This window comes from Leptothoe sp. LEGE 181152 (assembly GCF_032906605.1).
Lineage (GTDB): Bacteria > Cyanobacteriota > Cyanobacteriia > Phormidesmidales > Phormidesmidaceae > Leptothoe > Leptothoe turfae.
Genome location: NZ_JASATU010000068.1, coordinates 115344 through 173014, shown reverse-complemented (window position 1 = coordinate 173014; position 57671 = coordinate 115344). Strand labels below are relative to the sequence as shown.

Below are 57671 nucleotides of genomic sequence, written 5' to 3'. Positions count from 1 at the left end.
GCCGCATCGACATAATTTCGCTGCGCATCGGTATAGGCTCCATGACGGCAGTGAAAATGCTCGCCAAATTCCTCCGAGTAAAACGTGGCTGAGCCATCCCCAGTTAATTCTATCGTCAGACCACTAGATGAATTTTTATAGTCGTCATCAGCCATTAATGAGCTACCAATCCTAACGAAACTATAATTAACATCGTCTTTGCTACGGATCCAAACGTTGTCTTTACCGCCAGAGTCGCCTATCGATCTGACCACTACTTATATTGTTAGTCCCCAGTGGCTGGCAAAACATCTCAATAGCGCCTTGCTTGTTATTGATTGCCGATTTTCCTTGCCAGAACCGGAACTGGGTCAACAGCAATACGACTCTGGTCATATCCCCGGTGCCTACTATCTCGACCTAAACAAACATCTCTCTAGCCCCGTTCAAGACCATGGGGGCCGTCACCCGTTGCCCAACTGGCCAACGTTTGTCGACACTCTAAACCTGTTAGGCATGCAGTCTACGCCTCAGACACCCGTTGTGATTTACGATGCCTCCCGGTTTGCGTTTGCCGCCCGCCTTTGGTGGATGTTGCGCTATTTAGGCCACGGCAATGTAGCTTTGTTGGATGGGGGTATAGATGCCTGGATTAAGGCAGGCTTACCCCTTAGTCGTGAAACGCCACCATCTCAGGTAGGTCGCTTTATGCCCCAGCCCCAGGCTAATTGGGTTGTGGATATTGACTATGTGCGTCAACACAAAGACACCCCTGGCACGGTGGTAATCGACGCTCGATCCGCCGATCGCTTCCGTGGTGAACGTGAACCCATTGATCCGATTGCGGGTTCTGTGCCAGGGGCAGTGAACTATTTTTGGAAAGATCTTAGTACTGACGCCGGATTGCTCAAAGCGCCAGACGCATTGGCGCAATATTGGCGAGGGGTGGACAATGCTGATGAAGTTATCGTCTACTGTGGGTCTGGTGTGACGGCCTGTGTTAATTTATTTTCCCAGGTTGTGGCCGGTAAACCCATGGGTAAGCTTTATCCCGGTGGCTGGAGCGATTGGTGCTCTTATCTGTGAATTGGTATGCCTTGTGACACGGGCATCCACAAAGGAGTGCCCCAGAGAAGGGTCCCTATAGAGATAACCCATTGTTTATTGCCAAATGTCTATTCGTATCTACGGTAATCGTGCCATCAAAACGTTGCCGGGGCAGGCGACTCGCCCCACCCCCGCTAAGGTACGCGAGGCGTTGTTTAATATTTGGCAGGGGCGAGTCAGTGGCTGCCGTTGGTTAGATCTATGTGCAGGTAGTGGTGCCATGGGGGCAGAAGCCCTTTGTCGCGGGGCCAGCGTGGTGGTGGGCATAGAGCAGTCGGGGGCTGCCTGTCGGATTGTGCAAACCAACTGGCAGACTGTTGCTAAACCAGAACAATCCTTTCAAGTGATTCGTGGAGAGGTGACTAAAAAGCTACAGACTTTAACTTTAGACCCCTTTGATCTGGTGTACTTAGATCCACCCTACGCTGCTAAACTCTACGACAAAGTGCTTGCTCTTCTGGTTGAGAAATCTCTATTAGCTCCAGGGGCAATAGTTGCTACAGAATATACCCCAGAACATTGGCAGCCCAAATCTCTCATTGGCCTAGAACTCTCTCGCACTAAACGCTACGGTCTCACCCATCTAGCCTTATTTAAAGTGTCTTAAAGGCTTAAACCCTGATTGGGTCCATAGGAAGAACGGCGCTGTGGGCCCACCCACCCCTGGGAACTGCCCCCACAACCTTAAGCGCTATTAGTATTGCTTATGCTTATCAGTTACGTTAGGAAAAAAGACTGCAAAAATTAATGTTTTGAGACACAATAATACTAAAGCAACCTTCGTGTTGCTAAAGTCGTGCTCATGCGCGTTATGACATATTAGTCAGACCAGTTTAGAGGTACCTATGGTTGTAGCTGCTCCAAACACTGCCAAACCAGCTGAAAAGCGTCTCACTATCGCTACTGGTGAGATTGCTGAAAATACTACGACTATCCGGTCCCTGGACTGGGATCGAGATCGGTTTGATATTGAGTTTGGGTTGCAGAACGGTACGACCTATAACTCTTACATAGTACGTGGGGAAAAGACAGCACTGATAGACACCTCCCACGCTAAGTTTCAGCAGCTCTATATGGATGCGCTGACGGGGCTGATTGATCCTAAGGAAATTGACTATATCGTGATTAGTCATACTGAACCGGACCATAGCGGCCTGGTGAAGGATGTGTTGGATCTTGCACCTCAGGCAGTTGTGGTTGGAGCTAAGGTGGCGGTGAAGTTCCTGGAGGATCTGGTTCATCAGCCCTTTGAATCGCAGCTGGTGAAAAGTGGTGACACTCTGGATTTAGGCAATGGCCATGTTTTGGAATTTGTAAGTGCGCCCAATCTCCACTGGCCCGATACCATTTTTACCTACGATCAAAAGACTGGCATTCTCTACACCTGTGATGCTTTTGGTGCCCACTATTGTAGTGACGATACCTTTGATGAAGATCTGGATGCGCTGACGCCTGACTTTCGCTTTTACTATGAGTGTTTGATGGCTCCCAATGCCCGCTCGGTGCTGTCTGCCATGAAGCGCATGGATAAGTTGGGCACAATTAGCACCATCGCCACTGGTCATGGTCCCCTGCTGCGTCACAATCTAGAAGAACTCACAGAGCGCTACCGCCGCTGGAGTAATGAGAAAAGCAAGGCCGAGAATATGGTGGCGGTTTTCTATGTGTCGGACTATGGGTATTGCGATCGCATCTCCCAAGCCCTGGCTAAAGGCATTACTAAAACCGGCGTCGCTGTCGAAATGATGGATATGCGTCTGGCGGATCCCCATGATGTCACTGAACTAGTCGGTCGCGCTAAAGGTATTTTGATGGGCATGCCCCCATCCTCAGGTCAGGGTGCCGAAGAAGTGCAAACGGCGCTGAGTTCCATTTTGGCAGCTGTCAATAATAAGCAAACCTATGGTCTTTTTGAGTCCTACGGTGGGGATGACGAGCCCATCGATACGCTGCAGAGTCAGCTACAGGACCTGGATCTAAAGGTTGCGTTTGACCCCATTCGGGTGAAAGATACGCCATCTGAAGCGCTCTACCAGCTTTGCGACGAGACCGGGACTGACCTGGGTCAAGACCTGGCTCAAGCAAAGAAAATTAAGAAAATTAAGGGGCTTGATGCTGATCTACAAAAGGCGCTGGGTCGCATCAGTAGCGGTCTTTATATCATCACTGCTGCCAAAGGCGCAGTGACTAGCGCGATGTTGGCTTCCTGGATTTCCCAGGCTAGCTTCAAGCCATTGGGCTTTACCATCGCAGTTGCTAAAGACCGAGCCATTGAATCCCTGATGCAGGTGGGTGACACGTTTGTGCTAAATATTTTGGAAGAGGGTAATCATCTGCCACTGATGAAGCACTTCCTGAAGCGTTTCCCCCCCGGTGCTGACCGGTTTGCTGGTATTCGTACCCGTCCTGCCAACAACAAGTCTCCGATTCTGGCCGATGCTCTGGCGTACCTGGAGTGTACGGTAACAACTCGGATGGAACTTAGCGATCACTGGCTGGTGTATTGCACCGTTGCGGATGGCAAGGTCTCGAAGGATGAATCAATGACCGCTGTTCACCACCGCAAGATTGGTAACTACTATTAAATAAAAATCTCCTTAAAAACCTTGACAGAGAGTCAAATGGGTAGATGGCCACCAACTGTCTACCCGTTTCTTACAATTACCGAGCCCGTTTCTTTCCATGGTGAATACTTTTGATGAGTATTACGGAATCTTGGAGAATAGCTAAGAACAATATTATACAAAGCCCGAATTCCGTATTCTCAATCCGAAATGGATGATCTCGCCAAGGTGTTGACTGGGTCTGACACCGATCTATTGCGTGCTGTCACCTATCCATGGCTATTGTTCTTAAAAGAGACTGGCGGTGAGCTGTGTGCGCAAAGCTACAGACGCTATCTATAGCTAATCTTTATCTGGTGTGAACCAATCTTGACAATGCCTAAACAAATTGTTTAAATGAGCATCAAGGGTACACTCGGCTATGTTTTGAGTCCTAACAAACAGTAACGTTCATTAGTAAAATAAGTCGGCTATGCACACCAAGGTGCTCTGTTTCTTTTCAAGGAAGCAATGACTCTACCACATCGGCTGATTTCCAAGGACATTAATTAGAGACTCTCCGGAGCCCGCAATATCTTTGTATTCTGAACATTTGAGTAAACTTAAAACTCCCGTGACGAAAAGGTTGTTCAGAAGGGCAATGATTACCGATAGCTGTACCTTTTAGTACCAAAGGTTATATGTCTTGCAGATTGTTCCCGATGCAGCCGCAGACCAGGTATTAAACACAGCTACCAGTCCAGTTAGAACAAGATTATGGATTACTTGTTCAAGATTTCATGTAGACAATAACTCAAAAAGATCGTCTCGCTTATTCGCAGCAAAATCGTGCTGACATAAACCGTTCTTGTAAGAAAGTTTTTTAGATACTTTACGCGACACTCGATAACGCAGAAGGCTACATGTATTCATGCCTTTTGTACCGCCCATAGCTCTTGCTGTCTAAATCTTTCAGCGAGCACCACTGTTATGAACTATGTGCGCAAAGTTATCGGTTCTTTACGCTCGAATAATTCATCCATTCATCTGTCAAACGGGGACTATTTATGACCATCAAAGAACTTACCAAAAAGACTAACAACCTGGATGTCTCTGGTGCTACGTATCTGGGTGGCAACAGAAATGATTCTGCCAATGCAGTCGATGTTTCAAAAAATGGCATCACCGTTTTTGGTGGCGCACTCTCTCAATATAGCTCCAGTGCAAAGAAAATCAACTTATTGGGCGGTGGTGAAGGCAGCGTTGTTCGCTACAACAACAAGACTAACAAAGTCCTTTCAGTGACTCATCTCCCCAGTGAGGTCGACGATCTAGAGGTCAACAATAAAGGAGAAATAGCCGTTGCTGGTGACTTTGGAGTAGCCGTTCTGAGTGCAGATGGCAGCCGCATTATTTGGAGTGACAACAGCGTCTCAGCCAGTCAGGTCTCCATTTCTGACAGCGGTAGAGTTGTTGCCATACAGGGTAATAGTCAAATTAAACTATATAATAGCCAGGGTAAAGTTCAAGAAGAGTTTTCCACTGGCAAGAACAATCGCCGCTTTAACGATGTGGCCATCACCGATAAAAACGGTGGCACGTTGATCGCCACTGGCTATGAGCAAAAGTCATCGAACTTGCAGGTAGCCTTTACCCAAGCTTGGGACTACAACGGAAAACAGAAATGGAAAAGCTATGACGAAAGCGCCGCCAACATCCGCAAAGCCAATTTGATGGCCGATACGCGTGGTGAAAGCATTGCCATTGGTGATGACGGTGAACTCTACGCCGCTTATTCAATTAACGGAGGCACCGGCTTTTCTATTTTTTCCCGGGACCCACTCAATTTTTCCCAGTCATCGGGGCCTGACACAGTACAAACAGATCGCTACACTCAAGCCACCAATGTCGGTTCAGTCAAAATGACCTATTACGGTCGTTATGATCTAGCTACAGGTGATCTTAAAAAGGGACAATCGTTGCTTACCCGGCTAAGCAGCGGTAGAGGAAACAGTGTTAAACCAACCGACATTACGGCTGATCAACAGGGCAATGTGTACCTTGTGGGTCAGGCTAATGCAAGTTTAGCGAATCGCGATAACCAAACTATTGAGGGTCAAAGAGTACCTGGGTACTCAGGGTCAGAAGGCTTTCTGGCTGTTATGAGTCCTGATTTAAAGACGCGTTATGTTTGGACCCCCTTTGTCGATGGAGACGCCAATGCGATTGGTGTCGGTGGTGGTGTAGCCGCACTAGCCCTGACGGCTGAACCAGGGGCTGACCTGGTGACGGCAAACGCGGTCCAGAGAAATGCTGGCGGTGGAGACGATGCTTACCTGCTGCTAATTGGAGGTGAGAATGGGAATAGTCCAACGCCTGCACCTCCAGCCCCCCCAGTGCCCACTCCCACACCGCCAGCGCCCCCAGCACCCACACCGCCAGTGCCCCCAGCACCCACACCGCCAGCACCCACACCGCCTTCAGGACCGAATCGAATCACAAGTAACAACGCTGTGATTCAGGGTACTCGCCGCATTGACACCATTACTGGCGGGTCAAAAAAACAGCGTATCTCTGGCAAGAATGGTAACGATACTATTCGTGGTAAAGGCGGTAACGACACCATTTACGGCGATCAAGGCGCTGATAAGGTGTTTGGTGAAAGAGGTAACGATAAAGTCTTTGGTGGTTCAGGCAATGATTATGTTCATGGTGGCTCGGGCAATGACCGTGTTAACGGTGGCTCGGGCAATGACAGATTGCTAGGTGGCTGGGGCAATGATAGGCTCGTTGGTGGAGATGGTAATGATTTTCTGCAGGGAGCATGGCGTAGAACGGCTGCCGAAAAAGACGTGATGACTGGAGGTAGAGGGCGTGACACCTTTGTCTTGGGTAATCAATCTGGCACCCTTTACGATGACGGTAAAATACGCTCCATGGGAATATCAAACTACGCTCTGATCACGGACTTGAATACGAGGCAGGGTGATATGATCCAGCTTAGTAATGACCATGACTACCGTTTGGGTTCGTCTCCCAAAGGTGCTGATCGTGGCCGTGGATTGTTCATTGATAATGCGGCTGGTCAAAAAGATGAACTCATTGCCGTGATTCGCGGCTCGGGTAGTCTCAACCTCAACAGCAGTACCTTTAAGTACGTCTAGACTAGTTAGTGGAAGCATGTCTAGGGGGAGAGACACCTCCGCCTATTGAACAGATTGTATTAGTCCTTGGCAGGGAGCTAAACGGGTGGATAACTCTAAGGGCTATCCACCCGTTTTTCTTTAACTTTCTTTCTTTTCGAGAGTACGGGCTGGCAAATCGTCTTGCCTTGATTCTCAATCCGGTTTACAAGCCGTCAGCTCTGACGTTGCAAATAACGACCATGAACCCACCCTTCTATATCCATATTGTCATTGATGGTTTCTAGCACAGTGACTAGTTTCCAATTATTGCTAGTGTCTAGAATGTCAACGGGTGTGTGGGCAGGTAGCGGGCTCTCTGGCAACTTCTCATACTGAGTGCCTGGACCCGTGCGAATATTTAATCGACCTGTTGTTTCATAGAACTCTTCTAAATCCTCACGGCCCATTACCCTGGCACGAAAACTATCCATGGGGAAAGCGGGGCCTGGATCATTCTTGCGTTGGGGGGCAATATCATCATGGCCGATGACATCTTGCAAACCATATTCGTCGACCAACAGGCTGGCAACGTCCATCGCCGCCTCTAGTTGTTCTTCGGTATAAACATGCCAACCACTGGAGGATGACTCATGTTTGTGGGTTGCTTCGAGTACATCAACGTCGTCATACACCTGATTAAACCAACTTTTCCATTCGCCCCCTTGGCGCTTTAGCCTACCGGCGTTCACCAGCTCAATCCCAATCGAGTATTTGTTGAGACCTGTTCTCCCCTCCCAAGAACTGCGACCGGCATGCCAAGCTTTCACATTAAACGGCACCAGCTGGGTAATACTGCCATCTCGACCAATGACCAGGTGGGCAGACGCTTTGGCCTGAGCTTGAGTGAGCCATCGTACAGCCGATTTTGCAGTTCTACCCGCTGTGAAATGCATTACTAAATACTCATGGCGCAACGTGCCACCAGAGTTGGGACTCTCCTCAAAGGGATAGGGAGTACCATCATCATGGTAGAGAAGGTGATTAATAATCTGCATTGTTAGTCTCCTAGTAGGTGTGTTGACTATTGTTGGAAGTTAATTGCCCTAAACTGTGACAGATTGTTCAGAAACACTCGTTTTTTAGAGCTAAGGGAACGTCGTAGACTGGGACCATAGGTGGCCCATCTCGATACATCAAGGGGATTACTGCCCCTTAATCCCCTAATTTTTAGGTCATTGAATTCAATAAGTGCCCCCAGGAAAGCCTGGAGGTCAACCAATAGGGATGAATAGCCCGGCATCATAACTCGCTGAAATAAAATGACATATTTAGCCATGGCTATTACCAGGTCCTGTATTGGGGGATTCAGTTCGGCGTAATCAAGCCCATAGGACGTTGTCTCTAAGATGAGTTGAATGGCCGTATCAACATCCATTTGAGAGAAGTCTTCATCCAGGCCCCTGATGGGATGCTCAGTCATGATCTTGAGCAGTTCATCCATAGCAATATGCAAAACTTGCTCTTCATGACTGAGGGGTTTGACAGGTTTATCAGGTGGTTCAGGCGTTCCACCACATTTGTTTACCATGATGGGTGTTCTCGAAACGAAAGAATATAAATGGGGGCATTGCTGATCCTCAAGATGACTTGAGCTGTCGGATACCGTCAAATAGCAATAGTTCTAACCGGTTCATCCCCTAAATCAGCGATCGCAAAATAGGTGACAACGCTATATCCAATCCAAATCGGGATCTGGATTAGGCGCTTTGGGCAAGTTCTTGCAGACGAACCCAGCTAACCAGAATGCTGGGAATAGGTCTTCAATTTCCTTGTCAGGATCTTTCTCCACAGGCTTGCTCGGTGCGGGACGGGGTTTGGGTGCGGGACGGGGTACCGGTCTGGGCCGAGGTTTTGGCACCGCAGCGCGGGCAGGCTTGACCACCAACACATTAAATGTGACGTTGTTGGGAAGAGGTTTGCGGTTTTGGTTGTAAACTGTCCATTTATTATTGGAGTACCAAACGCCTATGGGATTTGGGTTATAGGTGTTGATCCATCGCTGGGTAACAAAGACAATGCCCTGGGGAACACCATTGCTAAACCCGTTATTAATGTAACTGACATGCTTCATGCTGCCCTGTTTAGTGGCATCAGTTACTTTATGTTGGAAAGCGACACCTTCTAAGCCACCAAATCGAATAGGAGCCCCTGGTTTTAAGACCAAAATATTAAACTTGGTACCAATTGGCATGGGCTTCAGGTCTTCGTTATAAATTTTCCATTTGCCACCGCTAAACCACACACCTACCTGGCTAACATTGTATTTCCCGTAATGCTGGGTAACGAGCACGATAGCATTACTTTGGTTGTTGGTTAGCCCATGATTAAGGGTGGTGATATGGCCACTTGTGTTGTTTTTCGTGGTTGTATGAACAAACACATTTCTGTTTAAGGCTGGATTAACCGCTAGAACATTGACCTGGTTGTTCTTAGGCATGGGTTTCCGGTTCTGGTTATACACAGTCCACTGGCTGCCGTTGAACCAGACACCGGTTTCATGGGTGTTGTATACACCATACTTTTGGGTGGTAAACAACAAGAAATTGCGGTTGCCATTGGTAACACCATTGTTAATGTTGGTGATATGGCTTGAAATATTGGTTGGAACCGCCTTGTGGCTAATCAGATACATCCCAGCAGATTGGGTTAAGACCCGAGCTCTGCCTAAGGCGATTTTTGTACTACCTGTGAAATTGGTAAAGGCAACCGGTTGCACAGTGCTAGATGCCGTCAGCTGAGTTTTAAGAGCATTAATGTTTTTACCCTTGAGTATCTGGACGCCTGACTGATTGTCTATTTGCCGGTGTAGTATTTGTCTATCCTTTTTGACGGCCTGATAGTTTAGAGCTTTGGGGGTGGACAGAATGTTCACAGAACCTGATTTTAACTGAGGTGATGCATTTAGCATGACGTTACCAACAAAAATAGGCAGATTCTTCCCAATGGTTTTTTTGAATGTGTTTCTGTTTTTGGCTGAATCTTCCTTCAGTTCTACGTCTAGATTCCGCAAAAAGATCATTTTGACCGGCAGCACCGATAGGGACCCGGTGGGACTGGGTTCACCATCACTGAGAGGGGCAATGAATTTTGGCAGATCCCAGAATCGTTGATGGAAAAGATCAATACTAAACCAATCTCTGACAACGGAGAGAATACCAATGTCGACACTAATTTTTTCGATTTCTAATTCGTCCTGTTCATCACTGAAAAAGTCTTGGTAGTCTTTGAATACAGTGTTTTTAGCATAGTTGTAATATTCGTCGACTTCCCTGGCATCCATGGCGATACTGGCCCAACCACTCCCCCCCTCCTTAAAGAAGTTACTGGGCACAAAACTGGTGGGATAATAGTAACCGGACGTTCCTTTACCAATTTTTTCCCGTTCGGCTCCCGAGAGCTTTGACTTGTAATGCTCTAAGATATTGGATGGATATCTAGCTTCCAGTTGAAACTTGATATTTTGATGGTTTTCATACACTAGCTTGTTACCGATGTCCTGCCATTTACGCGAGGCAGCTTCTTCTCGTTGTCTAGCAATGGCGATCAAATCGTTGAGGGAGGCAACAGCATCGGTATCATCATCACGTTCCGCAGCTGTTTTTTGAGAAATCAAGCTAGCAAGTTCAGCCGCCGCCGCCAGTGCTTCATCCTGACAGGTGTAATAGTTTTCTCGATTTTCAGGATCCTCAACATAGGCGAGTGCTTCCTGGAGTTTGGCCTCTTCTTCGGCGGTTAGAAAATTACCGCTGGCAGCAAAGGCCTTACCCAGACTGTCTTTATAGACATCCCAAATAAATTTAGTAGTATCAGGCTCATAAAACCGTTTGCTAGGAACGATAAAATTGGTGATTTCTGCAAATTCCTGGGGATGTTGAGGTTGTTCAAAATCGTATAGCGTATAGGCTTCTGCCAGTTTGTTGATGGCAACAAATGTATCTTTTTCGGCTAAACTGTCCTGATGCAGTTTAGCGAGTTTGCCCATTAAGGCTAAGCTAATTCTGTTCATTTTTAGTTTATATGAACGTTTTTAGTTTGTATGAACGTTCTAAGGCGAATTTTGAAAATGGAGCGCATGGCCCACGGACTAGACATACTGTTCTAGTCCGTGGGCAACCCTAAGCCCCCGTAATGAGTTGTTCTTAAAAAGAATTACTCGATATCAATAAAGGGAAAAAGCAATCCTAAATCCACTTCTTGATACTGGGGTTTGGATTGGGAGATTTGGGCATCTGGTGACACTTAAACCCAATCAGCTGCATGCCAGGAATCCGAATGCCCTGTTCCTCTCGGTGAGAGTTCACATTTCTTTCAAAATTATCCTGCTTGTAGCTACCACCCACGGAGAAAGGACCCCAGCCACCGCCAGCGCTGACATCAAAGTGCTTCTTCAAAGAATCGTAGCTGTACTCAGACTCACCAAACTCTAGAAATAAGTCTCTGACAAAAATCGCCGTGGTGGTGAACGCTGGAATCATACCTTCAGGTTGAGCAGCTCCATCAGACACCATCTGATTATTAAAATCAGGCACGGCCTCGTCAAATCTCCAGTAGGTGCTCGTTAGAAAGTTGACGTTAAACCAGGGTCGAATAATGGGAACCTGAGCGATCTTAAAGCGCAGTTTAAACCGCGAAGTATTGATCTTGTGCTCAATTTCAGTTCTGTCGTAGTTAGCTTCAGCCTTAGCCCGCCATAGGCCAAAGCCAGCTTTGACTTTAGTACCGAACCCTTTCTTGGAGTAGTCATAACTACTGGCGTAGTCAGAACTGTCAAACTTGAACTGGGTCCATCCGTCTTCGTATCGGGCAAAACCACCGGGAACAAAGGTAACAGGATGAAACGGCAGCCCCGTTAGCATGCTGTTGAGCTGTCCCTCTTCAAACAACTCCTGGTATTGTTGCTTGAGTAACGCAATGCTTCTACCTTCGACTTGTTTGATAAAGGCACTAATACGATCAAACTGTTCGCGATAACCTAAGGTTGACCATTTGCGCTCAGCCGCTTGCACCCGTCTACGAAGAATGGGGCCATTGATGGCCCAGGCCGAAACCGCTTTGGGGTCATTCCCAGCCTCAGCCTCAATACGCAGGGTATTGTAGGCTAGCTTAGCCGCCTCCCATTCACCCAAGTACTGGTCATACTTAAGAACAAGTGGACTGGGTTCTTCGATGACTCTTTCTTCATCGGTCAGAAAATCGACTTCGATTCTCTTAGAAACCATCAGGCTCCGCAGTTTCTCTAGCTTGGCCTTGGTACGCTCATCGGGTTCAACATCTGCAACCTGACTAAACCTCAGAACCTGTTCGTAAGCTTGAGAGAGGGTATTTTCAACATTCCAAACATTGAAAGAATTGGTGCCAGTGCCCGATGTATCTGGAATGAGATCGCATAACCGTGCCAGATTTTCGGCATGGATATACTTACGGCGGCTTTCATCAGCCAACATTCTGTTGAGCTCTTCTACACTGGTGTCTTCATCGACTTCTTCAGTGTCACCATTGTTGTTGGGTTTATCGGCGTTAAAATCATCCCTGACATTTTTATATACGCCGCCCAGACCCTCGGTTAGAAAATCAAATTCGTCTGGCGGAAAAGGAATGCCAGGGGTAACCCAGGCCAGATAGTTGTCTTCGGAGGGAGGCGCAGCACCATCGCCACTGCACAGTGCATCATAGAGTTTTCCTAGAACGGAATTCATTAACTCACTGGGGAGTACGTTAGCCATAGTTCCTTACCTAGTGTGTAGTATTGTTGTTTGTTATCTCGCTGCGTAGCGAGTAGATAGATGACAACAACTCATTAATCAATTTTTCTTGCTTTGTATACATAAGTTAATATTTAAATGTTTTCTCCTCTGGAAGGATAAAGCCATGGCAGGAGGCAGGTTCACAGGTGTATTATTTTTTGTGGCACTACCTAAAAAAGAGAGTTAGCAGCAGCTTTAGATAGAAATATTGGATAAATTGTCTCTAATACGAAATCCCGACTGATAGCACCCGGTATCGAAGGGCATCCACAAGGGAGTGCCCCTACAGGATGGTCTATTTTTAATCGGGTTTAATACATTCGGATTTGGTATAACAAGATGAATGGATCGGTTTCGAGAAAATTTACAACTATCCTTATCGGGATGTTGTCAAAATAACTATTCAACAGATATTCAACAAAAAAGCAGAAAGCCGCTGTTTTTTGAAAAAACAGCGGCTTTAAAGTAAGAAACTCCACCCTAACGGTTGTTGGCGGTAGTCCTATCTTGAAGGAGTGACCTCTCGCCTGTTAGCTAGTCTGCCTCAGCTTTCGCTGATGATGATTAAAGGAGCGTTGTTCATTAGTCAGTACAGCATATTCAATGGGAGGACGCATATCCCATTGAAGCTGAGTCAATAATAGTAGACTGCCGCCAATGATGGCACCGGTCACCCCGTATTGCCAGGTACCTAGCTGGGTCACGGCAAACGCGGCAACCCCATGCACCACCGTCAGCCCTAAAAACGTACGCGAGCGAATGCCCCAACCCGTCAGGCCATGGCCAATGGCACACAGCCCTAACCACAAGGGGCAGAGGTTTATCAATATTGGCCCTACATAGCCAAACACGCCCCAATTGGTGATTACAGTGCCAACCAACATTAATGTAGCCCAGCTGTATACTAGCCACATGAGTCGTTCTACCCGTGCCCAAAAGCGCACGATGGACAGCATACCCACAACAGCAATTACCGTAAGGCCGGACCAAGCAATTGCCAGTTGCTGCCAGCTAGCGTGGGACACCTGAGCTGAGGCAAACATGAATACTGCCAGGGCCCCCCACAACGCAAACACTTGATCAACGCGAGTGTAAATACTTGAAAATGCATAGCCAAGGACACTGTGACGAAAGTGCCAGGCCCCGCGTAAATCTTGCAAATCTAAATCATGCTGCTTTGAGCGCAGCAGGGGCTCATTTGAAAAGCCAATAGTCATAGCAGTTACTCGTAGAAACCAAAGATGGATCCAAAGCGCGAGAATCAGTCGCGGCTTTAGCAATACGACGACTGGCTACGCATTTATGTACTTTTAATTCTAATTGTATCGTTTTGTCAACTATGTGTGCTAACCCATATATTTGGTATAGAAGGCCGGATGACGGTTTCGGGAGCATAAACCGCGTGGTGTAATGTTTTGAACACGCCCTAGCTGCACGTATGTCTGTCCCCATGCGACCTGACCGTTTTTTATATCTACTGCTGGCAGTGGTGTTGATTGTGTTGCTGTTCAACCTGCATCTGTGGGTCATCACCACAGGGCCCGAGGGCAGTATTGCTGAGATTAGTCGGGATATGCTGGCCCGGCAAAATTTTATGCATCCTCGGTTGCTGGGGGTAAACGATTTTAGCCATCTGCCATTGCCCCTCTGGTTGACCAGCCTGGGAATGCGGCTGTGGGGCATCAATACATTTGGGGCTCGCTTCTTTATCCAGATCAGCATTTTGGTCCAGGTAATTTTTACTTACCGCATTGCGATGCGATTATTTGGGTCGTCCCAGGTCGGTCTGTTTGCTGGACTGATCTATCTGTCATGTCCCCTGGTGTTGGCCTGTAGCCGTTACCTATCCGCCGATATATTGTTGGCCACCTTCGAGCTGGCAGCTATCTACTATATTCTGCTCTACCATCTGGAAAAACTACCAGCTGCCCTCTATGGACTCGCGATCGCATTCGCCGGTGGCCTATTATGCGGCGGGTTACATAGTTTGCTATTGCCCATCACCGTGGGCACCTATGTCTTGATATTTGGGCCTCGCAACTATGGGATTCACTGGCGTCATGGCCTGGCCGCATTGATCATGGCAGTTGGGCTCACCTGCTTTTGGTTTGTGCACGCCAGCCATCACCTCCCCGATGTCTGGGCCTTTATCCGCCAGACATTTTGGCAAGACACCTTTTTCGGGCCACCCAGGCATCCCCGCTGGCAATATGCAATCACCTTTCTGTTGGGCAGTTTACCTTGGTGGTTTTTAGTTTTGCCCAACCTTGCCAGTCCGGTCTGGCAAAACCCCAATGTGTTGCCAGTCTGCATCACCTGGCTAGCCCTGCCATTGGTGTTCTACACGTTGACCGGTAGTGCATCCCTGGCGGCATTGTTGCCCCTGGTATCTGGGTTCTCGATTCTTGTCAGCTATTGGGTGCAGTTTCTAACGAAACAACAAGTATGGCGTTACAGCCGCTGGTTTGCCCAAATTTATGGCTGTCTGGGTATGCTGGCCTTCATGGTACCCCTGGGCTATCAAATTCTTGGACAGCCATTGCAAAGCACCTGGCCCATGGTGATAACGGCGTTGAGCACGTTAGGCTTAGTGCTTTTGCTATATCGATTTATCCGGGCGGGGGTCAGAATTCGGCTGGTGGCTATGGTGCTGGTGCCATCATTTATGTTGTTGTTATATGGCGGTTACTACACCCAGGCCAATGGACCATGGAAAGAGAGTGCTAATGTTGTCTCTCAGATTATTCAGCAACGGCGGTTAGAGAGTTTACCGGTCTTGGTTTATAACGAAGCGCTCCCCTCCCTGGCCTTTGCCCTGAATAAAGACACCATTACCATTAACGATGGCATTGTCAATGAAGCCTATTTTCAAACCACCCAGGGTTGGGAACCCCGCTGGATTCGGCTGGGGAACCCCGAGGATAATCTTTATTTACGTCGGCTGATGACTGCCCCGTCAGTATTGGTGATTCCGGGGGATTTGCCCGCCCGTTGGAACTGGGTAAAAATTAATTATCCTGAAATGGAATGGGCCGGTCGCTGGCAGGTGTTATATCGTTCTCAGTAGGGGCACCCACAAGGGAGTTTCCCTACTGGATGCAGGGTTGTTTCGTATTCACCAGGGAAAATCTGTAAGGCTTATGACTTCGTTCATGCTGAATCGAGAGATGATCGGAGGGAGCCAAAACCGGTTGCTTGGGGTCCCTCCGAGTTCCCCAAACCCCCATGGTTAGGGCCGGGAGGCCGCCCTAAGACCCAGCCTACTAGGTTGTCCTCAATGGCATTAAATTAAGGGTTACGGCGGGGTCGATTAATCAGGTTATCGCATTATTGTTTGGCCCACCTTCAAGTAGAGCATGCCTTTCCTCAAATAAGCTTTCAATGCCTCCAGATTTTCTGTCCAGACAATGAAACAGCCCTGCCTACTGGGTGACTTATTGCGCCCCTTTGTAAGGCTGCCGTGTACACACAAGTATTGGAAACTAGCGTTGGCGGTTGCCTCATTCCTCTAACTCCCCCTTACCTTGAGTGGAGATTCCCTCGGATACCAGTGGTTTTTATGCGTTACAGGGTGGGTAGCAAAAATCATTAAAAATTGATTGCATACCTGGACATTCCTGGTTGGGCTAGTTATGGTAGGCATGAGTTCCTAATTTTCCGAGGGATTCAGCCGAACCTTGAAAACCTGATTCTTCCGTTAGATCCCTCGAATAGTGACTGTGAAAGGCTTTCAGACGTTTTTCCAGGGCTTTATTGGGAGCTATTCTCGATTAAGTCAGTCATTTTTGGAACCCTTAGATTTGGGTATCTAGAAGCCCCTGGTTACAGTGGTTTCAAAAGGGAGGGGGTTGCCAATCTCATTACCCCGCAAGGGGACGGAAACCTTCGGGGGTGGTCATGGGGGGTGTTGTGGCTGGTTGTAGGTTGCCAATCTCATTACCCCGCAAGGGGACGGAAACCATACACTTCTAAGCTAGCCGCAACGATTGGTGTAGGTTGCCAATCTCATTACCCCGCAAGGGGACGGAAACTCACCAGCGGCGAAGCTGGCAGGTACGCCTGATTTGGTGCGTTGCCAATCTCATTACCCCGCAAGGGGACGGAAACATAATCTGTTTTGCCAGGTACGATCGGATTGTATTAAGGTTGCCAATCTCATTACCCCGCAAGGGGACGGAAACCTATTAGCCCAAGGCTCCCAAATGGCTTTATAGAGCCCATTTGAGATCTTTTGTCAGATACGCGAAAATACAGAGCATCGTCTACCGTGGCTATCATGGCATACTCGAGCAGTCTGACCGATGCCGAATGGGAAATCCTCGAACCTCTGTTGCCAGAGGTCTTGCCTCAGAAGAAAAGGACAAAGCCTCTCCGTTGGAGCTATCGAGAGCTGATCGATGGGATGCTCTATCAGCTTAAGAACGGCTGTAATTGGGAAGACCTACCCAAGGATCTGCCGCCCTATTCAACCGTGTTCTGGCATTACAACCAGTGGCGCAAAGCAGGCTCGTTTGAGAAGCTGATGACGTTGCTACATGGACACGTGCGAAAACAAGTAAAAAAAAATCAAAATGGACGACCCTAATGATGGCAGACTCACAAGCGGTGAAGAATACCTGTACTGCTAGCGTGGATTCAAAAGGCTTTTGTTTCTACAAAGCCACGAACGGGATCAAGCGGCATCTAGTTGTTGATACGCTGGGATTTCCATTCTTCACGCTGTGTACGCCAGCCAATGTTTCGGATGATGTCGGCTTGTTGATGCTGCTGATACTCAACCTTGAGTACTTTAAATCCAAACCGGTCAACATCCCGAAGATTACCGTCTTGTTAGACAACGGCTACCACGTAGACAAGCTGACTGAGACACTTAAGTCGGTCTATCCAGGCATCATGCGCAAAATCAGATTTGAGCTTTCTCCAAAGCCATCGAAAGCAGAGAAGGCTGCGCAAGGAAAAACAGGCTTTGTTCCTGTTGCCGTCAGGTGGGTAATTGAGCGCTCCAATGCTTGGATGGAACGATGTAAGAGCCTGACGAAGAACTTTGAGAGAACGTTGGACAACGCTAAGGCGCAGATGGACTTTTGCTTCGTTAGACTAATGCTCAAGCGACTTGCTGCCGATTCTTGAGATCTCAAATGGGTTCTATATTTCTGAGTTGCCAATCTCATTACCCCGCAAGGGGACGGAAACCTGATCTCCTTCGTTCGTGATCACTGCCGAGTCACCACGGAAGGTTGCCAATCTCATTACCCCGCAAGGGGACGGAAACTGGAATAGTTCACAGGTGCGTGGGAATGAACCTACTTGATAGGTTGCCAATCTCATTACCCCGCAAGGGGACGGAAACTTCTAGGCGGATGAACCCAAGCTGAGACCAATGGAGGATTAGAGTTGCCAATTTCCTTACCCTCTAAACATACAAGGGGTATCCTTTGTTTCGTGATGTCCATGTCGCTGGTGAGATCGCACACCCCATACCCAATCATCACCCAAGGCATAGATTATCCCGAGCACTCGGTAGGGGCAATGCCTCGTGCTTGCCCCTCGATCATTGTCCCCATAAACCGACAACTCAATGATCTTTCGGAGCATCCCATAGGTTATCCTGGGCACCCACCAGGGGATGCCCCTACAGTGTGATGGCCTAATATTTGTTAGGCACCATACGTTGCGTTTCCTTAGGCGGGCGTTGATAATGAATCGCCCCCTGTCGCTTAGGTAACATAATTGGCTCGTAAGGTAGCTCCTCGTAGGGAATCAGAGTTAGTAAGTGACTAATACAATTAAGCCGTGCCCGCTTTTTATCATCGGCATCGACCACATACCAGGGGGAACTAGTGGTATCGGTCATCGCAAACATGTCATCTTTCGCTTTAGAATACTCAACCCAGCAGGCACGGGCCTCTAAATCCATGGGGCTCAGCTTCCAACGCTTAGCTGGATCTTTGATCCGGTCCTGGAACCGCTTTTCCTGTTCTTTATCACTGACAGAAAACCAATATTTGACCAGAATGATGCCCGAGCGTTGGAGCATATGCTCAAATTCAGGGCAGGTGCGCATAAATTCAGTATATTCATTGTGGGTGCAAAAGCCCATGACGCGCTCCACACCGGCGCGATTATACCAGCTACGATCAAAGAGAACAATTTCGCCAGCTGCCGGTAACTGGTTCACATAACGCTGAAAATACCACTGGGTTTTCTCTCGATCAGTGGGCTTACCCAACGCTACAATACGACAACCACGAGGGTTTAAGCATTCAGAAATACGTTTAATCACCCCACCCTTACCGGCAGCATCTCGCCCCTCAAAGATCACAACAACCTTCAGGCCTGCATACTTTACCCATTCTTGCATCTTCACCAACTCAAGCTGCAAACGCTCTAGTTCAGACTGGTATACAGATTTTTTCAGGCTTTTCTTCGTCTTCGAGTGCTTTTTCTTCTGGGTAGATTTATTGTAAGTATCATCCTGTTTTTTAACAGTCTTCTTAGTTGCCTTTACTGATTTAGCCATCGGAATTGTAGCGATCTGGCCTAAAGGTTTGTTATCAGCGCTCTTTTCGGTAGCTTTTCGCTTTGAGGTGATCTTTTTTAAAGCTTTCTTTTTAGTCACTTTGGGTTTTTCATTTGAAGAATTAACATCTGCTTTCTTCATTGTGCTATGGGTGTTTGACTTAACCATAGAGTCTCCCAAAATATCTCGATAGTGGTCAGCATACGTGCTTATTTATCGAAGTATGGGCGAGCTTAGGTTAGTCTAAATATTTGCGGATACAAAAAATTAAAATGTAACGCTTGAATCAAACCTACCCAGACTTGGGGAGGTGGGCTTCGATACCGAGCATATCAGTCAGAATTTCGGATAAGAGGTTAAACAGCTGATTTGCATTTTATAAAAGATTATGCATAGGCCTTACGTTATCAACGCCTCAACCATTGCGACAACTCTCTCACCCGTTCTAAATAATCTGTTTCCATAGCTCGCTCAGGCCTTTACACCAGACATTATGCCCTGCATTTTTCCGAGCTTAAAATCCATGACCCTAGCGTCTGCTTTAATGACGTCCGCTCATACGAAAATTAACACAGGCTTAACATTGAGTTAAAATTGTTCGTCAAGTTACGGAATGTTTCGACGAATGTTGATTCGATGGTTTACCAGCAACGTATGGCAATAGTTGTTTGACTTGAATTTTAAGCGGTTACTAGACCGCTGGTCATGTCCTTGCATGGCCGTTAGGCAGCGTGTTTGTGCTTCAACATCTGATCCGACGCCTGCAAAGGGCCTGACGAGGGTTGCTATATGCAAACAAAGAATAAAAAATGCGATCGCACAAATGCTGGCTTATCAGTATTCAATCTGAGTGATCGCTGGCAGACTGCCAGCAAGCTGATTTTCATAAATGTACTTTTAATTGGTCTACCGACCATCATTTGCTACTACAGCCTGCAGCTAGGCGGCATTTCCTTAACGTGGCTGCATTTTTCACTGGTGGCGCTCTATCTGTCCAGCGCAGTCATGCTCATTGCTGAATCCACTGCCGCTGTTTCGCGACGATTTGCTAGCCAGTCAAGGTTTTCACCGTCTCAACCCGATAGCATCAAGCGTCGCTTAAAAAAGAGCCTCGGCGTTCAGGGAGCAGAACTGCCAGAGTGTCAGCCCTTGCCACGCTGTTCGTTTATTGTGGCGGCCTATTTACCCAATGAACAAACCATCATTTTAGAAACCATTGATCACCTGCTAAATCGCATACATCAGCCTGAGGCAGGTCTGGAAGTGATTTTGGCCTATAACACCCCGGTGGTGCTACCCATTGAGCAAACCCTGGTGCGATTGGCCAGAAAGTATCCTAATTTTCGGCCTTATCGAGTTGAAGGCAGCCATTCAAAAGCCGAAAATATTAACGCTGCCCTCAATATCGTGACCGGGGAGATCACCTGTATCCTTGATGCAGACCATCATCCAGCCCCAGACTGTTTTGAGCGGGCCGGTCGATGGATCGCCAATGGGTACGATGTTGTGCAAGGCCGCAACATGATCCGTAATCGCAGTGAAAATCTCCTCACTCGCCTGGTGGCGGTGGAATTTGAGTCGATTTACGGCGTCAGCCATTCTGCCAAGTCGTTAATGGTAGATACGGCTTTATTTGGTGGCTCCAATGGCTATTGGCGCACCTCCGTGCTACAGCAGGTCCGTTTTAACCCAACTATGCTGACCGAAGATATTGATGCGTCGATACGCACCCTTTTGCATGGGTATCGCATCGTCCATGACCGCAGCATTACGGTTACAGAATTGGCCCCCAACCACATCAGCGCCTTTTGGTCACAGCGTAAACGATGGTCCCAGGGATGGCTAGAAGTTAGTTTGCGCTATCAAAAACGGTTTTGGAAGTCACCCCAGTTAACCTTTGGGCAAAAGCTAATCTGGACCCATTTGCTCTACTATCGAGAACTGTTTCCCATTTTATCGGTACAGATTTTGCCAATTGTTTTCAGTAGTTGGCTGCTAACAGGAACCATTAATTTCACAGACAATGCATTTTTGTTGTCGGCAACAGTTATTACGTTTTTGAGTAGTGTTTATAAACTATTGGTTACTGCAAAAATTGGGTATCACCATTATCCCAGGTACTACTTTTTGCAATATGCCTTACTGACACCGGTTTACTCATTATTGAAAAACATGATTGCGGTTGTTGCACTCTACGATCATCTCCATGGAAAAACCGAGTGGGTTGTCACGCCGAGAGAGGCGACACCTGCTGTGACTAATTTGGAAAAAGTCTATGGATTACCTGAGACAGCCAGGCTATAACCTTGTCTTTTGAGAAAATTTCAACACCCTTTTAGAAAACAGATTTTACTTTCCCATCTTCTATGAAACGTCGTTTTAATCGGTCAGCGGCGGTACAGCGCTTAGCGTGGCTAGACGGATTGCGCATCTTTGCCGCCGTCATGATCCTGCTTTACCATGCCCAGCTGTTGTTTACTCAATATCGCTATACGCCACAGCCTACGGGCCTAATCCATAATCTGCAACAGCTGATTGCTGAGACAAACTCTCTGGCAACGCCCTCGGGATGGATGCAGTTGCTAGGAATTCCAACATTATTTGGGTTTCAGTTTGTGGATGTGTTTATTTTGTTGAGTGGGTTTAGCCTAATGCTAGCCGCCCGGCATCGTTCTTTTGATTGGTTAGGTTTTTGGCAAAAGCGTTTATCGCGACTGCTATGGCCTTTTTGGACAGTTGCCCTGCTGTCTTGTCCGGTTTTATGGATGATTGGCGCTGCGACTGAAAGCTATATCCCACCAGTGTGGAATTATTTTGCAGCGTTTACTTTTCCGCTATTAATCGATCATCGCGCTAGTCTCTTGTTGCCCATCAGCGGTCCATGGTGGTTTATTCCATTAATTCTAAGTTTTACCCTGTGTTTTCCGGTGCTACATCGACTGGTGTATCGCTGGGGTAGCCGCAATCTGTTGCTGGTGAGCCTGGTCATTACTCTGGTTTATCGAGCACTGGCTATATACACCTTTGGAGGACAGCCCACATATACGATTCTGGCGACTCCCAATGGACCGTTGCCGTTTTATGTGTTGCTGGCTAAGCTGAGCACCTTTGTGATTGGCATGGTGGTGGCTCAAGCCTATAAGCACGGTCGTGGTGTGCTTTTTTGGCCCCAGTTTAAGGCGTTGCGAGTGGGTCTTGGTCTTTATGCCATTGGCTTTGTTTGTCAGTTTTATCAGCTAGGCTGGATAGTCTGTGACCTACTGGTACCTCTAGGATTAACCTTGGTTTGTGTGGTGATTTGCCGATGGCTGACGGCAGTTCGCTTTAGTCGTTATTTGGCGCTGAGGCTAGGTCAATATAGCTATAGCTTTTTCTTGGTTCATAATTTTGTGGTGGATCGTACGCTGGGTCTGCTTGTGAAGGGGGATGAGGTCAGGTATGCGATCGCACTTCCCCTAATGATTCTCGGCACCTTAATTCTCGCTGCCATTACCGATGCCGTTACGCCTCTGCTACAAAGAGCCCTAGCCCGTCTGTGGCAAGATATTGACTATCTACTAGCCCGTAAACCTGCGGTAACGGCTCCTCGCTGGGTGCCTTCAGTGGGGGATACCGTTGGCTATCTTGACCAACAATGGACTGTTCAGGCCGTTGAAGTATTGCTGGATGATGGTAACTATTACCTATGCAAAATTGCTAATGCCCAACAAACCCGCTGGGTTAGCCAAGAGCAACTCCAGCTGATGGCTCCGACTGTATTGGCTGGATAAGGCAGTGGGAAAGCTGAATTGATCGAAGGGGACTACAGGCCTGCCGCATTAAGCTTTCGAGTCACTCTTGTTTGCCGTAAAGGTCTCCTGAACATGGGCCGTGATGGTTTTGCATGGGCTTGATGTTAAGGTGAGATCGCACCATTCGTTAGATTATTCAGCGCCCCTGAAACTGTCTTAATCGCCTCTATACCGCAGCCATCCAAACGATGACGCCCCCCCAAATACTGCGGGTCGTTATAGGCTAGCTGCGTCTGACCCTGGTCATCCTCCCAAATCAGTACCTTTTGCGGTAAATCAATGGCAATGGTTGGCTGACACTGCATCAGAGGCGTTCCTAGTTTGGGGTTACCAAAAATAACGACTCGGGTAGGTCGTAACTCCAACCCTACCCCAGAGGCATTTTGGGCATGGTCAACGGTGGCAAATAAATTCAATCCGTTAGTTTCCAAAATCTTTTTAAATCGAGTTTCTGTTTCCCCAACGCTGTAAGGGCTAGGCTTAACAACTAAACCTGTGGGTCCAGTTGCCTGGGCGACCGCCTGCTGACGAGAAAAATAGGCAGCTCCTGCAATCAGGATTAACCCTAAGAAACCGATACCGGCTGTAATATTGCGCATGGTGATGGGCTCAGAACCAGAACTGTGTTTTCAGCCTATAACTATAGGGCGTAGATGTTTTAAAAACAGCTATGTCGTAAGATTTTTTACAGGCTCTTGCTGAGTTGCACAGTGGATACTGCCACCTCCAGCCGCAATAGCATCAATATTCAGGGCAATGATTTCGAGATCTGGGAAGGCTTGTTGTAGTGATTGTTGCGCCCTTTGATCAGCGCGGCCATCCCCAAATTCCTGCATGATCACCGCACCATTGCAGACGTAGAAACCCACATAACCGGCGGCAAAATCTGACGTCCCATAACTTTCTCGGATTGTGCCAGGTGCTTCGAGGACAATGGTTTCAAGCGGTCGACCCTGGGCATCCGTTACATTTTCTAAGAGTGCTAGATGCTGTTGAGTCACCCCATGGTCAAAAAAGCTTGGATCGGGTTCATAACCAGCCAGCACAACACCCGGTCTGGCAAACCGAGCATAGAAGTCGGTGTGACCATCGGTGATATCTTTTCCCTTAATTCCAGGTAGCCAGATAATCTTCTCCAGACCGAGAAGCGGCATTAGCTGGTCTTCAAACTCAGACTTGCTCACACCTGGATTACGATTGTCATTGAGCACACAACTTTCAGTAATCATGGCAGTACCATCGCCATCGACTTCAATACACCCTCCCTCCAAAACGAGATTAGTATTGACCACTTCAGCCCCAGATTGCTGGGTAACAAATGCAGCAACAGCAGCATCTTGCTGAAAAACTTGCTTCTGACCCCAACCATTAAAGTTAAGGTCAATGCCAGCTTTTTGACCCTGCTTAGAAAAAACAAACAGAGGACCCGTATCTCGTATCCATAGGTCATCTAAGGGCGACACAATCAATTCAACAGATGCACCTAATAGATCTTTGGCGAGATCATACTCTTCAGGTCTGACCAGCATAGATACTGGCTCATACTGGGCAATTGTTTGGGCAAGGGTAACTAAGTTACGTCTCACTTCTGGCAGTAGTTGTCGCCCCCAAATGCGCGCACTTGCCCCAAATGCCATCCAGGTTCGCGTATGGGGTGCAGCTTCATCGGGCATATACCATTGCTGGGTGCTTACTTGAGAATTCGCGCAACCCATCAGCATTCCTCCAGCAAATAGCGAAGTATTTTGAACAAATTGTCGTCTTGTGATCATGGTCATCCCCGATATGCAATTTGTGCCCCAAGAGAGAAATTCTTTAAAATTATTGGGTGATTTTTAACATCTTATTGCCGTTGCGTTGAAACTCATAGGCAACAGTCTGAATATCACACTGATATCCCCTTGTAGTCAGAGCATTTATGACAAACTCCAGGTGCGGTGAGGGGTGTAGATCTAAGGCAACTAAGGGGAAAATGCGTACTTCCTGACAGATGCGCAACAGTTCACAAATAGAGTTGAGATGAAAGATCTGATCAAATTGTTCAGAATAGAGAAATAGGAAATGAGAACATAACCCCAACTGGTAGCTAGCGTCTGTATAGCTTAACTGGGGTAATTCTCCTAGATCATAACGGCCTTCAGTTTTGCCTGAGGCAAAATCTTGACAAAATAGTCGAATCGCAGCCTCACGGTTTTTTCTCAGATCACTGGGCGAATGATGGTAGCTCCAAACCCAGTCATCCAGGGTGTTTTCGACCTGTTGAATAATGTTATCTACAACTGCATCAAAGCGCTGTTTAATCTCTGTAGCACTAAAACAATAAAGCGGATCGACGGATTTGATCTGATAGCCTCGCCGAGTGCCTTCTGCATTAAAGCTGGCGGGTCCATCGGCAACAGAAAGGATAGGGTTTTGTAGTTCCGTCTCAGTTAGGTTGAACATTTTGGTGTATTCATCCAACGATCGACCAAAGGGGACTACGCTATCTAACTGAACGGCCATAGGTGATTCCGAAGGGGGTTGAATTTGGGTTGTTTAGCGATCGTTATGATTGAGCTCTGGATGATTGAGCTCTGGCAGCAATGATTCAGGACCGATGTTTGATACATCATAGCCTTGGGGATAGCTACGAATGGATTGATCGGCAAAGAAGTCTGGTAAAGAACGGGGCGGCAGTTTACGTAGCAGTCGACTGCGAGCTTTTAAACTGGTTTTTAGCAACCGGGTGAGGTGCTGGGGCGCAGGTTGCCAGCCTAAGGCATTGAGCAGTGGGGCATCTAACAATGCAGGTACAGCTGTGTTGGCGAGGGATCGCACCCCCACCGGAAACCAACTCAATAGCATTGCCCGCGTCGCATCCGCCACCCGTTGATTGGCCACAGCATAGGTAAATTTCTCCCGCTCATAGGCCAGGTTATAGGCTTCAAATGCCCCATAGGAGTCTGGCATATCGGTAATGCCCATGCGTTCGCCAACGCCATACCAAAAGTGATACATGGCCTGTTTCTCTAGCTCGCTGAGGGCGCGCCAACCAAAGCGATCGCACCAGCGCACAGGCTCATAGATAAATGTGGACAGCACATACAGATAATCGTTATTGCCGATGGGAAACCGACTGTGGATGGCATTCATCCGTTCTAAAAATGCCTGTCCCTTTGGATGTCGGTAGCCCCACTTAAGCAGCTGTGAGACGATGATCCCGGTGTCGTCATAGCGCTTTTGGGTATGGTGCTGAAACTCCCCCGTATGGTCCAGCAGTTTGGCAATACTGGGCACACAAAATGTCCGCAGCAGGGCAATTTCTAACGCTCGGGTCATATCCCAGGGAAACTCATAGCCCGCCAGGAGATGACAAATTGCGATCGCATCCTGCTCCGGATCCATCGTTTCAATTTTCCGGGCAATATCATATCGCCTCATGCTCTTGTCCCCATCTACCCTGTTAGAATAACCCAGCTCCAACTAATCCTTGCCATGGCACGTTGGTTTAACACGGCAGGTCCCTGCAAACCTGATATTCACTATATGCTCTCACCAGTAGAGCGGCTGCCCCAGCTTCGGCGCATTATCGATCAGCAGGGATACTTTGTGATCCACGCTCCACGGCAAACCGGTAAAACCACTGCTATGTTAGCGCTGGCCCAAGAACTAACAGCTAGCGGAAACTACACGGCCATTATGGTTTCTGTGGAAGTAGGTTCTGCCTTACTGAATGATGTAGATGCCGCAGAGCTCAGCATTTTAGATGCGTGGCGGGGAGCTGCTCGGTTTCGCTTACCCAGTGACCTACAGCCACCGCCATGGCCAGATAATGTTCCCACAGGGCGACGTATTGGTGCCGCTCTTAGTGAATGGGCCGCGCATTCATCGCCTCCTTTAGTGGTATTTATTGATGAAATTGATTCGCTACAGAATGAGTTGTTGATTTCAGTATTACGCCAATTACGAGATGGCTACCCCAATCGCCCTCAAGGGTTTCCCCATGCCTTAGCACTGACCGGTCTGCGAGACGTACGGGATTATAAAGTAGCTGCGGGTGGCAGTTCTCGACTGAATACATCTAGCCCCTTTAACATTAAGGTCAAATCGCTGACACTGAATAACTTCACGGCGGCTGAGGTAGCCCAGCTATATGGCCAGCACACGGCTGATACGGGTCAACTGTTTACAGAAGCTGCTGTGGCCCGAGCGTTTGAGCTCACCCAGGGACAACCCTGGTTAGTAAACGCTTTAGCAAAAGAAGCGGTAGAAGAACTGGTGCCAGATTCTCAACAACCAATTGATGTAGCAACTATCAATCGAGCTAAGGAAATTTTGATTCGGCGGCAGGATACTCATCTGGATAGCCTGACAGAACGACTCCAGGAAGACCGAGTGCGCTCTATTGTGGAACCTATGCTAGCAGGTCAAGAGTTGGGTGTTGTGCCAGCAGATGATCGTCAATTTTTAGTTGATCTGGGTCTGGTTGTACATCATCCTGCTGGTGGGCTAATCATTGCTAATCCAATTTATCGAGAAGTCTTACCCAGGGCCTTGGCCAGCGGACCCCAAGCAGGTTTACCGATTGTTCAACCCAGCTGGTTAACTGACGATCATCAGCTAGATTCTAAAAAGTTGTTGGATGCTTTTCTTCGCTTTTGGCAACAACATGGTGAGCCATTGCTCAAAAGTGCCCCGTACCATGAGATTGCGCCTCATTTGGTGATGATGGCCTTTTTACACAGAGTTGTCAATGGTGGCGGTACCCTGGAAAGAGAATATGCCATTGGTAGCGGTCGCATGGATTTATGTTTACGGTATGGCAATGTTACCCTAGCAATTGAACTAAAAGTTTGGCGAGATCATTGTTCAGATCCCCTATCAAAAGGGTTGGAACAATTAGATAGCTATCTTGCAGGGCTGGGACTCACCCAGGGCTGGCTCGTGATTTTTGACCGTCGCAGTGAGCTGCCCCCCATTGCTGAACGCACGACAACAGAGTCGACCATGAGTCCCCAAGGCAGGCATATCAATGTTATTCGTGGTTAAGCATCTGGGTCTTCAGATTCGGCTTTCGTTGTTAAGCCCAGTAGTTCCGCCACAGTAATTGCTGTGCCTGGTGCCAACAATATGCCATTGCGATAATGCCCTGTTGCCAAAATCACATTCTCATAGCCCGCCAGTGGTTTAATCACTGGGGCACCCTGACCCTGGGGGCGAGGGCGTAATCCGCTCCAGTGACGCAGGGTTCTAGCCTGGGCAACGGCTGGGCAATAGCTAATGGCGCTTTGGCGCATCTGCTCTAATCGCTCTAAATTAGGCACCATCTCAAGGTCATCGCCCAGGGGAAATTCAACGGCCTCACCGCCGGGGGGAAATTCCACAGTGGCCCCTAGCCAGTAACGTTTCTCTCCTAAGGGTACCAAGTGCACATCATGTCCATTAAGCACCGGTTGAAACGAGGTGTTATCTAAGGGCTGATCCAGCTCAATTTCCATGGCTTGACCCAGCACTGGGATCATCGGCAATGGTTCTGCCCCCAGCTGGCTTAAGTCTGCTGAGTTCAGACCAGCTGAGAGGATCACCCAATCCACATCTAAGATCTCTTCAGGCAGCTGTAGCTGAGAACAATAACCAGCGTTTTTATTTAAGCCTAAAACTGGACTCTGCCAGTGTGTGGTAACGCCGCGCTGTTGTGCCGCTTCAACCAACGCTAATGTTAGTTCTTTTGGATGTACCTGACCATCTTGGGGAGAATAAATTGCCGCTGCCACAGCTTTTGTATTGACCTGGGGACAGCGGTCCTTTAGTTGTTGTGGTGACCAAATTTCCAATGGATATCCCTGGCTGGCACGTTTAGCTTGCAGCGATTGCCAACGTGGGATTTGTTCTCGATCAAAACAGAAGCTGATTAAACCCTGTATGTGGGGAATAGATCGTCCTAACGATGCTTCTAATTCAGGCAGTAATGTTTTGTAGCGTTCAATACTGTCCCGACGTAGTCGCCAGTTACGACCTTTAACCTTGTGGCTAATAATACCCATTAAAACGCCCAAGGCCGCTTGGGTAACACCTTGGGCGGGGTTGCCTTGATCAATGACATGAATATCAAGTTGGCTATGACTACTCAGCTCATACGCTAGGGTAGCGCCGACAATTCCACAACCAACAATAGCAATTCGTGTCATTTAGCAGTTTTGTTTAGACTGATTCTTCGGTGGGCACCAGGTTAAGAAACGTACTTAAGTCCTTAGCAAACCTAATGTAAGCCTGATTGGTGCGATTACTATCAAATGCAGTAACTGCAGCACTCATGGCTTCAAGATCCTCTGTAATCTCGTTGGATAGGGCCAGAGCTTCAGATTTATCGTTAGGTAACAATAGAAATGCCAAGCGATTCATACGTTCTCTTAGTTCACCCAAAGGACCGTGGATGAAGTTGTCGATATTAGCCCAGTTTTCATCACGGATGTAACCCGCTAGCTCAGGCAGACGATCTTTGGAAGTCTGAATACGGCCAGCGTAAATAGAAATTTGAGCGATCTGGTCCGCAGAATAGGTTGGGGGGGCAGTTGCCTGACCACCAGAACTGCAGCTCACGAGTAGGGTTGCGATCGCAACCAAGAATACTCCCACCATCGACCGTGCTAGTGATCGAAACCGTTCCATACCAGCAATACCTCCTAATGAAGTTAATCTGTGGCTGAATTGAATCAGCAATGACACAGTATCAAACCCAGCTAATTATAGTACGTCAATCATTGCAAATTACGTTTCCACAGTCTTAGACACGGGTTCCGTGTCAGTCTGAAGTACATTAGGTATGATTTTTAACAAGTCAGCAGAATTATAAGGTTTTGGGAGAAAGGCTTTAACGTTTTCCCCAAGGGATAATGCAATTTGCTCATTACTCGGTAAACCGCTGACCGCAATCACCTTAACGTCAGGATTAATTCTCTGCATCACTTGGATGGCCGTTGCCCCCCCTAAAGAGGGCATCGTCATATCCATCAAAACAACCTTGATATCGGTTTGATGTTGAGTATATTTGGCGATTGCATCAATCCCATCCGTTGCCACTATCACCTTATAGTTATGGCTTTCTAAAATGCTTTGGGCGATGTCACGAATAGGGGCTTCATCCTCTACAACCAGAACCCCGTCTCCTTGGCCCAACGGGAAAGAAAGGACTTCTGCTTCCACTCTCTCTTCTGCCTCAATCGCAGGCAAGTACACCTTAAATTGAGTACCCCGACCAACTTCGGTATCAACGGTGATAAATCCACCGTGACTTTGAATAATGCCGTGAACCGTGGATAACCCCAATCCAGTTCCCCCCTGAGCTTGCTTAGTGCTAAAGAAAGGATCGAAAATGTAAGCCAATTTATCCGGGGGAATGCCAGTGCCGGTATCGGTCACTATGACAACAATATAGGGACCTGCTTCCACGTCTAGATGGCTGGAGACAACGGCCCGATCAAGCTGTATATTCATGGCCGATACCGTCAATTTTCCGCCATTGGGCATCGCATCACGGGCATTGACAAAGAGATTCATAAATACTTGATGGAGCTGGGTTTCATCACCTTTTACAGAGTCAATATTCTTAGGTACATCAACAGCAATCTCGATAGATTTCGGAAATGTTTTATGGACAAAGCTCCTGATTTCTTTAATTAAATATCTGATGGATAATAACGACCGGTCACCCTCTACACCTTTTGCAAACAAGAGCATCTGGTTAATAATCTCAGAGCCGCGTTTGGCACTGCTTTTCAATATCTCAAACTCATGCTGAATGTGTTCGTCCACATCGGGTAATTGCATCGGCAAGAGATCGGCCACGCCATAGATCGGCGTCAAAATATTATTTAGATCGTGGGCAATCCCGCTGGCCAATGTGCCAATGCTCTCTAGTCGTTGAGCTCGCAAAAATCGAGATTCTAATTGCTTGGCCTGGGTGATATCAGTATTAACGGTCAGGATGGCATTGGGCTGTCCTTGCTCATCGGTTACTAACGTCCATCGACTCATCACCGTGATGGATTGGCCCGCCTGTGTCACTTGTTTTCGTTCGCCTTTCCAGCTGCCTTCGCGGATCAAAGATTGGTCAATCTCATCGTCATCTGGTGCGTCCGCATACAACAACTGATTTGCATCTTGGCCGAGTGCTTCCTCAGCAGACCAGCCATAGAGGGTTTCGGCCCCTTTATTCCAAAATGATATTTGTCCATTCATGGCCCGGACAAGAATGGCATCTGTGGTCACATCTAAAAGTGCAGCTTGTTCTCGCACCCGATGCTGGGCGAATTTGCGATCGCTAATATCCGTAATCGTGCCAACATACCCCCGGATGCCTTCCCCCTGCTTGCGCTCTGGCAATGCCTGACCAAAGACCCAGATGCTCGTTCCGTCGGGATGTTGGAAACGAAACTCTAAACGAAAAGGAATGCCGTCTTTCAATGCCGCTTGCCAGGTGGCTAACACATGATCACGATCGTCTGGATGCAAAGCGTTGACATGATTCTCCATTTGGCGGGACTGCTCCAATGTCATCCCGGTCATGTCACACCATTGTCGATTCACATAAACATAATTTCCCTGGGCATCCGTACGGAAGATGCCAACGGGAGAGGTTTCCGCTAAGGATTGATATTGGTGCTGGCTTTGGCGCAGTGCGGCTTCGCTTTCTCGCAAAGCATGCTCTGCCTGCTGTCGTTTCCGTCGTTCCTCGGCTTCCCTTAACTCCCGCTCAACAGCCGGCACCAACCGGGCAAGATTCCCTTTGAGAATGTAGTCATGGGCCCCCGCTTTCATTGCCGCAACCGCTGTCTCTTCACCAATGGTGCCGGAGACAATAATAAACGGCAGATCTTGCTGTTGGGCCTGCAGCAGCTTTAACGCCTCTAGTGCACTAAACCGAGGTAATGTGTAATCAGCAATGACGATGTGCCAATCCTGGTGATCGAGGGCCGATTGCATCTCCTCTGGCGTTTCTACCCGAACGTAATCTAGCGTGTAGCCGCCGCGACGTAGCGTCCGCAACGTTAAGAGCAAGTCGTCTTCTACATCCTCAACAACTAAAACTTGCAAATGGGTAGTCACAGGCGATTACCTTCCTAAACAGGCGGGGATTGATTCATCAATAACCAGTACATTCCAAGCTGCCGAATGGCTTCGGAAAACTGGAGAAAATCCACTGGCTTGCGAATGTAACTATTACATCCCAGGTTATAGCTATCGAGTAAGTCTTGCTCTTCATTGGATGTGGTTAAGACAACCACGGGTAAAAGTTTGGTGAGTGCTTCCCCCCGTAAGCGACGTAAAACTTCCAGGCCATTCAGGCGGGGCAGCTTAAGATCCAGCAAAATCACGGCTGGTTTAAGGCTAACATCGCGATCTGCATACGGACCTGTACCAAACAGGTAATCCAGTGCTTCGACACCATCATGGGCAACGACAACCTGATTGCCAATATGATTGCGATTGAGGGCACGGATGGTTAAAATCTCGTCATCGGGATTATCCTCTACCAAGAGAATGACTTTGTGATCAACCTGTCCACTCATACCCCAACCTCACTCTTCCGTTAACGTGAAATAGAATGTGGCCCCTTGATCCAGTGCGCCTTCAGCCCACACTTGTCCCCCATGTCGATGGATGATTCGCTGCACCGTAGCGAGGCCGATGCCATTGCCAGAAAACTCATGCATCCCATGTAATCGCTGAAACGGTCGAAATAATTTGTCGATAAAGGAGATATCAAAGCCCACGCCATTATCTCGTATAAAGTAGGCTGGGATACCGTTTTCCTGAGTAATTACACCAAACTCAATCTTAGCGTGGGATTGCTTAGAGGTATATTTCCAGGCATTATTCAATAAATTATCCAATGCCACTTGCAGCAGCGGCCGATCACCATAGGCCAGCATGCCTGGTTGAATCTCCCACTCTACTTGCCGTTCTGGGGACGCTTGCTGTAAATCGATACAAATGCGATGGGCTAATCGGCTCAGATCAACCGATCTTTTGTGCATATCGTTACGGGTCACGCGCGATAGGGTGATCAAATCATCGATCAATGCCCCCATGCGTTGCGTGGCCGAGCGGATTCGGCGTAAATAGTCCTGGCCGTTTTCGTCTAAGTTTTCCAGGCAGTCTTCTAGCAGTGCCTGGCTAAAGCCATCAATACTACGTAAGGGGGCGCGCAAGTCATGGGAAACGGAATAGCTAAAGGCTTCCAGTTCTTGATTGACAGCCTTTAGTTCAATAATGGCTTGCTGCAATCCTCGGTTCAGCGCTTGCGCCCGTTCCTCGGCTTGCTGGCGTTCGACCACTTCTGCCTGGAGACCCGTCAAGAGTTCTGCATGCTGGAGTGCAACTGCTAAGTGGCTCGCAATTTGCTGAACAAACTCGATTTCCGTTTCCTGCCACTGGCGCGGGGCCTGGCACTGATGAATGCAGAGTAATCCCCACAGGTGACGACCTTGCACGAGGGGCACCACCAAATTTGCCCGCACCTGAAACTGGGACAGGATCTGGATGTGACAATCGCTCAACCCGGCATCATGAATATCTGTGACGTTCTGGATCTGACCTTGCTGGTAATGAATAGCAAACTGATCCCCAAAGCAGTGATCATGAATTTTTTGTGCGATCGCAGAGTCAAATTCGGGGTCTACATCTTCAGAAACAAATTCCCCGTCATTCCAGTTAGTATCAGGGTAGAAACGAAACATCCCCACTCGGTCTGCGGACAGCAGTTGCCGAACTTCAGCTGCCGTCAATTTAAAGATGGTTTCTAGATCCAGAGGTTCCCGAAGCCGAGTGATCAAGCGGAATAGAGTTTGCTGCTGATCAATTTGGCAATGCGCTTGATGAACCTGCTGCTCCAACGCTTGAAATTCTTTACCTAGGAGTGCTTGGACCTGCTCCCATTCAGCTTCATCGTGACAAGTACTGCGTAATCTTGCCAATAGATTTGAGTTCATAACGCTCAGCTCGCTAATGCTTGAAGTCACTAAATGCTTAACTGAACGGCTACTTTAGCAGATCCAGGAACTGGGTTAAGTATTCAGTATCGTTATAGATAACAAACAAAATATCTTCTCTAAGCTAGGGGCGCATTTTTCAGAATCACCCGTATCGCTGAGGATTGCGAATAGACGTTGTTAGACAGACACGCTCAGCAATTTCTAATAGTTTTAAACCTACATTCAAGAAAGATTTATTCTGACCTCAAAAATACTATCTGCTTCTATGGAAAGCTTGTGTCGTGCCTGAGGCGTCGTCTTCGACAATTTGAGACACTGAATAACTCACGGCAGCTGAGCTAATGCAATGTTATCCATAGGGAATTCATTAGACCATGACACGTCTTTCTAAACTGACTTCACACTGCCTCAAAGTTGCTGGTATCGGGTTCACTAGTTTGCTGATTGCATTACCCGTAACCGCTCAAAGTACCAGTAGTCAAAGCATTACCCAGATTGCTGGCTCAAACGATTCCTTTGATGTTCTAGTTTCTCTCATGGACCATGCAGGTATTTTAGAGGCATTTAATGGCTCTAATGGGAAAGAATTCACTGTTTTTGCCCCCACCGATGATGCCTTTGGTCGTTTATCTGAGGGAACCATTGAAAGTCTCTATAAACCTGAAAATAGAGAGACTTTACTCGACGTTCTTGCCTACCATGTGATCGGTGGTAGTATTACCTCTGATCAGCTTGCTTCAGGCGCTGTGGACAGTAAAAATGGCTTACCTTTACAAGTGAATGTGGGACAACAAGTAACAATCAATGATGCCACTGTTAGAGCAGCGGATATCACTGCAAACAATGGTGTTATCCATGCCATTGATACGGTATTGATCCCACAGCGATAGGGTTATCCCTAATCCTCGATTAAAAATAAAGAGTCTTGTAAGGGCTGCACAAAGTGCAGCCCTTATGAGCTGATTAATCCAACTTCTCCCATTGCCTGGGACCGGTACTTATTCAACCCCATATGAGTTGCTTAAGTTAAGCCGTCATATTTTACTTAGCTGCATCCCTTAATCCTTTAACTAAGCTACGGTTAAGCTATTGAATTGAATATCTTTTCAAAATCCGCATGAATAAAGGCATTCCTGACCAGGGACTGCCAATGGCGATACGCCCTCCCTATGCCGCCGTACGAAGCACAGGACATTTAGGGCAGTTGTCCCCTGGACTAACGGTGAATTTGTATGTGAGGATGGGAAAATGATTCCAACAAAAAGATCTCTAACCGCCATCCACGAAGCTAGCCACTGCTGCCTGTATACGGCTTTCGGCGTCGTGATCAATGGAGTCAGAATCAATCCTGACGGAACCGGGCGAGTCCATCGCTACAACTTCGAGCCGCCACAGGAACCGCTTCCATTGATGATCAATGCTCAAAATGGAGCTATATCGATTGCAGGCGTTGTCGGTGAAGCCATTCACGAACATGGAGAAGTCGAGCTCAATGCCATACTGACGAAGTTGACGTTTGGAGGTGGCCAAAGCGACTACGACAGGATACAACAATGCGGCGTTGATCATCTGATTGAGGCGTTGATGACATTTTCTTCTTCTGCTCTTATGGAGCATTGGGGCAAGGTCTTGAGGTTAGCGGCTAGATTGGACCAGGTGCAATATCTAGACTCAGATGAGATATCCAGTGAACTGCCATACGTGTGTGATGTCAGTCGCTATTCAGCCCAGTTACAGAAGGAGATCGACAGTTGCAGTACCAGATGGCCGTGGAATCCTTCTATAAAGAGGGGGCTTATGCGTGTGTCGTCTGCATTGCTGAGGTGAGGGTTGTGGTGTGGCTGATGGTTTTCAAAATGTGGCGATGTTACGCCATTAAAGCTCTCGCAATTTTGGGATTGAGCACATTTCTAGTCACTGGTATGCAGTCCTCCGCCGTATCTGGCGAACGCTCAATCTTTGGTGAAAGCCCCCCTGATATTGAGCGTTACTTTGATCAGTATTGGACTCGCTTGACCCTTGGGCATGCCGAAGGCGAGCTCAACGTAACGTATACTTACAGCCCTGGAAAAATAAGATCTTTTTTCAACAATGCAGAAGACTTAAGATTATCAGTGGGGTTTATCAATGATCAAGCAGTGAGTGTTCACATCCACCAAGATGGTGCAGGGTTCAATATTCCATTAGAGCGATTCGAGCCTTCAGATCATTCAATGAATATCTTTGATGATGTATTTGAATCTATTTTTGGTTATCGCCCTCCTGTTACATCTCCTGTTTACCGACAAATACTTCAACCAGGATCATTGCAAGGCACACTCCATACGGTTACTTATTGCATAAGCGAGGAAATCGCAATGTCCTATGAATGGATTAGCACAGAAGATTACATCTGGTTTATCCGTTTTTTCCAGGAACCTGCTTGTGTTTGAATAGGACGTTGCCGAATCTGGAGATGCTTTAAGTCGAAAGTTTTACGGATCCCCTGCTCAGTGGGTTGAAGTGGAAGGACCATGATGCATATCAGAAAAGCTTAGAGCAGTTGGTCAGGGATTTGAAGGCGTCTTTGGCAGCTAAGGGATGATGTGTATGCTTCCGAAAATGGCCAGCAAACCGCCAATGTCAATTTTTGGTGAAGATTAAACCACACAACCCTCTAGAGAAATCGTGAATCTCCTGATGTCTACAGTTAGAAGATCACACTACGATGGGTATAAATATCGGCAATCAAAATATCCCCACGTAAGGTAGGGATGACTATAGATACGCTCCCACATCTATCTCATCCCTTGAGTTAATGGCGTCTTTATTTATGTTTCAGTCGTTAGGCACTTGGAGATTTTATAATATGCGTAACAGCTTTAGGCTGCTTCTGGGCTGCCCAATCATTGCAATACTAGTCGGAACAGGTAATGCTCAGGCAGGAACAATCATACTAGATGACTTTTCAGTCACACAAGATGTTGGACTTCTAGATATTTCTGGGTTTATACCCTCTAGCAGTCAGACTGGTCCTAGTAGCAGTATTTTAGGTGAATTTCGGGATCTAGAAGCATTAGGAAATGCAGACAATTTTCTGGAAACCCGCTTAAGAGTAGATAATGGTGCACTCAGTTTTAGTAATAATGTAGGCACTCTTGGAGCTGGGTTAATTGTTTGGGATGGTAATGACGATCCGACTACAGTTGATTCAACAGGCTTAGGTGGGATTGACATTACCCAAAGTGGGGGTATGGGCCTAGACGGGATTTTTCTAGATATTCTCTCCGCTGATCTTGCTGGCTTAGAGCTTGCGTTTACAGTCTATGACACCAATAACAATACCTCAAGCCTTGCCCAGCTGTTTGACACACCTGTTTCCAGCTCCTCTCCCTTAACCGCAGGATTCCTCTTTTCTGACTTTGTTGGCAATGCTGATTTCACCAATGTGGGTGCCATTGAGCTAGCGATTGCCGGTCCTGAAGAAATCGATGCTACCATTGATTTGATTGAGATTGGCCCATCTGAATCAGCTGATGTACCAGAGCCCACGGTCTCTCTCTTTGCCTTAGTAGGAATCTCTATGCTTGGCGGCAACTCCCTTAAGCGCAAGACTCAGCAATAACCGTCAATCATTGCCCAGTCGAATCTTTTGCAAGAATGACGCGATCGGGACCCTATTGTATTGGGTGTCTCGTAGGTGAGTGAATATTGGTAAAGCCACCTCTGGTGCTCAATGCTTCAGGGGTGGCTTTGCTTTGTGACAGATGGGAATGCAGAATATTGATAATGAAACAAATACAGTAGCCCTCGACCAGTTCAGCGAGGCGCGCGATCGGGGGGTGGGGATCCCATTATTGAAGCCACATTTAAGCCATGGATTTTTCGAAGCTTGAAAAGCATTGTTAATCAAGGCATTTCTTACCAGGGACTGCCAATGGTGGTGAAAGAGGCCCAAAAATAGGGGTGAGAAAAGAGGCGACTGTCGATGCTAGCGATGTCATCTGGCAACGACAGGGTCCCGCCTGACCAACTTAGCTCACCGTTTTCTACGGTAATGTCGCCGTTGAGCATGGCTAACTGTGCCTGGCGTAGGGCTTCGGCCTTGATAGGCTCGGTTTGTAGGCTGGTATAAAACTGGGTCATTAGCCCTGCGGTGCCGACATCGTCCACTTTCCAAAGACTGGCGATGGCTGTTTTCACACCAGCTTGTACGGCTAGACCAGCAAAACCTAGTTCAGCTTCTTCATTGCCCAGGGCGGTGCGGCAGGCGCTCAGGACCATCAACTCTACAGCCGGGTTGTTTAGGCCCAGGGAGCGTACCTGATCCAGGGTGAGCCGCTGATCCCAAAATTGGATGTAGGAATTGTCGAGACTGCCTGCTTTGAACTCACCATGGGTGGCTAAGTGCACGATACCGTAAGGTTTGCGGGCTCGATTGGCTACCAATGAATCGGGGGTAAAGGTTTCATTAATAACAAAATCACCGGGCCACAGTTGTTCGGCAATGGTGCTGAGTTCAATGGGGACTGCCGGCAGTTCAGGCTGATCGGCAAATTTGGCAGCTCCCATGGCTAAGACTTCGGCTTTGCGTACATCTACATAGCGCAGATCGGTGAGGCTAACGCTGGGCATCAGACCCACGCTATAGCGTTCGATCAGAAACTGTTCCCCATCATGGAGGGCGGATACGGGCAGCGATCGCAACCCCGGCGGCATCACAAAGGCTAGATTGGTAATCCCCCGGCGGGTTAATGCCTCTTCCAGGGGCTCAATTATCCACCTATGGAGCTGCTGAGCTGAGCTAAGATAGGTGCGTGTCCGTACCCGACCAGGGTTGACAACATGATTGCGGAAGCGGTCAGCGGTTTTCTGGACTTCTTCCTGCGGGACTGGCAGCGTTTTTAAAATGGGTGGGCCATCGGGGGTGATGACAACCAGTTCTAGCACATCAGTAGACCGGATTTCTTGATCTGCCTTTGGCAATACGTCAGAATAGTTACCCGTCGAGTCCGCTGGGACAAAGGAAATATAGATAATGGCTGGAGGTTTGCCCGTTTTCTCAGCAATGAGGGATAGCTCCATCTGCACCTGGGGCAGATTGGGCACAGTCAATTCGTCTGTTTCTAAGTTGAGATACTCTCGAAATTCGTCGGTATAGTTGTTCTCATTGCGCAAAATTGCTTGCTGTACCCCAGACAGCAGCTGGGGATCCACAGCAATTAAGGTCCCTGGATCATCTTCCTTAAATACATCGGGGCCAGGACGGTCAGTCTTGCAGTCCACGGTACAGGCATCGACTTCCGGGAAATTGTCCCGGTCAGGTTCCTCAGTTTCTGGGTCTGGGTCTGGGTCTGGATCGGGGTCCGGGTCCGGATCGGGGTCCGGGTCCGGCGGCAGCTCGACTGGAGCCTCTCCCGTTAAAATGGCAATGGCTCCTGCTCGTACATCTTCTAAAAATGACTGAGTTGGCTGTAGCTCACTATCTCTGGCAACGATGGCTCCAGCTGTACCATTCACCTCAGCATTACCAATGACGAAGGGGGTAACCCCGTTGCCACCATGGGTAATTGTAACTTGGCCTGCACGACTCCGAACGCTACTCTCAATCGTTTCTCCTTCGCCTTCTCCACCTTCGTCAAAAAAGATACCTGATGCCCTAAACAATTCAGGTGTTGTAACGGTGACATTGTTGTTGGCGATCAAAGCATCAACTTGAATATCGTTGTCGCTCACCAATGTCAGCCGATCGTTGACGTCGAGAAGCGTTGAGATGGAGATACCAACAGCGTTGTCTGTACTGTTCCCCGTAATCTCTAAAGACCCATTGAGAACATTCAGATCACCATCTATTAACACGCCGACATCACTGGCACTCTCACCTGTGATGAAGACACCGTCACCGGTTCGAATAGATGAGTTGTCTCTTAATTGCACGCCATTGCCAGTACCAGAGATGCCTTCAAGGGTCACTGACCCACCTGAGAAGACTACTTCAGAAAACAGATCAACGGTTGAAATGCTAGTATTGCTATCTAAAGTAATAGCCGATGAATCTGCTCCAGCCAGGTTTGTGCTGTTGGCCCCGATAACAAGGTCGCCCCCCGCCGTGTTGATTTCGGTAAAGAGCCCGGCTGCCGCATTAGGACTACTGACAACAACTTGACCATTGCCGGTATTGTCAGTGTCTGCTAGCAAATTAACATCAATGGGAGCACCAAAGGATAAGGGTGCAATACTGGCATTAATAAAAATGCTGCCAACCGCTTCTAGGTTGAGGGCGTTGGTCTGTCCACTTTCATTGGAAAAGTTGTCAAACAATAAATCACTGAGCAGCGTAATATTGCCTGCTTCGTTTCCTTCAGTGCCGGTTGTTACGGTGACGTCGCCATTTCTCAGAGCATTAACTAGCAGGTTGACGTTTAATCGGGCTGGGGAAGATAAGGGACTAAAGGCCTCACCTTCACTAAATTCGGTGGTGGGAAAATCGCCGATCTCCACATTGAAGGGGTCAATCAGCCAAAGTCCCGTTTGCCCTGCGGGTGCTGATACATCGGGGGTATAGTTACCCAGGGTCAACCCTTGGCGACTGCTAGTTTCAATCAGGCCGCCATTCCCCCCATTAGCCCCCCCTAATGCTAAAAACTGCCCCAGGGCATTGGTTGTCTGATCGCTCCAGATAATAATTTCACCACCATCGCCATTGACGGTGGCGCTGGCATCCAAGACTGAGTCGGCACTAACGTAGGTGATCTGGGCATTGGGCAATGGCCCCTGTCCTTTATAGCTGCCGCCAATGCGAATAGCCCCACCACCATCGGGTCCGCTGACATTGAGAAGACTGTTGACGATGCCGATGGTGTCGCCTAGTACGGTAATATCGTCGGCATTAACAGTGTCGTTAACAATAGTTGTCCCCAGTGTATTGCCTGATGTATTAGAAATGGCCAGATCAGGAGAACTCACCAGGCGAACGTTGCCATCGGTGTCTAGTTCTAAACTATTGGCGACATCACCAGCGCCCGTTAATAGCTCGGGTAGGGTGAGGGGTGAGAATAAGCCATCGTCGCTGGGGGCAATGTCATAGCTGAGGATGGACCCATCTGGATTAAGGCGAATCAGCTGTACTCCAGGGACAGATGCGATCGCAACCTCTCCAGCCGACACAGTGCCCGTGGAGATGACGGTGCCACCTGCCAAGGTGAGCGTGCCGTTTTCCCCCAGGTTGAGATCCGCTGCGTTAATCACAGAGCCAGGGGTACTAAACCGAAAGACTAGCCCCGTCGGACCGCCCACTAAGCTGGCATAGTCAGGGGTACCCAAGACATCAAAGGTAGCGTCAGCAAAAGCTAAACCATCAGCGGTTGAGATGCTTAAATCACTGGGGAGCGCCAGCGTAGCATTTTCGCCAAAAATAACCCCCGCAGGATTTAGCAAAAAGAGATTGGCCGTACTACCAGTAATTGCTAGCTGACCGTTGATAACAGATGCATTACCCCCGTTAATTCCCCCAATGATATTCACGACATTGGGTTGGGTAATAAAGTTGGCGGCTTCTGCGGCGGTTAACCCAAATTGCTCAAAGCTATGAAATAGGTTCTCTCCATCGTTAGAGGCAGTTCCTCCGGTGATTTGGTACTCACCGTCTACATTGGTAACAGCTGTACCAGCTCCATTAGGCACAATGGACTGAGCCCAAACATGGCTCTCCCCCATCAACAGACTACCGATGATCAGGGCTGCACAAGTTTTGGTATGTGCCATAGTTCACGCCTCCAGCTAGGCCATCTCACACCATGACAATCTTCGGCGCACTCCGGGATTTTACCGGAATGTCCCTGGTCAACTATATGAGGGCCTTGTGAACTTACGTGGTATCAATGTGAGGAACAAGGCTTTTTATACGTCACGCAGGTACCCATTTTGTTGATACCACTGAACCGTGTCGTTGATGGTTTCTTTAAATGGGCGATAGGACGTCTTTAGACCTTTAGCAGCTTTGCTAGCATCAAACCACTGTCTCGACAGCATTATTCTGATCATATCCCCTGGAATAAAGGGCTTTTGGCCTTTAAGGCGTCCCAGGAGGTTTTCTATAAATGCCCAGATACGGACGGCAAACCGAGGTAGTTTTTTCTGCGGTACAGGCTGCCCACTGATTTCAGATAGGTTGCTCATAATTTCATTGACCGAGTAATATCCCCCGGTCACTAAATAGCGTTCATTGGGTTGTCCTGAGTAGACAGCCGACAGCATGGACATGGCTACATCACGGGCATCCACAATGGGAAAGCCACCACTGGGAATCAGTGAAGCCTTACCTTTCAAGTAATTAAGGATAAAGCGCCCCATTTCTGTCGGTGCGGCATCGTACGGCCCCATCATGCCAGCGGGCAAAATCAGCACAACCGGCAAATCATGGGTCTTCAAAAAGTTAGAAATGGCTTCTTCAGCCAGTAGCTTACTCTTAAAATAAGGGTTCTTATGGTTAAACTCCTGGAATGGTGTTGATTCATTACTGGGAGCGCCACCCCGAATAATGCCGACACAGCCGCAGGCACTGCTGACATATATCACCTTGGAGACGCCTGCTTTATCAGCTGCCTCAAGCAGTTTGATGGTTGCATCTACATTAATGGCTTTGAGCTGCTTCCAATGATCGCCATAATCGAAGGATTCTCGAAAATATGAGGCTGTATGGAAGACGACATCACATCCCTGTAGGTAATGGGAAAATTCATCAACTGCCTGCATATCTCCTTGGATCACCTTCAGACTAGGGTGCTCATCCAGGACCTTACTGGCCTTAGTTAGCTCGCGTGTTAACGCAATAACCTCAAACCCCTGGCTCAATAATAATTTTGTCAGGTTGCTCCCAAGCAGACCGGTACTGCCAGTTACAAACGCTTTCATAAAAACTCCTATATCTGGATAAACTGGCTGGATATTGAATAATGCCCTTCTGGAGCAGGGATTACCGAAGTGACTAGATGTTTCAAGTCTAGGCGGTATCCGTTTAAAGCACGGGTATGGCGCAAATCCCTAGCCAATAATTTTCACGATTCTATTCACCAGAACCATATACAAAGTTCACGACTCATGATCCGTTTCACTATAAATTTATTGCTTTACTCAATTTAATTATTGGGGGGCAGTATACATAATTACAGATGGCACCGTAGGTAAATGGTTCCTAGAAATGTATAGCATCCATTCCCTGGAACGAATCTACGCCATTTGTCGTTTGAACTCCTGCCACAATTCAGTAATGCCTATCATTCTATTCGGTCAAAACATCTTGGAGTAATGGTGCTAATTCATCCTTAAGTTGCCCAGCCCGAATTAACTCTGCATAGGTATCTGATTCAATGGCCAATAGCTCCTCCTTTACTTGTTCCGCTGCAAATGTCTGTAATTCAGGATACTTTGTTTGCATCTTTTTCATTTCTTCTTGCAGTTTTTTTACTTGCCCTTCCACTAGGGCTAATTGATAACGGCCAAATTCGTTATCAACTTCTTGTCGTTCCATCAGTTCTTTGATGCGGCTAATGACTCGGTTTAGGGCTACTCGTCGGGCCACCCCTTGCATATACTCTTGCCGTAGGGGCTGATCTCCTAACAGGTTAAGGGCTTCTAACAGAGGCTTTGTTGTTAACCCCTGCACCAACAGCGTGAATAGCATGACCCCAAAAACAATCGAGATAATCTCTTCTCGCTCGACGAGTATGGTCGGTACACTCAGGGCCAACGCTACTGATACGGAGCCCCGTAACCCGCCCCACCAGAGGACTGTTTGATCCTGCCAACTAATGTCTGTGTTGTCGGGGGTAATCATGTTGCTAAAAAAGCTCAGACCAAACACGCTGATTAAACGAGCTAAGAGCATGCATGCGATCGCAATCAAAATCGAGTCTAAGTAATTGCCCAGATTGCTGAACTGGACCTGATCACCGATCAGTAAAAATACGATTGAATTAACGAAAAATGCCAAAAACTCCCAAAATTCTGAAACGACCAATCGGGTGCGGGGGTTCATGCCGATACGTGAGCCAAAATTGCCTAAAATCAATGCAGTGGTCACTACTGCAATGACGCCAGACCCCCCCAATTCCTCAGCAATGATGTAGGTACCATAGGCCGATACCAGGGTTAACGACTGCTCCACCAAAGGCAGGTCAAAACGTTGAGTTAAAAACGAAATGCCAAACCCAATTAAGGCTCCGGTACTCACGGCAATACCGGTGAATACCAAAAACTGAGCAATCGTAACGGATAGATCAAATTGCTCTATACCCAGGGCAATACCCAACACAAGATTGAAGGCAACAACAGCCACACCATCATTAAAGAGACTTTCTCCCTCCATCAGTGTGGTGAGTCGTTTATTAACCCCTAACTCTCTAAATAAAGCAACCACCGAAACCGGATCTGTTGCCGATAAGCTTGCTCCTACCAGTAACGCCGTTGCCAACGAGGCCCCTGCGAAGTTGATCAATCCCCAAAGTAGTGCGCCGATGCAGATGACCACACCAATAACGGCATAGAGCACAATGGGTACCCAGTCGCGCTTGAGGTTTTCCCATTTAATATTCCAGGCCGCTTCAAACAGGAGTGGCGGCAGGAAAATAAATAAAATTAGCTCAGGGGACAGGTTAACCAGGCGCACATTAAGGACCGCCAACCCTAAACCGACCAGCAACAGCAGTAGGGTGTAGGGAATATTCCGCAGCCAACTGACTACCCGCGACAGTGTAGCCACCCCTAAAGATACTGAGAGCACCAGTAAAAACTGACGTAGATTCTCTTCGATGGCTTCATTTTCAGTTACCAGGTCTACAGCGGTAGCAGCAGTGGCCAAAACACTGTGCACAGGCAAAGCGCTATCTAAGAACATGGTGAACGAGTCCCGTTGATCAGGCTACATCATATAGCAAATAGCCTGATACATCAGGAAAATCAGCCGATTGGCATATTAAACGAATTTTTACCTGTATTCAGCACAAGATCCAGGCCTTTGGTCTCGCTCAGAACGAAATTTTGTGGGGCTCGTAAAGGCCCATGAATCTTTAATGTTGGTTTGCTTAGCACATGATTCAGGATGCTGACGACTGTTGTGATCACTGGACATCTTGATAAGGAAAACATCGTTCTTTTAGGTGCCCCAGTGAACCCAGCCTAAACCTATATTTCTCCTTAAATTTATCGCCTTCAGTTTGTAAAAAAGCCCCTATGACCTCCTCTCTGCCTAACACCAAGTCTGATAACCGTCAGCCCATGGGGCAGCAGGTCCCCATGGATGAGACATCGATTGTCATTTTTGACAGTCGTGTGGATGACCTGTCACTGTTGCTAGCTGGTCTGCGCCCCGGTGTTAGCGCCCACGTACTTGACCCAAATCGTGATGGCATTGAGCAGATCAGTGAGCTGATATATCAGCGGCCAACGGCAGCGCTCACCCTGGTGGCCCACGGTGCTCCCGGCGAGCTACAGCTGGGTGCAGACAAACTGGAGCTAAGCAATCTGGGCCAGTATGCTCGATATCTCCAAGGCTGGTTTAGAAATGCGGATGCTTCACGGCTAACCCTATTAGCGTGTCAGGTGGCTGCAGGCGACGCTGGTATGGAGTTTGTCAGCAAACTGGCTGCATTAACGGGCGCTGTTGTCACGGCCTCAGCCCAGACAGTGGGCAATGGGCAATGGCCGCCTGTTGCTGCACAAACCTTTCAACAAACGGTGTTTGACACCTATGCAGCTACCCTGGTGCTCACATTTCAGCAAGATATTAAAGATGGTGACATTGGCGATGGCGATCCAAACCTGAATAGACTCTTTGGTACATCTGGAGTAACCGTCAGCCCCGATGGTACCCAGGTGTTTGTCACCAGTGCAGTTGATGCTTCACTGACCGTATTTAATCTGGACGCGTTTGGCAATCTGAACTTTAGCCAGGTTATCCGAGATAGCTTTGAGGTGGAGGAACTGTTTGGCGCTTTTGGGGTAACGGTAAGTCCCGATGGCAGTCAAGTCTTTGTGGCCAGCACTGGGGATCATTCCTTAATGGTGTTTAGCCGTGATGGTGATGGCAATCTCACGGAGCAGCAACTGTTGAAGGATGGCCGTGACGGTATTAAAACCCTGGAAGGGGCCATTGATGTAGCGGTTAGCCCGGATGGTAGCCAAGTCTTTGTGGTCAGCTTAGTGGACTCTGCCATTACCGTATTTGACCGCGACGAGACTGGTAATCTGACGTTTCGCCAAGCCATTGCCGACGGTATTGGGGGAGCGGCTGAACTGTTTGGAGCGTCAGGTGTGGCCATTAGTCCAGACGGCAGTCAGGTTTTTGTTACCAGTCGAGATGATGCTGCCATTACTGTTTTTAATCGAGATGCGTCTGGTAATTTGACCTTTCGCCAAGCGATTAAGGATGGTCAAAACGGTGCCGAACAGCTATTTGGGGCCTCAGGTGTAGTCGTCAGCCCTGATGGTAATCAGGTGTATGTTACCAGTGCTGTGGACGCCGCCATCACTGTCTTTGATCGCAATGCCGACGGCACCCTGAGCTTTGCGCAAGTGGTCACTGATGGTGACAATGGTGCTGAATTATTTGGTGGCACCCAGGGAACTGGTATTCCTGGTGTTAGCGGGTTTACGGGTGTTACCATCAGCCCCGATGGACGGCAGGTATTTGTCACTAGTTATGGTGACAATGCCATAACAATTTTTGACCGTGACACCAATGGCCGCTTAACGGTCAATCAAGTGATTCAGGATCAAGATGGTGTGAATGGTGCTGATGAATTAGCAGGCGCTATTGGCGTTGCTGTTAGTCCTGACAATCAGCAAGTCTTTGTGGTGAGTGCGGCTGATTCTGCCTTGACAGCGTTTGATCGAGACCTGGCTCCAAATTTGCTGAGCATTGTACGCCAAACGCCAGCTACGCCAGCAACTGATGCAGATAGTCTGGTGTTTCGTGTCACCTTTAGTGAGAGCATTCAAAATATTACGGCTGCTGACTTTAATGTTACGGGGGGCTCTACAGCGACAGTCACAGGTATTACGGCTATTAGCGCCACAGCCTATGACATTACTGTTTCTGGTGGGAATCTTGCCAACTTTAACGGTACTGTTGGGCTAGATCTCTCGGCTAGTCAAGATATTACCGACCCCATTGGCAATGCATTGCCTACCACTGAGCCTGAGACCGATGAGACGTACACTCTAACTAATGACACAACAACACCCAATAATCCTCCGCTGTTGACGCCGGTATCAGGTTTAGAAATTACTGGACTGGGCAGTGACAATACTATACGCCTGCATGTGGACAAGGTGAATATCTCTGAGGTGGGTGAGATTCGGATCTTTGATGTAGAGGGTACCAACCGTACCCAAATAAGCAGCTTTTTTCTGCTGGAAGGTGGCCAATTGCCTGAAGCCTACATGCCTGCCTTTAGTATTGATGCGAACCGAGTGAACGAGGGACAGTTGTTAGAGTTTCAGTTAGTGGTCAATGGTACAACCCATCTGGCAACAGCAACAACAATCACCGCTACGGAAGTTTCTCTCGATTTTGGTGAAGGCACCCAATTCACGGTGGAAACATTCACCCAAACCGCAACAACAAATCTGTTAGTCAATGATGCCGCTGCCATTGATCTCACTGGCCAAACAGGGTTAGTCAACGTTGACTTTACGATCTATCGTGAAGCAGCGATGGATAATATGGTGGGTTTCTATGCTACTGACTTAATTGATGGCGGTATTCGCGACACGTTAACCGGCAATATTCTGCGACCGGGAGAGGCTGGATATAAAGAAGCGGCTTTAGCTAATCGTTTGGACGTGGAACTTACCAGTGAGAATGGCCAGGCAAGTATGTTCTCTGTAGAGATTACCGCTGGTGGGTTCTTAGGAATCTTCTTAGTGGCGGGTGGCGGTGATCCAACAACAAACGACGTTTACTTTAGCCATGCTGGGGCGAATGAAAGCAGTAATGACCATGCCAGACTACTAGGAGATAACACCTTTGGCTTTGAAGACTTGAGCGGTCTGGGTGATCGGGACTTTAACGATATGGTGGTGGAGTTTACGGTCATTTAGTTGGATAGATCACGTGACCATCGACATGGTTCAATGGTGACCTTTGATAGATTGCAAATAGACTTAGGCCTAATAACGTAGGGGTATAAATCAGAGCTACTCCCATGAGTTTGCAATTGCCCCAATCCTCTGAGTGTATTTCTCTCCCCCAGATAGAAACCACTTTCAAGCATCCAGCGAAACATCGCCTCGCCCAAGGTGCCGCAGGCCTCCTCATATTCAGCCTGCTCACAGGGGGTAGTTATCTGCTCTATCGGCAGTGTGTCCTGGTACCAAAGCAGCAGGAACAGACGCAAACGCAGACAGTGACCGTTGAAACCGCGACGCTCCCAATTACAGTGGCGGCCAACGGAACTGTTGAGCCTGAGCAACTGACCAATGTCAGCCCTAAAACCTCAGAGCGTCTGGAACAAGTGACTGTTGCTGAGGGTGACGCGGTAGAAATAGGCCAAGTTTTAGCCTATATGGATGATTCTGATCTCCAGGGGCAACTGATGCAGGCCCAGGGACAGCTCGCCTCGGCCCAAGCGAATTTGGCTATGCTCGTCGCTGGTAACCGTCCCCAAGAGATTGCCCAGGCCGAGGCTACCCTGACCAGTGCCGAAGCCAACTTAAATCAGGCGGAAGAAGAGCTACGCCGCTATGAGTCCCTTTACACCCAGGGAGCAATCTCTGCGCAAGAAACAACGAGCTACCGAACGGCTCGCGACACGGCTCAGGCCGAGGTAAGAAGTGCGCAGCAGGCGCTGAATCTCAGTCAGATAGGCAGTCGTCAAGAAGAGATCGCGCAGGCGGAAGCAGCCGTGATACAAGCAGAAGGCGCTTTGTCCACGATCAAGACTCAGATTGAAGATACGGTGATTCGGGCTCCTTTTAGCGGGATTGTCACTGCCCGTTATGCTGACCCAGGAGATTTTGTTTCTCCATCAACTGCCGCCAGCGAAACATCGTCATCATCGTCGTCATCGATTCTCTCTTTAGCCTTTAATTATCAGGTTGTTGCTAATGTAGCAGAGACTGATATTGCTCAGATTCAAACCGGGCAACTGGCTCAGATTCAAGCCGATGCCTACCCAGATCGACGGTTTGAAGGGACCGTAGTCCAAGTCGCAGAGCAGGCAACGGTAAGTTCTAATGTGACCAGTTTTGAGGTGCGGGTCAATCTTTCCGAAGCAGCGCAGTCACAGCTACAGCCTGGAATGAATGTAGATATTGAATTTCAAGCCGGTGAATTGACTGATGTAATGGTGGTGCCAACCGTTGCCGTTGTGAGAGAAGAGCAGGGAGAAGGTGTGCTGGTGCTGACAGCAGAGGGGGTGCCTCGATTTCAGCCGATTGAAACTGGATTAACAGTCGATGAGCAAACGGAGGTGATTGCAGGACTTTCGGGGAATGAAAAAATTGTGTTGAGTGCGGCTCAGGGATTACCTGAAAATCGACAAAATCGGGGCGGTCCACCTTTGATACCGGGGGGAGGCTCTGGTGATGGCCCTAGCGTTACGCCGAGAGGAGGTCCTGGTGGTTAAGATTCAAGCACGTTTAACCTACCTGCCATCAATTTCTATGGCGGAAATCTTGGCAATAGCGATCGCAGCTCTCTGGAGCAACAAATTGCGCACGGCCTTAACCATGTTAGGTGTCATCATCGGCATCACCGCCGTAATTGCGGTCACCTCCGTAGGGCAAGGGGTGCAGTCTGCTACAGAAGCAAATTTACAGGGGCTGGGCGCAGATCTTTTGCAGGTGCGGGCCGGGGCTGCAAATACCGGCAACGTCAGCCAGGGTAGTGGCAGTGCCACCACGCTCACCTGGAGCGATGCCCAGGCGATTGAGTCCCAGGTGTTATCTGCTGGAACGGTGACGGCCTATCTGCAGCAAACGACTCAAGTGGTTTATGCCCAAAATAATATGTCTACAACCGTCTTGGGCACGGATACAAATTATGCAGAGGTGAATAACATTACACTGCAGTCGGGACGTTTTTTCACCCTAGATGAACTGACAGCCGCTCAGCCAGTGGCGATATTGGGGCCAACGGTGGAGGATGAATTATTTGATAGCGGTACTGCTATTGGCAAAAACATTCGCATTCAAGGACAGCGGTATAGCGTGATTGGGATTGCCAATGAGAAGGGGGCCCAGGGTCGAGAGAATCCTGACGAACAGATCTATGTGCCGCTTACCAATATGTCCGCTCGGTTGGTTGGCAACAACGCCCTGAGCGGGATTGCCGTTCAGGGTATTTCGATCAAAGTGACTGAGCAAGACCAGTTAGAAGCGGCTGATTTCCAGATTACAAACTTGTTGCGAGTGCGTCATAACATTTATCCCGCCAGGGGGGATGAAGATGATTTTCGGATTGTGAGTGCTGCTGATTTGGTGGAGACACTGACCAGCACGGTGGGTTTGTTTACGATTATGGTGGTTGCGATCGCAGCCATTTCCCTGGTCGTAGGCGGCATTGGCATTGCCAACATTATGCTGGTGTCGGTGGTAGAGCGCACCCGAGAGATCGGCATTCGTAAAGCCGTCGGGGCGACCAATCAAGCGATTTTAAGTCAGCTTTTGACAGAGGCAATCTCAATTTCGGCTGTCGGTGGAGGCTTAGGCGTGGGGCTGGGGGTAGCGATTGCCCGGATCGCCGCCACACTATTTGACTTTCCCTTTGTAATTTCTCTCTGGGCGATTGTTTTAGGGGTGGGTCTTTCTTTTGTGATCGGGATCGTAGCCGGTGTGATTCCCGCCCGCAGTGCTGCAAAATTAGACCCGATTATTGCCTTAAGAAGTGATTAGGGATAAGGATTTTATCAGGTCCAAAAAGTAATGCTGGAGAGACGTTCCATGGAAAGTCTGTACGTCCAATAGTAGAGCCTAAAATTTTGTTTCCTTAGTAAAAGAGTGACCACTATGGCCGCCATGATTTGGATGGAAGACATCCGCAAAACCTATCAGTTGGGTGAAGTGGATGTCCCCGTACTCAAGGGGATTGATCTGACCATTGAAGAAGGTGATTATGTCTCGATTATGGGAGCCTCAGGTTCCGGGAAATCTACCCTGATGAATATTATCGGCTGTCTGGATCGTCCGTCTGCTGGCCACTATGTTCTAGAAGGACAAAACTTGACCACGCTAAGCAACGAAGGTCTGGCCTATATTCGCAATCAGCGCATTGGCTTTGTATTCCAGCAGTTTAATCTGCTGTCTCGCTCAACCGCATTAGAAAATGTCATGCTGCCGATGTTTTATGCAGGGGTGAGTCGTCGCCAGCGGCGAAAACAAGCAGAATCAGCATTGACTCGAGTGGGATTGGGCGATCGCATGGGTAATCGACCCAGCCAACTCTCTGGGGGACAACAGCAGCGGGTTGCGATCGCACGCGCCCTTGTCAATCGACCAGCATTAGTCCTGGCTGACGAACCCACGGGTGCACTCGATACCCAAACGTCTTACGAAGTAATGACGCTCCTCAGCGAACTCAACAGCCAGGGAATTACCGTCATCATTGTGACCCATGAGCCCGATATCGCCGCACAAACCCATCGTATTATTCATGTGCAAGATGGTCTGCTTCAAAGAGAACAAGAAAACTAGCTTCTTTGGGATTTTACAAAATTGTAACCACTTTGTTGTTTGGGACAGGGTCTCCTGAAAGGACCTACCGTGTATACATAAGTCGGAGAGCTGGCTCTAGATTTCGAGCCCTCATACCCCAACCCCTTACTCCCTGAGGGAGAAGGGGGGTCTAGTCTCAAAGTCCTTCGCCCCCAGGGAGAAGGATTTAGGATGAGGGCCAATTCAAGGCTATGTCTACCTTTTGGGACATTATCTTCTAGATGTGTATACACAGTAGCCTAGAAGGACACCCCTCACATCTAATCATTAGTGCTCATAAGAAAGATTTGCCTGCTGGCAGAGTATCATCGACACGCTAGCTGGATACTTTGGCCGCCTGCTGGGCAAGGACAAATGCACCCACGATACCCGCTTTGCCACCAAGCTTTGGCGGAACGATGTAGGCATCAATGTCATTCATAATCCTTGGCACTTTGAGATAGGCACTCATCTGTTGACGCACTTGCAAACGGATCAGCGGAAACAGCTGCATTTGCTCCATCACACCTCCACCCAGGATGATCCGTTCCGGTGAGAACATGAGCATAAAGTTAACCAAGCCCACCGCCAAATAGTGGGCTTCTAGTGCCCAGGCTGGGTGGTCAATCGGAAGCGATGCCGCCTTCTGTTGCCAACGTTTTTCAATGGCAAGTCCAGAGGCCAATCCTTCTAAACAATCTTGGTGAAACGGGCAAGCTCCCGGAAACGGATCGGCAGATAGATCGTGGGGAATCTGAATATGACCCATTTCAGGATGCAGCAACCCGTGCACCAGTTGACCATTGACGACTGCGCCACCGCCAATGCCTGTCCCTACGGTTAAATACAAAAAAGTCTCAAATCCTTGACCATTGCCCCAATGGTACTCACCTAACGCCGCCGCATTAACATCTGTGTCAAACCCAATCGGGGTTGCCAACTCACGCGTTAGAACCCCGGCCAACTCGATCTGTTGCCAGCCTAGCTTGGGGGTATCGAGAAACCAGCCAAATGTAGGTGAATCAGTATGGATATCAACCGGACCAAACGCGCCAATTCCAATTGCTGTTAACGGTCCAAGTTGTGATATTTGTTGACGAAAAAAATCGATCACTTGAGCAATAGTCTCTGCTGGAGTTGTCGTTGGAATCCGCATCTCTGCTCGCAGATCGTCAGGACTCGTTCCCACTGCACAGACAAACTTGGTACCGCCCGCCTCGATTGCTCCAAAAAGTGACATTGCCGTTTCCTTTTGAAAATACGCTCACTATATAACTAGCTGTTCAGCGTTGAATGACTAGTACCCGATGGCAGAAATATCGAGCCCCTGGGACTTTACTGGCAGCTTACAAGGGTACGACCTGATTTCAATGTGACACTTGATGAATAGATATCGCTCTACGCCTATAGTTTCGACTATTTCAATTCAAACCATATCCGTATCAGATATAAGTTCTGTGAATATGGGTGTTACTACGCAAATTTGCTAGCTAAAATCCGGGGATACGGAATCCGCTTAGCGGGCTGACCTACGCGTTAGCCTCTACATAGCTGTAGCTACCGCCAGCAAATCAAATGGAAAACCCTGAAACTCTCAAGCTAAATCCTGTCAATGCAGTTCATTCGCAGCCACAGGCCAACTATGGAACCAAAAAGGTTATTGTTATCGAAGGAACTGAGAATATCAGCCTGATAAGCGCTTCATTAACTCAAAACCTGATCGTTGGTGGTCATCTGGATAGAGATCCAATGAATACATCGTTTGCGACCGATAGTGAGCATATGGGTGTTTTACTGTCTGGAGCCCAGGTAAGTGCATCCACATTTATTGGCCACTATCCTGGCCTAAACGCTGATGCCCTGGATGATAACCACCCAACGGTCATCAATAACAGCCGTTTTGTTCTAGTAGAAGGACGAGGATATAAATTTCAGACTGTTATCCCCATTAAGCAACCGATAACGGAATATCAACCAACCGCTGTTGGTAAAGGGGCAAATTTGAGTCGAGCCAACTTTAAGCAAGCCGACTTAACAGGGACTGACTTTACCGGTTGCAATTTAGAAGGTGCTAACTTTACAGCAGCGAATTTAAAGGACTGTAAATTTACTGGCGCGAATTTAACCAAGTCCAGTTTCAACGGTGCTGACTTGTCAAACGCTATCCTTACAGGAGCCAATTTATCTGGTGTCGATTTTAGTTCTACAGTGACGTCTGAGGCAACGGACTTTAGCCATGCCTACTTAGTGGGTGCGCGGTTCTATTGCTTGGGTGGTGAAAAATTTGCCTATTTAGGTTGTTTTCACGGTGCGATCTTTGCTGATGGAGAGCGGAGAATAGAAGTAGCAAATGCTGACTTTAGCAGGCTTTCTAATCTAGTTAATGGGCAATTTGCTTGTTTCTATAAATCTGATGTCGTCTTACCGGCAAATGTAGAATCCATTTCTACCAACAGATTTGTTGAGGCAAGAGAAGCTGCACCTAGCATTAACGAAGCAGCAGCTTCAACGCCTGCTGCTTCCTGGGGCGATGGATATTGATTTTTCTCAATCGTCAGTCACCACTGATTTAGGGGATAAATAGATCTGGCAGGATTACACTGCATCTGTATTTTTCAGATTAAATTTACCGAAGATCAACAATGTCTCGCAATCTGTTGTTCTGAGGTTGGGCATGGGAGATATCGCTTGGCAATAACCTTGCTATGCTTGATGATGAAGCTACTGAACAGTACAGCGAATATGTGTCGTAGTCTTGCCTAAGAAGTTAAGGTAAAACTCTCCTCGTAGGTTTTCTTCAGGAGATGGATTAGGCACAGCGTTTCGGTTAGTGAAGACTTAGACAGTTTTAGGGGTGATGTTAGTGACGATCAAATAATAGGCTGCAAGGACGCAACCAGAAAAGAGTTGACTGCCCAAGGGACCTTGCCAGAAGTTGAGCCACCGGTCTCCCCAATGAACCAGGGCGATGGTCATGAGCATAACCCTAGGGATATTGAATAGCAGGGCAGTCACGATGCCAACCCCCATGAAGCTGAGAATTTGTAAGCGGCTTTGTTTCCTAAGCAGACCGATAACTAGGCTAGCGGCGATGACGGTCAGGGCCATGTCAAAGCCGTTGCAATCCCAATACACATCCACTGAGCCTTGGGGAACGTTGACAAACGATTCTGAGGCGGTCGCAGGCCAATTAAACAATCGCAAAGCCCAAGCTCCTGCATGAGCCATGACTCGCTCTAAATATTCGTAAGGGGTGAAGGCTTCCCAGAGGCTACGAGCCGCTGCTGCCGGTCGGGGGTAAACCGTGACCAGAAAGGATAATACGATAATTGGCTGCTGCCGATAGAACTGCCAGCCCCAGTTAGAAAGGGCAATTCCAATGAGGATGGAGGCCCAAAGGATAGCTTGGGACCATAGGGCAAATCGACAAATTGGAAATAAAAGAACACCACCCAGAATTAAAAAATGCCCGAGACGACGTTCTGTATGAGTGGCTTTAAGCTGAGTAATCTGTTTCCTTTGTCTCCATAGATGGTAAAGTCCAAAACACACAAAGAAAGCAGCAAGGGTGAAGCCATAGGTGCTTTGCAGACCTTTATCCAGGAAACCCAAGAACCATGCAGGGAGATACCAGAGTCCAATCAAGAGACCGATAATTGTCAGGATACTGTGAAGGTTCTTTGGGCTGTTTTTTAATTTTGAAAAAATAGAAGTTTGGTTTAATTTTTGGGGCTGAAACATTTCAAATCAATCTCATAAATGAACCACCCTAGTTAATTGTCATCTAAGTATTTTCATCTAAGTATTTTCATCTAAGTATATATGGGTGGATTTGATGCAGGTTGGTATCAGGATTTATTCAAGCTTTATCGTGGGGTAGCCAAAGGTTTAAGCAAAGTATATGACCAAAAATATAAGTCTCAAGAGGCTCAAGAGGCTCAGATAATTACAACTCAGTGGGACTCTATCATCTGGATTGTAAGCTCTTCAACCGATCTGCCAATCGTATAGCCAATGCCAAGATCGTCAGAGTCGGATTCGATGATCCAGATGTGGGAAATACCGAACTGCTCACGACATACAGCCCTTCAACTCCGTGCACCTGACAGTTTCGATCAACCACCCCCATCGTCGGATTATCAGCCATCCGCGTTGTTCCCATATGGTGATATGTGTCCCAAATATTCTCAGTCCATTGCTCCTCTGCCTTACTTACCCAATCAAAAACCTTGACTTCTCCTAAACCCAAACGGAGAAACTCACCAGCCACAGTTTTTGTAAACTCATAAATGCTCTCTCGACAATTATCTGTCAACTGCCAATCTAATTGTGCCTTAGGAATGCCTAAGGCATCTTTCTCAGCACTGAGCGTAATACGACTGGTTGGGTCAGGTGATTGTTCGCTATGGCACCGCAATAAAATACGACTCCGGGTATAAACTGGATTGTGTCGTAAAACACCGTATTGATATGCATTGAAAGCAAGGTACGGCAAATCTCGTAGCAGTGATTTTAGCTGACTCCTTCGAGCAGTCTCCAGGCTGGGTTCCTTACCTAATAGACCCAGCAGAACACGCAAGCCATCATCCTGTGAAGGTTGAAAAAATAAATCACCTATTACATTTAAAACTTGTTTTTCTCTTTGAACAGCTTCTGCTAAGGGGATTTTAGGATAGTAATAAGCATCTCGTCGACGATGCCAACTATATAATCTCTGTAACTGACGCGGCTTTTTAGTGACAATCTCTGCTGAATAACAGTCCACATGGTCCTGGAAAAAGCGTCCAACTAGATCATGTTGGTTGCCCAACCCTGTCGGACAAACCTGATTAGAAACTAAGAGTAACCGTGCACTCTCAATCCCTCCACAACAAACAATGGTTGTTGCCGCCCGGACAGTTCCAGTCTTACCTGTCAATGTCCGAATCTGTACTTCTTCTATTTTTGTACCGATGGGATTAGTCACCAGTTGCACCGCATTGGCATGCTGTAACACCCGAAGGCCAGGTGACTGTTGTAACTTTTGGCGATAAGTCTCAAAAAAATTACTCTTGTACGTATATTTAGAAACCAGGGTCCCAATTTTGTCAGGTTCAAATTTAGGAGGGTTGAGTCCTAATCGTTGCCAGGCATCTTGACCATATTCGTAGTTACCAAGGTGCATGACCGCTTCTGCTTGCCGGTAAAATGGATCAAGCTCTTGACGACTGAGGGGCCAACCGCTAAAGGGCACCCAGTCTCTTCTCTCAAAATCAATTGGTTCTAGCGGTAAACTTTGCCCACTCCAACGTACGGTTGAACCGCCTAGAATACGGTGGCGTCCCTGATGAATACCCAGGTGGGTTAGGCCAATAATTTCACTGTCATATAGGGCCTGAGTGTCTGATTCAGAAAAGCGTCCACCGCTTTCTAAAAGGACAATATCTAATGAAGTTTTAGCCAACTCTAAGGCCAGTGCAATACCAGCTGCTCCTGCCCCTACAATGCAAATGTCACAATCAATGTTGCTTCCCGATGGAAAGTCTTGAAAATCAAATATCATCCTAAAGCACGCTCTGTAAACTATCAAAATGACTTTGTAGACGCTTTATCCTTCAGAAAAGCTATGTAAGAGGCTGCTTTAAAAGTCCTTGAAGCCTTGTTTAATTATCTCATCCGCTTAAAATCAAACGAGTTTATGGTCACTTTAGATGCATTTATTACTATAAGGTAGGCTTTGATATCCAGATTTCTCCTTGCTTCAAAGTAGTCTCTAATTTAATTAACATATCCCCCCAGCAGAGCCAGGAGAGTTATCCAGTTTAATAGTTCAATCAGTCTTAAAGTTAAAACATCTCAAAACTCACAGAATATAAGCCCTAAGATACAAAGAGATCGAGATAGTTGTCTCTCATCTCCATTGCCGCTTTGAGCGGTTCCAATGTATAAAGCCTCCAGGTTTTCGGGAGGATACACGTACTCAGCAGACGACAATGATGCCCTAAAAAACAATAAGGCAAGGATTACGCTATCACTTTAAAGCTTTTGACAGCTAAATATATAGTATCCCGGAGGCTTTATAGAACCTTTATAAAAAAAATAAAGTTTGAAAAGATGTTTATTAAGTAGTAATAGGTATAAAAAATAGTCTCTCTATCCGACTTTTGCTCAAAATCAATG

General features: G+C 47.8%; 42 protein-coding genes (1 of these 42 only partly in view). 19 read left to right on the top strand and 23 right to left on the bottom strand.

The annotated features are described in order from the left end of the window. Positions 1-155 carry the start of a tRNA (5-methylaminomethyl-2-thiouridine)(34)-methyltransferase MnmD gene (locus QGP82_RS34455; protein ID WP_499062301.1) on the bottom strand. Its footprint begins 742 nt before the window's first position, so 155 of the gene's 897 nt are visible here — the first part of the coding sequence; the start codon lies at positions 153-155; its stop codon lies beyond the left edge, outside the window. Between the two features lie 52 nt (positions 156-207). On the opposite strand from QGP82_RS34455, the gene QGP82_RS34450 reads away from it, so the two are divergent. The 5 genes from QGP82_RS34450 to QGP82_RS34430 all read left to right on the top strand — a co-directional run bounded on the left by QGP82_RS34450 (position 208) and on the right by QGP82_RS34430 (position 6793). Continuing rightward, complete coding sequence (locus QGP82_RS34450; protein WP_499062375.1) at positions 208-1065, top strand: sulfurtransferase; 858 nt, start codon at positions 208-210, stop codon at positions 1063-1065. A gap of 85 nt (positions 1066-1150) precedes the next feature. Continuing rightward, positions 1151-1693, top strand: coding sequence for a 16S rRNA (guanine(966)-N(2))-methyltransferase RsmD (rsmD, locus tag QGP82_RS34445; protein WP_499062300.1), 543 nt, complete (start codon positions 1151-1153; stop codon positions 1691-1693). 238 nt (positions 1694-1931) lie between these two features. Beyond that, entirely contained in the window at positions 1932-3671 is a 1740-nt protein-coding gene (locus QGP82_RS34440; protein ID WP_163663033.1) for a diflavin flavoprotein, read from the top strand. Between the two features lie 189 nt (positions 3672-3860). Continuing rightward, positions 3861-3992, top strand: coding sequence for a hypothetical protein (locus QGP82_RS34435; RefSeq protein ID WP_284681692.1), 132 nt, complete (start codon positions 3861-3863; stop codon positions 3990-3992). A 704-nt stretch (positions 3993-4696) separates the two neighbouring features. Next, positions 4697-6793 (top strand): calcium-binding protein, encoded by a 2097-nt coding sequence (locus tag QGP82_RS34430; RefSeq protein WP_499062299.1) that lies wholly within the window; start codon positions 4697-4699, stop codon positions 6791-6793. A 194-nt stretch (positions 6794-6987) separates the two neighbouring features. Here the strand turns inward: QGP82_RS34430 and QGP82_RS34425 are convergent, their stop codons facing one another. From QGP82_RS34425 to QGP82_RS34405, 5 genes are all read right to left on the bottom strand, one after another. After that, entirely contained in the window at positions 6988-7809 is an 822-nt protein-coding gene (locus QGP82_RS34425) for an N-acetylmuramoyl-L-alanine amidase (RefSeq protein WP_163701697.1), read from the bottom strand. A gap of 26 nt (positions 7810-7835) precedes the next feature. Continuing rightward, a complete protein-coding gene (locus tag QGP82_RS34420; RefSeq protein WP_499062298.1) occupies positions 7836-8342 on the bottom strand; it encodes a hypothetical protein in 507 nt (168 codons plus the stop codon). A gap of 141 nt (positions 8343-8483) precedes the next feature. Then, a complete protein-coding gene (locus QGP82_RS34415; protein ID WP_499062297.1) occupies positions 8484-10820 on the bottom strand; it encodes a DUF7452 domain-containing protein in 2337 nt (778 codons plus the stop codon). A 175-nt stretch (positions 10821-10995) separates the two neighbouring features. Then, entirely contained in the window at positions 10996-12537 is a 1542-nt protein-coding gene (locus tag QGP82_RS34410; protein ID WP_499062296.1) for a hypothetical protein, read from the bottom strand. A 551-nt stretch (positions 12538-13088) separates the two neighbouring features. Further along, positions 13089-13775 carry a hypothetical protein gene (locus QGP82_RS34405; protein WP_499062295.1) on the bottom strand — a complete coding sequence of 229 codons (687 nt, stop codon included), beginning with the start codon at positions 13773-13775 and terminating at the stop codon, positions 13089-13091. Between the two features lie 233 nt (positions 13776-14008). Between QGP82_RS34405 and QGP82_RS34400 the strand changes: the two genes are divergently transcribed. The 3 genes from QGP82_RS34400 to QGP82_RS34390 all read left to right on the top strand — a co-directional run bounded on the left by QGP82_RS34400 (position 14009) and on the right by QGP82_RS34390 (position 17688). Then, a complete protein-coding gene (locus QGP82_RS34400) occupies positions 14009-15625 on the top strand; it encodes an ArnT family glycosyltransferase (RefSeq protein WP_499062294.1) in 1617 nt (538 codons plus the stop codon). 1209 nt (positions 15626-16834) lie between these two features. Continuing rightward, positions 16835-17143: a transposase gene (locus QGP82_RS34395; RefSeq protein WP_163696828.1), complete on the top strand. Its 309-nt coding sequence runs from the start codon at positions 16835-16837 to the stop codon at positions 17141-17143. Positions 17144-17145: 2 nt separating this feature from the next. Beyond that, the gene (locus tag QGP82_RS34390) at positions 17146-17688 is read left to right on the top strand and encodes a transposase (RefSeq protein ID WP_499062374.1); all 543 of its coding nucleotides are present in this window, start codon (positions 17146-17148) and stop codon (positions 17686-17688) included. Between the two features lie 517 nt (positions 17689-18205). Here QGP82_RS34390 and ppk2 read toward each other — a convergent pair. Beyond that, positions 18206-19078, bottom strand: coding sequence for a polyphosphate kinase 2 (gene ppk2 / locus QGP82_RS34385; RefSeq protein WP_431732085.1), 873 nt, complete (start codon positions 19076-19078; stop codon positions 18206-18208). A 789-nt stretch (positions 19079-19867) separates the two neighbouring features. Here ppk2 and QGP82_RS34380 point away from each other — a divergent pair. Continuing rightward, the gene (locus QGP82_RS34380) at positions 19868-21382 is read left to right on the top strand and encodes a glycosyltransferase family 2 protein (RefSeq protein WP_499062293.1); all 1515 of its coding nucleotides are present in this window, start codon (positions 19868-19870) and stop codon (positions 21380-21382) included. A gap of 62 nt (positions 21383-21444) precedes the next feature. Then, positions 21445-22848, top strand: a complete 1404-nt coding sequence (locus tag QGP82_RS34375) for an acyltransferase family protein (protein WP_499062292.1) — start codon at positions 21445-21447, stop codon at positions 22846-22848. A gap of 125 nt (positions 22849-22973) precedes the next feature. Here QGP82_RS34375 and QGP82_RS34370 read toward each other — a convergent pair whose 3' ends face one another. From QGP82_RS34370 to QGP82_RS34355, 4 genes are all read right to left on the bottom strand, one after another. Continuing rightward, a complete protein-coding gene (locus tag QGP82_RS34370) occupies positions 22974-23468 on the bottom strand; it encodes a DUF302 domain-containing protein (RefSeq protein ID WP_499062291.1) in 495 nt (164 codons plus the stop codon). Positions 23469-23537: 69 nt separating this feature from the next. After that, a complete protein-coding gene (locus QGP82_RS34365; RefSeq protein WP_499062290.1) occupies positions 23538-24641 on the bottom strand; it encodes an agmatine deiminase family protein in 1104 nt (367 codons plus the stop codon). A gap of 49 nt (positions 24642-24690) precedes the next feature. Then, positions 24691-25371, bottom strand: a complete 681-nt coding sequence (locus QGP82_RS34360; protein WP_499062289.1) for a LysR family protein — start codon at positions 25369-25371, stop codon at positions 24691-24693. Positions 25372-25404: 33 nt separating this feature from the next. Continuing rightward, a complete protein-coding gene (locus QGP82_RS34355; protein WP_163700548.1) occupies positions 25405-26289 on the bottom strand; it encodes an oxygenase MpaB family protein in 885 nt (294 codons plus the stop codon). A 54-nt stretch (positions 26290-26343) separates the two neighbouring features. Here QGP82_RS34355 and QGP82_RS34350 point away from each other — a divergent pair, with 54 nt between their 5' ends. Continuing rightward, positions 26344-27897 carry an AAA-like domain-containing protein gene (locus QGP82_RS34350; RefSeq protein WP_499062288.1) on the top strand — a complete coding sequence of 518 codons (1554 nt, stop codon included), beginning with the start codon at positions 26344-26346 and terminating at the stop codon, positions 27895-27897. Here QGP82_RS34350 and QGP82_RS34345 read toward each other — a convergent pair. The 5 genes from QGP82_RS34345 to QGP82_RS34325 all read right to left on the bottom strand — a co-directional run bounded on the left by QGP82_RS34345 (position 27894) and on the right by QGP82_RS34325 (position 33839). Further along, positions 27894-29036 (bottom strand): NAD(P)/FAD-dependent oxidoreductase, encoded by a 1143-nt coding sequence (locus QGP82_RS34345; RefSeq protein WP_499062287.1) that lies wholly within the window; start codon positions 29034-29036, stop codon positions 27894-27896. The two genes, QGP82_RS34350 and QGP82_RS34345, sit on opposite strands and share 4 nt — an antisense overlap. 13 nt (positions 29037-29049) lie before the next feature. After that, positions 29050-29517, bottom strand: coding sequence for a photosystem II protein PsbQ (psbQ, locus tag QGP82_RS34340; RefSeq protein WP_163670202.1), 468 nt, complete (start codon positions 29515-29517; stop codon positions 29050-29052). Positions 29518-29616: 99 nt separating this feature from the next. Further along, a complete protein-coding gene (locus QGP82_RS34335) occupies positions 29617-31953 on the bottom strand; it encodes a PAS domain-containing hybrid sensor histidine kinase/response regulator (protein ID WP_499062286.1) in 2337 nt (778 codons plus the stop codon). A gap of 14 nt (positions 31954-31967) precedes the next feature. Further along, positions 31968-32417 carry a response regulator gene (locus tag QGP82_RS34330; RefSeq protein ID WP_163670198.1) on the bottom strand — a complete coding sequence of 150 codons (450 nt, stop codon included), beginning with the start codon at positions 32415-32417 and terminating at the stop codon, positions 31968-31970. 9 nt (positions 32418-32426) lie between these two features. Then, on the bottom strand, positions 32427-33839 hold the full coding sequence (locus QGP82_RS34325; protein ID WP_163670196.1) for a GAF domain-containing protein: 1413 nt from the start codon (positions 33837-33839) through the stop codon (positions 32427-32429). Positions 33840-34216: 377 nt separating this feature from the next. Between QGP82_RS34325 and QGP82_RS34320 the strand changes: the two genes are divergently transcribed. Further along, on the top strand, positions 34217-34732 hold the full coding sequence (locus QGP82_RS34320; protein WP_163670188.1) for a fasciclin domain-containing protein: 516 nt from the start codon (positions 34217-34219) through the stop codon (positions 34730-34732). A gap of 379 nt (positions 34733-35111) precedes the next feature. Here QGP82_RS34320 and QGP82_RS34315 read toward each other — a convergent pair whose 3' ends face one another. Then, positions 35112-35411, bottom strand: coding sequence for a hypothetical protein (locus QGP82_RS34315; RefSeq protein WP_499062285.1), 300 nt, complete (start codon positions 35409-35411; stop codon positions 35112-35114). A 194-nt stretch (positions 35412-35605) separates the two neighbouring features. On the opposite strand from QGP82_RS34315, the gene QGP82_RS34310 reads away from it, so the two are divergent. Together QGP82_RS34310 and QGP82_RS34305 are read left to right on the top strand one after the other, a co-directional pair. Continuing rightward, entirely contained in the window at positions 35606-36274 is a 669-nt protein-coding gene (locus QGP82_RS34310; RefSeq protein ID WP_499062283.1) for a hypothetical protein, read from the top strand. 416 nt (positions 36275-36690) lie between these two features. Beyond that, on the top strand, positions 36691-37446 hold the full coding sequence (locus QGP82_RS34305) for a PEP-CTERM sorting domain-containing protein (protein ID WP_163670182.1): 756 nt from the start codon (positions 36691-36693) through the stop codon (positions 37444-37446). 296 nt (positions 37447-37742) lie between these two features. Here QGP82_RS34305 and QGP82_RS34300 read toward each other — a convergent pair whose 3' ends face one another. From QGP82_RS34300 to QGP82_RS34290, 3 genes are all read right to left on the bottom strand, one after another. Beyond that, positions 37743-41585 carry a CHAT domain-containing protein gene (locus QGP82_RS34300; protein ID WP_499062282.1) on the bottom strand — a complete coding sequence of 1281 codons (3843 nt, stop codon included), beginning with the start codon at positions 41583-41585 and terminating at the stop codon, positions 37743-37745. Positions 41586-41720: 135 nt separating this feature from the next. Then, positions 41721-42734: an SDR family NAD(P)-dependent oxidoreductase gene (locus QGP82_RS34295; RefSeq protein ID WP_006514935.1), complete on the bottom strand. Its 1014-nt coding sequence runs from the start codon at positions 42732-42734 to the stop codon at positions 41721-41723. 367 nt (positions 42735-43101) lie between these two features. Next, the gene (locus tag QGP82_RS34290; protein ID WP_499062281.1) at positions 43102-44715 is read right to left on the bottom strand and encodes a cation:proton antiporter; all 1614 of its coding nucleotides are present in this window, start codon (positions 44713-44715) and stop codon (positions 43102-43104) included. A gap of 335 nt (positions 44716-45050) precedes the next feature. Between QGP82_RS34290 and QGP82_RS34285 the strand changes: the two genes are divergently transcribed. The 4 genes from QGP82_RS34285 to QGP82_RS34270 all read left to right on the top strand — a co-directional run bounded on the left by QGP82_RS34285 (position 45051) and on the right by QGP82_RS34270 (position 51512). Next, positions 45051-47921 (top strand): DUF4347 domain-containing protein, encoded by a 2871-nt coding sequence (locus QGP82_RS34285; RefSeq protein WP_499062280.1) that lies wholly within the window; start codon positions 45051-45053, stop codon positions 47919-47921. A gap of 104 nt (positions 47922-48025) precedes the next feature. Continuing rightward, entirely contained in the window at positions 48026-49447 is a 1422-nt protein-coding gene (locus QGP82_RS34280; RefSeq protein ID WP_499062279.1) for an HlyD family secretion protein, read from the top strand. A 37-nt stretch (positions 49448-49484) separates the two neighbouring features. Then, complete coding sequence (locus QGP82_RS34275; RefSeq protein ID WP_499062373.1) at positions 49485-50714, top strand: ABC transporter permease; 1230 nt, start codon at positions 49485-49487, stop codon at positions 50712-50714. Between the two features lie 114 nt (positions 50715-50828). After that, positions 50829-51512 carry an ABC transporter ATP-binding protein gene (locus QGP82_RS34270; RefSeq protein ID WP_499062278.1) on the top strand — a complete coding sequence of 228 codons (684 nt, stop codon included), beginning with the start codon at positions 50829-50831 and terminating at the stop codon, positions 51510-51512. 337 nt (positions 51513-51849) lie between these two features. Here the strand turns inward: QGP82_RS34270 and QGP82_RS34265 are convergent, their stop codons facing one another. Further along, positions 51850-52752, bottom strand: a complete 903-nt coding sequence (locus QGP82_RS34265) for an ROK family protein (RefSeq protein ID WP_499062277.1) — start codon at positions 52750-52752, stop codon at positions 51850-51852. A 335-nt stretch (positions 52753-53087) separates the two neighbouring features. Between QGP82_RS34265 and QGP82_RS34260 the strand changes: the two genes are divergently transcribed. Then, positions 53088-54053 (top strand): pentapeptide repeat-containing protein, encoded by a 966-nt coding sequence (locus QGP82_RS34260; protein WP_250566047.1) that lies wholly within the window; start codon positions 53088-53090, stop codon positions 54051-54053. Positions 54054-54350: 297 nt separating this feature from the next. On the opposite strand, the gene crtC is transcribed toward QGP82_RS34260, so the two are convergent. Next, positions 54351-55253, bottom strand: coding sequence for a cyanoexosortase C (gene crtC / locus QGP82_RS34255; RefSeq protein WP_163670169.1), 903 nt, complete (start codon positions 55251-55253; stop codon positions 54351-54353). Between the two features lie 226 nt (positions 55254-55479). Next, positions 55480-57054 (bottom strand): FAD-dependent oxidoreductase, encoded by a 1575-nt coding sequence (locus tag QGP82_RS34250; protein ID WP_163670167.1) that lies wholly within the window; start codon positions 57052-57054, stop codon positions 55480-55482. Between the last annotated feature and the right edge of the window lie 617 nt (positions 57055-57671).

What these genes read in the sequence shown, in the direction of transcription:
- rsmD (WP_499062300.1), top strand. Translation starts at nt 1,151, where the DNA reads ATGTCTATTCGTATCTACGGTAATCGTGCCATCAAAACGTTGCCGGGG.
- QGP82_RS34440 (WP_163663033.1), top strand. Translation starts at nt 1,932, where the DNA reads ATGGTTGTAGCTGCTCCAAACACTGCCAAACCAGCTGAAAAGCGTCTC.
- QGP82_RS34435 (WP_284681692.1), top strand. Translation starts at nt 3,861, where the DNA reads ATGGATGATCTCGCCAAGGTGTTGACTGGGTCTGACACCGATCTATTG.
- QGP82_RS34430 (WP_499062299.1), top strand. Translation starts at nt 4,697, where the DNA reads ATGACCATCAAAGAACTTACCAAAAAGACTAACAACCTGGATGTCTCT.
- QGP82_RS34425 (WP_163701697.1), bottom strand. Translation starts at nt 7,809, where the DNA reads ATGCAGATTATTAATCACCTTCTCTACCATGATGATGGTACTCCCTAT.
- QGP82_RS34420 (WP_499062298.1), bottom strand. Translation starts at nt 8,342, where the DNA reads ATGGTAAACAAATGTGGTGGAACGCCTGAACCACCTGATAAACCTGTC.
- QGP82_RS34415 (WP_499062297.1), bottom strand. Translation starts at nt 10,820, where the DNA reads ATGAACAGAATTAGCTTAGCCTTAATGGGCAAACTCGCTAAACTGCAT.
- QGP82_RS34410 (WP_499062296.1), bottom strand. Translation starts at nt 12,537, where the DNA reads ATGGCTAACGTACTCCCCAGTGAGTTAATGAATTCCGTTCTAGGAAAA.
- QGP82_RS34405 (WP_499062295.1), bottom strand. Translation starts at nt 13,775, where the DNA reads ATGACTATTGGCTTTTCAAATGAGCCCCTGCTGCGCTCAAAGCAGCAT.
- QGP82_RS34400 (WP_499062294.1), top strand. Translation starts at nt 14,009, where the DNA reads ATGCGACCTGACCGTTTTTTATATCTACTGCTGGCAGTGGTGTTGATT.
- QGP82_RS34395 (WP_163696828.1), top strand. Translation starts at nt 16,835, where the DNA reads ATGGCATACTCGAGCAGTCTGACCGATGCCGAATGGGAAATCCTCGAA.
- QGP82_RS34390 (WP_499062374.1), top strand. Translation starts at nt 17,146, where the DNA reads ATGGCAGACTCACAAGCGGTGAAGAATACCTGTACTGCTAGCGTGGAT.
- ppk2 (WP_431732085.1), bottom strand. Translation starts at nt 19,078, where the DNA reads ATGGCTAAATCAGTAAAGGCAACTAAGAAGACTGTTAAAAAACAGGAT.
- QGP82_RS34380 (WP_499062293.1), top strand. Translation starts at nt 19,868, where the DNA reads ATGCAAACAAAGAATAAAAAATGCGATCGCACAAATGCTGGCTTATCA.
- QGP82_RS34375 (WP_499062292.1), top strand. Translation starts at nt 21,445, where the DNA reads ATGAAACGTCGTTTTAATCGGTCAGCGGCGGTACAGCGCTTAGCGTGG.
- QGP82_RS34370 (WP_499062291.1), bottom strand. Translation starts at nt 23,468, where the DNA reads ATGCGCAATATTACAGCCGGTATCGGTTTCTTAGGGTTAATCCTGATT.
- QGP82_RS34365 (WP_499062290.1), bottom strand. Translation starts at nt 24,641, where the DNA reads ATGATCACAAGACGACAATTTGTTCAAAATACTTCGCTATTTGCTGGA.
- QGP82_RS34360 (WP_499062289.1), bottom strand. Translation starts at nt 25,371, where the DNA reads ATGGCCGTTCAGTTAGATAGCGTAGTCCCCTTTGGTCGATCGTTGGAT.
- QGP82_RS34355 (WP_163700548.1), bottom strand. Translation starts at nt 26,289, where the DNA reads ATGAGGCGATATGATATTGCCCGGAAAATTGAAACGATGGATCCGGAG.
- QGP82_RS34350 (WP_499062288.1), top strand. Translation starts at nt 26,344, where the DNA reads ATGGCACGTTGGTTTAACACGGCAGGTCCCTGCAAACCTGATATTCAC.
- QGP82_RS34345 (WP_499062287.1), bottom strand. Translation starts at nt 29,036, where the DNA reads ATGACACGAATTGCTATTGTTGGTTGTGGAATTGTCGGCGCTACCCTA.
- psbQ (WP_163670202.1), bottom strand. Translation starts at nt 29,517, where the DNA reads ATGGAACGGTTTCGATCACTAGCACGGTCGATGGTGGGAGTATTCTTG.
- QGP82_RS34330 (WP_163670198.1), bottom strand. Translation starts at nt 32,417, where the DNA reads ATGAGTGGACAGGTTGATCACAAAGTCATTCTCTTGGTAGAGGATAAT.
- QGP82_RS34325 (WP_163670196.1), bottom strand. Translation starts at nt 33,839, where the DNA reads ATGAACTCAAATCTATTGGCAAGATTACGCAGTACTTGTCACGATGAA.
- QGP82_RS34320 (WP_163670188.1), top strand. Translation starts at nt 34,217, where the DNA reads ATGACACGTCTTTCTAAACTGACTTCACACTGCCTCAAAGTTGCTGGT.
- QGP82_RS34315 (WP_499062285.1), bottom strand. Translation starts at nt 35,411, where the DNA reads ATGATCAACGCCGCATTGTTGTATCCTGTCGTAGTCGCTTTGGCCACC.
- QGP82_RS34310 (WP_499062283.1), top strand. Translation starts at nt 35,606, where the DNA reads ATGGCCGTGGAATCCTTCTATAAAGAGGGGGCTTATGCGTGTGTCGTC.
- QGP82_RS34305 (WP_163670182.1), top strand. Translation starts at nt 36,691, where the DNA reads ATGCGTAACAGCTTTAGGCTGCTTCTGGGCTGCCCAATCATTGCAATA.
- QGP82_RS34300 (WP_499062282.1), bottom strand. Translation starts at nt 41,585, where the DNA reads ATGGCACATACCAAAACTTGTGCAGCCCTGATCATCGGTAGTCTGTTG.
- QGP82_RS34295 (WP_006514935.1), bottom strand. Translation starts at nt 42,734, where the DNA reads ATGAAAGCGTTTGTAACTGGCAGTACCGGTCTGCTTGGGAGCAACCTG.
- QGP82_RS34290 (WP_499062281.1), bottom strand. Translation starts at nt 44,715, where the DNA reads ATGTTCTTAGATAGCGCTTTGCCTGTGCACAGTGTTTTGGCCACTGCT.
- QGP82_RS34285 (WP_499062280.1), top strand. Translation starts at nt 45,051, where the DNA reads ATGACCTCCTCTCTGCCTAACACCAAGTCTGATAACCGTCAGCCCATG.
- QGP82_RS34280 (WP_499062279.1), top strand. Translation starts at nt 48,026, where the DNA reads ATGAGTTTGCAATTGCCCCAATCCTCTGAGTGTATTTCTCTCCCCCAG.
- QGP82_RS34275 (WP_499062373.1), top strand. Translation starts at nt 49,485, where the DNA reads ATGGCGGAAATCTTGGCAATAGCGATCGCAGCTCTCTGGAGCAACAAA.
- QGP82_RS34270 (WP_499062278.1), top strand. Translation starts at nt 50,829, where the DNA reads ATGGCCGCCATGATTTGGATGGAAGACATCCGCAAAACCTATCAGTTG.
- QGP82_RS34265 (WP_499062277.1), bottom strand. Translation starts at nt 52,752, where the DNA reads ATGTCACTTTTTGGAGCAATCGAGGCGGGCGGTACCAAGTTTGTCTGT.
- QGP82_RS34260 (WP_250566047.1), top strand. Translation starts at nt 53,088, where the DNA reads ATGGAAAACCCTGAAACTCTCAAGCTAAATCCTGTCAATGCAGTTCAT.
- crtC (WP_163670169.1), bottom strand. Translation starts at nt 55,253, where the DNA reads ATGTTTCAGCCCCAAAAATTAAACCAAACTTCTATTTTTTCAAAATTA.
- QGP82_RS34250 (WP_163670167.1), bottom strand. Translation starts at nt 57,054, where the DNA reads ATGATATTTGATTTTCAAGACTTTCCATCGGGAAGCAACATTGATTGT.